Raw genomic sequence first — 54,253 nt, forward strand, 5'->3', positions numbered from 1 at the left:
CGGTCTGGGTCATGGCGATCAGATCGGCGCTCCGCCCATCTTATGCAAGTGTCTGGAGATGCGGACAGGCTGCGGTTTATCCGCGCAAGAGACGAGGCCGGCCTGTCAGCGCGGCCTTTCCCGAATCGCCAGCCGGGTTAGACTTTGAACCAAATCCTCGTCCCAAGGAGACCGCCATGGTGCTCGCCGACACCCCCAAGCCTTACGCTGGCTCTCCCATTGAGCGCGCCTATCTCGACCTGCTGCACGAGATCATGGAAACCGGCGAGGATCAGACCGATCGCACAGGCACCGGGACGCGCGGCGTGTTCGGTCGACAGATCCGGTGTGATCTCGGCGATGGTTTTCCGCTGCTGACCACCAAGAAGGTCCATTTCAAATCCATCGCGGTGGAGCTGTTGTGGTTCATCAAGGGCATCACCAACGTCAAATGGCTTCAGGAGCGCGGCGTCACCATCTGGGACGAATGGGCGGACGAAAACGGCGAGCTTGGCCCGGTCTACGGCAAACAATGGCGTCGCTGGGAAGGTCCGGACGGGCGGGAAATCGACCAACTGGCCGGTCTGATCGAGCAGATCAAGCAAAGCCCGGATAGCCGCCGCCATGTCATCAGCGCCTGGAATCCGGCCGATGTGCCCTCCATGGCGCTGCCGCCCTGCCACACGCTCTTCCAGTTCAAGGTTTTGGGCGGGCGCCTGCATCTGCAGCTTTATCAACGCAGCGCGGACATGTTCCTGGGCGTGCCGTTCAATATCGCCAGCTATGCGCTCCTGCTCGCCATGGTCGCCCAGGCGACGGGCTATGAGCCGGGCGAGTATGTGCACACCTTTGGCGACGCCCATATCTATTCGAACCATTTCGATCAGGTGCGCGAACAGCTTTCGCGCGATCCGCGCGCCCTGCCGACCCTGACGCTCAATCCGGATGTGACCGATCTGTTCGCCTTCGAATACGAGGACATTACGCTGGAGGGCTATGATCCTCATGCGCGCATTTCCGCACCGGTGGCGGTGTAGGCATGACCCAGATCAAGCTCGCCATCGTGGTCGCGGTCGCCCGAAACGGCGTGATTGGCCGAGACGGTGATCTGCCCTGGCGCATTCCGTCTGACCTCAAGCGGTTCAAGGCCGCCACACTGGGCAAGCCGGTGGTGATGGGGCGCAAGACCTGGGACAGCTTGCCGCGCAAGCCCTTGCCGGGACGCGCCAACTTCGTGATCAGCCGATCCGTGACCGCGGCGGCGGGCGCTTATGTCTTCGCCGATGTGGACGCCTGCCTGGAAGAAGCGTGCGGCGCGGCCGTGGAGGCGGGTGTGGATGAGGTCTGCCTGATCGGCGGAGCGCAGCTTTACGCCGACCTTCTGCCCCGTGTGGACCGGATCTACCTGACCGAAGTCGATCTGGAGCCTGAGGGGGATGCGCATTTCCCGACACTGGACCCGGAGGCGTGGCGAGAGGTCCGCAGCGAGCGGGTCGAGGCGTCTGAGGGTGATGATGCGGGCTTCACCGTAAAGGTTCTTGATCGCATCGCGGCGTCCTAGCGCAGCATCCCGATACCGGTTTTACTTGAACCGGAGGCGCGGACCCGCCAAATACTCGTATACCGAATAAAACACGAAACCCTATAACCAGCGGGGAGATTCATGCCCTGGAACGACAATGCAGGCGGCGGCGGCCCTTGGGGCTCCGGCGGCGGCGGTCAGAATAACAACAACCCCTGGGGCCGCGGCCCCAACGGTCCGGGCCGCGGCCCGAACGGTGGGGGGCAGGAACCTGATCTTGAGGAACTGGTGCGCCGGTTCCAGCAATGGCTGGGCGGCAAAGGGCCGCGCGGCGGCGGTCGCGGGGGTTCCGGCAAAGGCGGATCCGGCGGCGGCATCGTTGGCATTGTGGGCGCCCTGATCGTTGTGGGCGTGATCACTGCAGCCTCGGTCTATCAGGTCGGCCCCGGTGAAGCGGGCGTCGTGCAGCGCTTTGGCGAGTATGTCCGCACCACGGGCGCGGGCCTGCGCGTGAAGCTGCCCTATCCGATCGAGTCGGTGGAAACGGTCAATGTCACCGAGATCCGCTCGATCACGATCGGCACCACGCCGCAAGAAGCCTTGATGGTCACCCGCGACGAGAACATCGTGGACCTGTCCTTCACGGTTCAGTGGCAGGTGGATCCGACCCGCGTGCGCGATTACGTGTTCAACGTGCGCGACCAGCGCGCCATGGTTCAGGCGGTGTCTGAAAGCGCCATGCGCGAAGTGGTCGGCACCTCCGATCTGCAGCCGATCATCGGTACAGGCCGGGGCGAGGTCGCTCAGCGCGCCGAAGTGATCATCCAGGACACGCTGAACCTTTATGAAGCCGGCATCCAGGTCGTGGGTCTGCAGCTGCAGGAATCCGCTCCGCCGGAAGACGTGATCGCGGCCTTCCAGGACGTCATCAGCGCCGAACAGGATGCTGAAGCCAACGCCCTGCAAGCCACCGCTTACGCCAACCGGATTGTTCCCGAAGCGCGTGGTGACGCTGTGCGCCTTCTGGAAGAAGCCCGCGGTTATCGCGATCAGGTGGTGGCCGAGGCCCAGGGTCAGGCCGACCGCTTCAACGCCATCTATGACGAATACGCCCAGGCGCCGGATGTCACCCGTGAACGGATGTATCTGGAAACCATGGAGCGGGTGCTCGGACGTTCGGATCTCCTGATCCTGGATCAGGAAGGCAATGGCGCGGTGCCTTATCTGCCCCTCGACCAGCTCGGTCGGAACCGGGGCGATGTCAATCGCGCCGCAGGCTCGGGTCAGGGAGGCTAAACCATGAGAGTTCTCACGATCGCCCTTGTGGTCATTCTGGGCGCGGCGCTGATCGCGCTCGCCACAGCCACCTACACCGTCAACGAGCGTCGCTCCGCCCTGGTGCTGCGGTTCGGTGATCCGGTCCGCGTCATCAACGAGATCGGCGACGACGAGGCCGGCCTTCACTTCAAGCTGCCCTGGGAAGAGGTCCTGCTGTTTGATCGTCGCAATGTCGAATTCGACATGCGTCCGCAACAATTGCAGGCCGGCGACCAGGAACGTCTCGAAGTGGACGCCTTCCTGCGCTACCGGATCGTCAATCCGCTGCGTTACTACCAGACGGTGCGTAACGAGGCGGGGGCCAATGCCCGACTGGGTTCGATCATGGAAGACGCCCTGCGCGCCGTGGTCGGCTCCATCTCCTCCCAGGACGTCATCTCCGGCCAGCGCGCCGAGCTGATGGACCGCGTGGAGCGCTCGGTGGATGCTGCGGTGACCCGCGCCGATCTCGGCATCGAGGTCATCGATGTGCGCATCCTGCGCGCCGATCTGCCCAATGAGGTCGAAGAGCGCGTGTTCCAACGCATGCGGTCCGAGCGTCAGCAGGAAGCCTCGCGCATCCGCGCTGAAGGTGAGGAACGCGCCCGCGAAATCCGCGCCTCTGCGGATCGCGAGCAGACGGTGATCCTGGCCAACGCCCGCGCCGATGCGGACCGCATCCGCGGTGAAGGCGACGCCCAGCGGAACGCCATCTATGCAGCGGCCTATGGCCGGGACGCGGAATTCTTCCGCTTCTATCGCTCCATGATCGCCTATGAGACGGCCCTGCGGGACGGCACGCCCATCGTGGTGGGCCCGGACAGCGCCTTCTTTGACTATTTCGAATCCCAGAATGGGCGTTAAGCGCCGGTTCTGAGTTTGGAAAAACGGGACGGCCGGGCGCAAAACGCCCGGCCGTTTCACTTTTTGGACCTCAATAACAGGTCTGTGCTTGGCGTCGCCGGGGCGGCGCCGTTAAGAGTTGTGGCCACAGAACACAGACTTCGACCACGGGGAATGCTCATGCGCGTGCTTGCTGCTGCGATCTTTGCCTTGGCCCTGGCGCTTGCGTCGGCGGCGACCGCCGCAGCGCAGCCCAATGATGGCTTCGCCGACCTTAATGACCGGCTGAGCCCGGCCGTGGTCAATATCGCCACCGCTCAGCGGGTGGGGGATGACGAAGGCTCTCCCCTGTTTGCGCCAGGCACGCCGCTCGAGCGTTATAATGACTTGTCCGGCAATCGCTTGCGCATGCAGCGTTCGCTGGGCTCGGGTTTCATCATAGACGCCGAGGGCGTGGTCATCACCAACCACCACGTGATCACCGGCGCGGACGAGATCGAGGTGGTGCTTCAGAATGGGCGCGTGCTGGATGCGCAGATCGTGGGCAGTGATCCTGCTACGGATATCGCTGTTCTGCGCGTGGAGCCTGATGAGCCGCTTCCGGTCGTGCAGTTTGGCGACAGCGAGGCGGCGCGCGTGGGCGAATGGGTGGTGGCCATCGGCAATCCGTTCGGTCTGGGCGGGTCGCTGACGGCAGGCGTCATTTCGGCGCGCGGGCGTGAGATCGGCGGCGCCTATGACGATTATCTGCAGACCGATGTGGCCATCAACCGGGGCAATTCCGGCGGTCCGCTGTTCAATATGGATGGGGATGTGATCGGGGTGAACACGGCGATCTTCTCGCCCACCGGCACATCGGTCGGCATTTCCTTCTCTGTGCCCAGCGCCATTGCCGTGCCGGTCATCGATCAGCTGATCGAGTATGGCGAAACGCGGCGGGGCTGGATCGGCGTCAATGTGCTCGAAGTGACGCGGGACATGGCGCAGGCCATGGGCTTGAACGAGCCGCGCGGCGCTCTGCTGACCCGCATCGACCCTGAAGGCCCGGCGGCTGACAGCGGATTGCAGGAAGGTGATGTGATCCTGGCGTTCAATGGACGGCCAGTCGCCGATGACCGGGTGCTGCCGCGCATCGTGGCGGAAACAGAGCCCGGTTCGCGCGTGGATGTGGAAGTGTTCCGTCGGGGGGAATCCCTGACCCTGCCGTTGGATGTGGAGCGGCTGGAAGAGGACAATCGTCCGACACCGCCGGCGGGCGCCGAGCTGGACGAAGATGGGGCCGGCCCTGCGGTTGAGGGGGATCTGTTCGGCATGACGCTGGAGCCGATCTCCGACGCCTTGCGTCGCCGTTATCGCATCCCCACCGACGCCAGCGGCCTTGTGGTCACCGAGATCGACCCCAATAGCGACGCCGCCGGCAAGGTGCGCCCCGGTGATGTGGTCGAGGAGATCGCCTGGACCAGGGTTGAAGGGCTTGAACAGGCGCGCGAGCTTGTCGCTCGGGCCGGCGCGGAAGATGCGCCCGTCTTGTTCAGCCTCAATCGCCAGGGCCAGTATGTGCTTGAAACCCTGCGCCGCTAGAGCGTTTTGATGGGGGCCAAGCCCGATATTCTTTTCCTGGCCGGGCCGACCGCTTCGGGCAAGAGCGCACTGTCCCTTCACGCTGCGCGGGCGCTGGACGGCGAAGTGATCAATGCGGACTCTATGCAGGTCTATGACGGGCTGGGCGTTATCACAGCCCGGCCGCAGGCTGAGGACATGGAGGGCGTGCCCCACCATCTGTTCGGCGTTATCGATCCGTCTGAACGCTGCTCGGTCGGTCAATGGGCCAGGTTGGCGCTTGCGGCGATCAAGGATGTGACGGGCCGGGGACGCCGCGCCATACTGGTCGGCGGCACAGGATTGTATTTCAAGGCGCTTGTAGAGGGGCTCGCCCCCACGCCGGACATTCCCCAGTCTGTCATTGCAGAGGTCAATGCGCTCTACGATACAGGCGGGATTGAAGCATTGCGGGCGGCAGCCGAGCAGCTTGATCCGGTCGCCTCGGCGCGCATCGAGTCCGGAGACCGTCAACGCCTGATGCGCGTGATTGCAGTTGCGAAGGTTGCGGGTCGTCCACTGTCCGACCTCCAGGCGGAGACTCGCCCTCTGGTCGCGCCGGAGCGGACGCTGGGCGTTGTCATCGCGCCGGATCGGGAGGCGCTCTATGCGCGGATCGAGGCCCGGTTTGACCAGATGGTCTCCCAGGGCGCTCTTGAAGAAGCGCGCGCCTTCGCCGAACGCGGCCTGGCTGCGGACCTGCCCGCAATGAAAGCAGTGGGGCTGCCGCCCTTGATGGCGCATGTGCTGGGGCGGCTTGAACTGGATGAGGCGATTGATCTCGCCAAGCGCGACACGCGCCGTTACGCCAAGCGTCAGTTCACCTGGTTCTCCAACCAGCATTCAGATTGGGCCCGAGTCAGCTCCCTGGACCCGGTGACGGCCCGCGCCGAGCTTGACCGGATTTTACTCACGCCTTTCTTCGGAGCCGCATGATGGCCGAACCGCTTTACCAGGCCGATCTCGACCTGAGCCTTCTGGAAACCGAAACCATCGCCATCATCGGCTATGGCAATCATGGACGCGCCCACGCGCTTAATCTGCGCGATATGGGGGCGCGCACCATCCTGATCGCCTTGCGCGATGGGTCGCCCTCGCGAGCCAAGGCGGAAGCGGACGGATTTGAGGTCGTGTCCATGGCCGAAGCGGCGCAACGCGCGGACATGTTGTCGGTGCTGGCGGCGGATGAAGCCCATGGCGAGATCTGGCGTGAGCACATCGCGCCGCATTACCGCCCCGGCATGACGCTTCTGTTGTGCCACGGCTTTTCCATCGAATACGGCGTCATCGAACCGGCGGACGATATCGACGTGGTGCTGGCGGCGGCCAAGGGGCCGGGCGGGGCGGTGCGCTCGAGCTTTGAAAAGGGGGGCTCGCTGATCGGTTTCTGGGCTATCCATCAGGATGTGACCGGCCAGGCGGAAGCGCGGGCGAAAGCCTATCTGGGCGGGCTTGGCTGCGGACGCGCCGGGGTCTACTCCACCACGTTCGGCGAGGAGGCTTTGGCCGACATCCTGGGTGAACAGGCGGTGCTGGTGGGCGGCGTCTGCGCGCTGGCGCGTGAAGGCTATGAACAGCTGGTCGCCGCCGGGATCAGCCCGGTCATGGCCTATATCGATACCGTTCACGAGATCAAATACATCGCCGATCTGATCCAGTCTCGCGGTATTGCGGGCATGTATGAAGCCATTTCCGATACGGCCGAATTTGGGGCGCACGAGGTTGAAGGCCCGATCCGCGAGGCTGTGCGTCCGGTGTTCGAAGCCATCGTCAAGGACGTCACCAAAGGCGATTTCGCACGGCGCTGGGTGGCCGATTACGAAAAAGGCCGGTCCGGTCTCAAGGCCATGCGAGACAAGGCGGCTGAGCATCCCCTCGAAGAGACGGGGCGGTTGATCCGCCGCGCATCCTCGTTCGGAGACTAGACGGCCGGGCAAATTCATTGCGGCGCCCGATTGCCAGCCGTGTAAAAAAGCGTATGCGTACCGCCGCTATGCTTCGGAGCGTTTTCGCGCCGGAGGTCAGAGGCTCTTGTTGCCGGATATGACCGTCATGAACCCGCTTATTCGTTTCTTCACTCGCATGGACGCGCGCGCCGCTCGCGCGGTCTACATCTCGCTGGCGCTGTTCGCGCTGGTGTTCGCGATCTTCCTGACCGGCAAGTTCGTGCTCGATATCGAGCCGGGCCAGATCGGGGCCTGGTTCGAGCGCGCTGCGGACCAATGGTACGCCCTGCCGGTGACCATTCTCATCTTCACTGTGCTGGCGTTCGTCGGAGCGCCCCAGTTCGCCTTGATAGGCGCGGCGGTCTTTGCGTTCGGCCCGGTGCAGGGCTTCTTCTATTCCTGGGTGGCGACCATCGTTTCGGCGACCGTGACCTTCTATGCCGGACGGATTGCAGGGGCCGACGCGGTGCGCCGCTATGGCGGACAGACGGTCAATCGCATTTCGGAATTCGTCGGGCGCAATGGCTTCTTCGCCTCAATGATCGTGCGAATCGTTCCAAGCGCGCCCTTCATCGTGGTCAATATGGCGGCCGGCGTGTCGCGCATGAGCTTTTTCGCCTTCATTGGCGGGTTGGCCGTGGGCGTGCTGCCCAAAACCGCGCTCATCGTCTTTGCGGGCGGCGGTTTGATGTCACTTCTGTCCGGAGGCGGATGGCCTGCAATCCTAGCGCTCATTGGCATTGTGGGCGTCTGGATCGTGTTCATGCTGATGGCGCGACGCTGGCTGCGCGGCCCCGAAACAGAGTTAAAAAATACCGTGGAAGACTCAGCTGAGGCTGATGCTGAGGGGGGCGAGCGGCTTGCAATCAGTGACGCGCCATCGCACAAGGAGTCATGATACTTGCCCTAGCGCAGCGACTCGCCTGCTGCGCCTGACAGCCAAAGAGGCAGAGAATGTTCTCCAGCGTGTTCGGTCTCCTTTCCGCGGATATCGCCATTGATTTGGGGACGGCGAACACACTGGTCTACGTCAAAGGCCGTGGCGTCGTTCTGAACGAGCCTTCTGTCGTGGCCTACAAGGTCGACAAGGGCCGCAAGCACGTGCAGGCCGTCGGCGCCGAAGCCAAACTCATGCTGGGCAAGACTCCGGGCAATGTGGAAGCCATCCGACCGATGCGCGACGGCGTGATCGCCGACTTCGACGTGGCCGAGGAGATGATCAAGCACTTCATCCGCAAGGTGCACAATCGTCAGACCTTCGTCAGCCCGCAGGTTGTGATCTGCGTGCCGTCCGGCGCCACCGCCGTGGAACGCCGCGCCATTCATGAAAGCGCCGTGGGCGCGGGCGCGCGCAAGGTCTACCTGATCGACGAGCCGATGGCGGCCGCCGTGGGCGCCGGCCTGCCGATCGACGAGCCGACCGGCTCCATGATCGTCGACATCGGCGGCGGCACCACCGAAGTGGCCGTGATGTCGCTGTCGGGCATTGTCTACTCGCGCTCTGTGCGTGTGGGCGGCGACAAGATGGACGAAGCCATCATCAACTATATTCGTCGCTCGGCGAACCTTCTGATCGGTGAAACCTCCGGTGAGCGGATCAAGAAGGAAATCGGCTCGGCGACCCCGCCGCAGAAAGGCGAGGGCCTGACGCTTGATATCAAGGGCCGTGACCTGATGAACGGCGTGCCGCGCGAAATCGTCGTCACCGAAGCGATGATCGCCGACGCCCTGTCCGAACCGGTCGAGCAGATCGTGGAAGCGGTCAAGCAGGCGCTGGAAGCGACCCCGCCGGAACTGGCCGCGGACATTGTGGACAAGGGCATCGTGCTGACGGGCGGCGGCGCCCTTCTGCGCAATCTCGACACCGAACTGCGCGACCGCACCGGCCTGCCGGTGAGCCTGGCGGACGAGCCGCTCTCCTGCGTGGTGCTTGGGTGTGGAAAAGCCGTCGAGAATCTGCGCCTGTGGCGTCCGATCCTCGCGGAAGCGGTTTAATTAGCGAAAGTCAGCCTGCCAGGGGGGACGTCCTACGTGGCTCAACGGCGGAGTTCCAGACGGCGAAATGACGAGGGCGTGCGGTTTCCGCCGCTCCTGTTCATCGTCTGCATCCTCGTCAGCTGTATTCTCGTCTATCTCGACCGTCCCGAAACCCGGCCCCAGGCGCTGACCGGATTGCGCGCCGGGTTCAATGATCTGGCGACCCCGGTGCTGGATCTCGGCGTCAGGCCCTTTCGCGGCTTCGCCAATATCGGCCCGTGGTGGAAGCGCCAGTTCGAATTGGCCGAAGAAAACCGCGCCCTGCGCATGCAAGCGGCTGAAATGCGGGCCTGGCGTGACGCCGCCCTGTCCCTGCAAGAGCGCAATGCGCGTTACCGTGAAGCCCTGAATCTGCAGGCGGACGCCGCCGAGGACCGCATCAGCGCCTGGACCGTGGCGGATCGCTCGAACGCCTTTGTACGTTCGCGTCTGATCGATGCCGGGTCCGAAGACGGCGTGCGTCCGGGCTATCCGGCGGTAAATGTCTATGGCCTTGTGGGCCGGACCGTGGAAGTGGGGCGCAGCTCCACGCGCATTCTCTTGCTGACCGATATCAACTCACGCGTTGCGGTGATGGCGGACCGGTCCAATGCACGCGCGCTTCTGGTCGGTGACAACACCGAATTTCCCCGGCTTGAATATCTGGGCGCCGAGCCGGACCTGCGCGAGGGCGACCGCATCGTCACCTCGGGCGATGACAATGTCATGCCGCGCGGCGTGCCGGTGGGCCAGGCTGTGCGCGACAGGGACGGCCGCTGGCGCGTGGCGCTGTTCAGCCGCACCGCGCCGATTGACCTGATCTGGGTCTGGCCGTTCGAGCCGGTTGCGGCGCCGGAGACCGACCCGGTTCCCGAAGAGCTCTTCAATGAGGGAGCGGAGTGATGCGGCCATCGGTGGAACGCAGCAATGGCGGCGCTGATCTGGTGCTCTTCATCGTGACCATGCTGGTCGCGCTTGTTCTGCACGCCCTGCCCAGCCGACTGGGCAGCGGTCCGGATCTGGCTCCGGCCTTTCCCTTGATCGCCCTGTTCATCTGGTCCGTGCGTCAGCCCTGGTTCATCTCGCCGCCCGTTCTATTATTGGTGGGCGTGGTTCAGGATTTGCTGGCCGGGGCGCCCATGGGGGTGTGGGCCCTGGCGTTTCTGGTCGCGTTCAGCGTCATGCGCCTGCGAGAGCCGGAAGGGGCAGGTGAAGTCGGGCCGCTCGCCCTGCGCTTCGCGTTGACGGCCGGCGCGGCATTCGCCGTCGCCTGGGGGGCGGGATCGTTCGCAATTGGCGCCCCTGTGGCGCCAGGGCCGTTGATTACTGAAGCGGTTCTGAGCATCCTTCTGTTTCCGATATTCGCCTGGTTGTTCGCCCGGCGTAAGGAACGCAGCACATTTTCCTAACGCAGCAGAGCTGAGAAAGAGCGCGAATGCGTCGCGACAAGCAGGAAGCCCAAGCCCAGTTCAATCGCCGTTCGCTTCTGTTGTCGGGCCTGGGCGCGGGTGCGTTCGCGGCTTTGGGCGCGCGCATGTACGGGCTGCAAGTGCTTGAGCAGGATGCCTATCGCCTGCTGTCCGAACAGAACCAGTTCAATTTCCGCCTGCAGCCGCCAGCGCGAGGACGTCTGCTGGACCGGTTCGGAGAGCCGCTTGCGGAGAACCGCGAAAGCTATCGCCTGATGATCGTTCGTGATCAGGCGGGCGATCCGCGCGCCGCGCTTGAGCGTCTGTCGCGCTACATGCCGCTGAGCGAAGCCCGGATCGAACGCATCTTGCGCGCCGTGTCGCGCACTTCGCGGTTCACCCCGGTCACCGTGGCCGAGGATCTCGATTGGGAGACCTTCGCCCGGATCAATCTGCACCTGCCCGATCTGCCGGGCATCACGCCAGATGTGGGTGAAGTGCGCACCTATCCGCGTCCGTACGATTTCGCCCATGTGACCGGATATGTGCAGGCGGCGCCGCCCGAAGCGGCCAATGATGATCCCTTGCTGCTGCATCCCGGTTTCCGGATCGGGCGCACCGGGGCCGAGCTTCAGCATGAAGACCGGCTGCGCGGCTCCGCAGGTCAGCTCAAGGTCGAGGTGAACGCCACGGGCCGCGTCATGCGCGAGATTCCCGAGCAGTCCATTCCCTCGGTGCCCGGCCAGGATGTGACCCTGACCCTGGATGCGCGCGCCCAGCGCACCGCCATGGAAGCCTTGGGCGATCAGAGCGCGGCGGCGGTTGGCATTGACGTGATCACCGGTGAGATCCTGGTGCTGGCCTCCACCCCCAGCTTTGATCCCAACGCGTTTGTTCTGGGGATCGGCCAGGAGGCGTTCGCTGCGCTGAACAACAACCCCTACCGTCCGCTTTTCAACAAGGCGACCACGGGTTTGTACGCGCCCGCCTCCACCGTGAAGGTCATGTCCTCGCTGGCTGCGCTGGAGCACGGCGTCGTGGATCCCGACGAGACGATCTATTGCGGCGGGCATACACGCTTGGGCAATCGCAACTTCCACTGTTGGAGACGAGAGGGCCATGGCCGGGTCAATCTGCATGAAGCCCTGAAAGGCTCCTGCGACGTTTATTATTACGAAATGGCCCACCGACTGGGCATCGAACGCTATAACGAGATGCTCGAAAGCTGCGGGCTGGGCCAGTTCTTCGAGATCGGCCTGCCTTATCCGCGCCGCGCCGAAGGCCTGGTGCCCGGACCGGCCTGGAAACGCTCCCGGCGCAATGAACCCTGGACCACGGGCGACACCTATAATGTGGGAATCGGGCAGGGCGCGCTCCTGAGTTCGCCGCTCCAGCTGGCGGTGATGACCGCACGCATCGCCACCGGACGCCGCGTCATGCCGACCCTGTCCCGCATGGAGGGCGCGCAGCCTGATTTCGGCCCGATGGGCTGGACGGATGAACACATCAATCTGGTTCGGCAGGCCATGTCGGGGGTCGTGAACGAGCCCGGCGGGTCGGCCTACTGGCCTCTGGGTACGCGGGGCATTGATCTTGAAGGGCTGGAGATGGCGGGCAAGACCGGCACCTCCCAGGTCTATTCGATCACCACCGAAGAGCGCGCCGCCGGCGTGCGCGACCAGGATGACCTGCCCTGGCGTTTGCGCAATCACGGCCTGTTCGTGTCCTATGCGCCCGTCGCAGCGCCGCGCTATGCGGTGACGGTGGTCATCGAACATGGCGGCGGCGGCACGCGCGCCGCCGTCCCGGCCCAGGCGATCCTGCGCGATCTGGTGCGGCGCGATCCGTCCAATACCCGGCCGGACATGTTTGCGTCCGCAGCCCGTCCCGTGACGGAGGGATAGGACATGGGCGTTTTCACCCAGTCAGCGCCACGCGGGTTCCGCGGCAAGCTGTTCGAGATCAACTGGGCCTTCGTGCTCTTGATCCTGCTCGTCGGGCTGATCGGCGTGGGCATGCTCTATTCGGTGGAGGGCGGCGCCTGGAACCCCTATGCCTCGCGCCATGCCGCGCGTCTGGGCGTGGGCCTGATGGCCATGGTGGTGATCGCGCTTTTCCCGCCGCGCTTCTGGATGGGGATCGCCTATCCCGCCTTCCTGGGCGCGCTGGTTCTGCTGATCGGGGTGGAGCTGATCGGCGCCACCGCCATGGGCGCGCAGCGCTGGATCGATATCGGCCCGATCCGCATGCAGCCATCAGAAATCATGAAGATCGCGCTCGTTCTGGCTCTGGCGCGCTATTACCACGACCTGCCCGAAGAGAAGGTCTCGTCGCTGGGCGGTCTCATCATTCCCGCCCTGATGATCGCGGTGCCCATGGGGCTGATCATCAAACAGCCCGATCTGGGCACGTCGCTGCTGCTGGCGGCGACCGGAGTTGTGATCGTCTTCCTGGCGGGGCTGAGCTGGAAAGTGATCATCGGCGCGGGCGTCATGGGCGGCATTGGCGGCGGATTCTTCTTCCAGTACGGGCTGCAGGATTATCAGCGCCGCCGCATCATGACCTTCATCAATCCCGAAGATGACCCCATGGGCGCGGGCTATCACATCCTGCAGTCCAAGATCGCGCTGGGATCGGGCGGCATGACCGGCAAGGGCTATATGGAAGGCACCCAGGCGCACCTGAACTTCCTGCCGGAAAAACAGACCGACTTCATTTTCACGATGCTGGGCGAGGAATTCGGCTTTATCGGCGGCCTCGTCGTGCTGGGGCTGTATGCGCTGATCCTGGCCAATTGCATCATGATCGCCACCTCCTGCCGCTCGGTCTTCCTGCGGCTTGTGGTGATGGGCGTGGCGACCACGTTCTCGCTCTACGTCTTCATCAATGTGGGCATGGTGATGGGCATGCTGCCCGTGGTGGGCGTGCCGCTGCCGATGATCTCCTATGGCGGCACCGTGATGATGACGGTGCTGATCGGGCTGGGCCTGATCCTGGGCGCGCACGTGCACCGCGACACCGAACCGCCCAAAGGCGCAGGATTGTTCGGTTAACGCCGCATTGCCCAACTTGACCACAGGGCGCGGATCGACCAACCTCCCGCGCCAAACCGTCGCAGGGCGGTATCGGATTTATAGCGCGCGCCCCGGGGCGCGGCTGAGGGGAGGAGACTGCATCTATGGCGATGGGCGGCGCGAGCGCGCACGGGACTTGGAGTAGCCGGTTCGGCTTTCTCATGGCGGCGATCGGCTCGTCCGTCGGGCTGGGGAATTTCTGGCGTTTTCCCTATACGGCGGGAGAAAACGGCGGTGCAGCCTTTGTGTTGATCTATCTGGTCTGCGTGGCGCTGATCGGGTTCCCGATCCTGATGGCCGAACTGAGCGTGGGGCGTCATGCCCGCCGCTCGGCCGTGGGCTCGACCCGCAAGATGGCGTTTGACGCCGGCGCTTCCGAAATGTGGTCCATCGCCGGCTGGGTCGGCATGGCCGGCGGCGTGATGATCCTGTGTTTCTACTCCGTCGTGGCCGGCTGGGTCGCCTCTTACGTCTACAAGATGTTCACCGGCGCCATGGTGGGCCTTGACCCGACGGAAGTCTCCAACGTCTTCGGCGAGCTGGTGGGCGACACCGGCACCGTGCTGCTGTGGCATACCGGCTTCATGGCGGTGACCATCGGCATTGTCTGCTTCGGCGTTATCAAGGGAATTGAACGCACGGTGTCGATCCTGATGCCGTTGTTCTTCCTGATGCTCGTGGGCATGGTGATCTATGCAGGCCTGACCGCGGATATGGGCGCGGCGATCAGCTATCTGTTCGCGCCGGACTTCTCCAAGATCACTGCGCAGACCTTCCTGGAAGCGCTGGGTCAGGCCTTCTTCTCCATGAGCGTGGGGTCGGCCATCATGATCACCTATGGCTCCTATCTGTCGCGCGACGACAACCTGCCGCAATCGGCCGGCATCATTGCGGGGTCGGATACCCTGGTGGCGATCATCGCCGGCCTGGCGATCTTTCCGTTCGTGTTCGCCTTCGGCCTCAGCCCTGATGCGGGTCCGGGCCTGTTCTTCCAGACCCTGCCGGCGGCCTTCTCGCAAATGCCGGGCGGCCAGTGGGTGGGCGCAGCCTTCTTCTTCCTGGCCCTGATCGCGGCGCTGACGAGCTCGATCTCGCTGCTGCAGGTGATCGTGGCCTTTGGTGAGGAACACACCGATTTCGGGCGTGTGGGCTCGGCGCTGTTCTTTGGCGCAATCATCTACATGTTCGGCGTCGCCGCTGCGTTCTCGGGCGACTTCTTCGACGTTCTCGACAAGGTGTCCGGCACGATCCTTCTGCCGCTGGGCGGCCTGTTGATTGCGCTCTTCACCGGCTGGGTCGTCTCCAAGGCGCTCATGCAGAAAGAGCTGCCGCATGCGGGCGAGAAGTTCTTCGCCTACTGGCGCTTCACCATCCGCTGGCTGGCGCCGGTGGCGGTGGGCCTGATCATCGTGACGGGTCTGGCCAGCATGTTCGGCATCAGCCTGCCGTTCATCGGCTAGCGGCGGATCTCGTCCACATGAAAAGCCCCGGTCGATGACCGGGGCTTTTTCTTTGCGGTAAAGCAAATGTCAGCCGAAGCGCCGGGCGAACATGTCGGTGGCGCGCACCAGGCCGTCGACAATGCCCGGTTCGCCGGCGGCATGACCGGCGTCGGCGACAAAATTCAGCTGGACGCCCGGCCAGACGCGGGACAATTCCCAAGCGGTGCGCGGCGGCGTGACCATGTCATAGCGCCCCTGAACGATGACTCCGGGAATCTCCTTGAGATGGCGGGTGTCCTCCAGCAGGACGCCCTCGCGCTCGAAAAAGCCGCCATGATGGAAGTAATGGGACTCAATTCGCGCCAGCGCGTCGGAGCGATGCGGATCAGGGTTCACATGCTCGGGCACCGTGCTCATGGAGATCAGAGCGCTTTCCCAGCTTGACCAGGCCAGCGCGTCATCGCGGCGCTGGTCCATGCTCGCTCCTGAGGTCAGCCGCTTATAATAGGCCGCGATGACATCCTCGCGCTCATCCGGCGCCAGCCGGTCGGCCAGGCGCGCCCAGGCGTCCGGAAACAGGCGGTTGGCGCCATCGCGGTAGAACCAGTCCAGCTCATGGCGCGTGCAGGCGAAGACCCCGCGCAGGATCATGCCGAGCACGCGATCAGGGCAGGCGCGTGCATAGGCCAGCGCCAATGTGGCGCCCCAGGAGCCGCCGAACGCGACCCATTTGTCGATCCCCAGATGCGTGCGCAACTGCTCGATATCATTCACCAGATGGGCGGTGGTGTTGTGTTCGAGCGAGGAATAGGGCCGCGACCGCCCGCAGCCGCGCTGATCGAACACGATGATGCGATAGCGCCGCGGATCAAAGAAGCGTCGCATGGCCGGCGCCGCGCCGCCGCCCGGCCCGCCATGCAGGGTGATGACAGGCACGCCGTCCGGCCGTCCGCAGTCCTCGTAGTACAGCGTGTGGCCTTGACCCACGTCCAGAAACCCCGATCGGACCGGGGTGAGGGGCGGATACAGGCCGAGGCGGCGATGGGATCGAGCGGTGTCCATTTTTCCTGTGCTAATCAGCCGATTAACTTTCAAGTCTGTTTACCGTGAGACTATGTCGTTTTATCACTATGTGGAACCAGCTTCGCGAGGGGGAGTTGGTCTCTGTATGAAGGATCGCTTCGACATGCACATGGTCATCAGGACTTTGGGCCTGGTTGTCGGATTATGCACGTGCACCGCTGTAACAGGATGCGCCAGCCAACCGATAGCCCTGGGTACAGAGTCCCAGGTTGATATCGAGGCGGAGGCTCGCTTGCGCGCCCAGGCGTCGAGACTGAGCGCGCTTGTGGATGATCGGGGCTGGACCCTGAGCGCCGGACCCGCCGACGCCGCCCGCGAATTCTTCAGCCGCCTCGTGAATGGCGGCGGCGCGGAAGAGACGGCGGACGATCCGGTGAGCGTCTACATGGAAGCCCAGGGAGGGAATGCGGCCTTGGCCTTTCACGAGGACATCGCGCAATTGTCGACGCTGGCCCAGAGTGTGGCCGACGCGGCCCAGCAGATCAGCAACAGTGAGCAGGGGCTGGGCCAGGCGACCCTGACCCGGGATCTCGCTTCCGCGGAAAATGCGCTGGGCGCGGTGCGTCGCGCCGAGGAATTCTTCATCGCCGTCTCCGAAGAGCTTGATGCTGCGGCGGATGGCGATCAGGTCATTCAATCTCTGCAAGGTCTGGCGGATCAGAAGGCTCGCCTCGCCGATGCGGCTGACGCCCTGGCCGAGCGCCGCTGGGCGGTGCAATCCAATCAAGGCCTATCCAGCTGATGACACAGACTGTTCCGGGCGACGCGCTCGACCCGCAATCCGTCAAGGGCTTCCTCGCCGATGACGAGGGTCAGGCTCTGGCGCGACATGCGCTCAAGGCGGCCGAGGCGTTGCCGGGCGCATTTGTCGAGATTGGCAGCTGGTGCGGCCGCTCCAGCGTCTATCTGGGCCGCGCAGCGCGAGACGCGGGCCGGGTCCTGTTCGCGATTGACCACCATCGGGGCTCTGAAGAGCATCAACCGGGCGAGGGGTATCATGACCCCGACCTGTTTGACGCCGAGCTGGGCCGGGTCGACACCCTGCCGGCGCTACGGCGCACGATCGCCCTGGCGGATCTGGAACAGCATGTGGTTCCCGTGGTCGGACCGTCCGCCGTGATCGGTGCAAGCTGGTCGGCGCCGCTGAGCTTTGTCTTCATTGATGGCGGGCACGCCATGGATACGGCGCTGGCCGATTATCGCGCCTGGGCCGGCCATGTGGCGCGGGGCGGATTGTTGGCCATTCACGATGTCTTTCCCGATCCCAAGGATGGAGGGCGCCCGCCCTACGAAATCTGGAAACTGGCTGTGGCCTCGGGCCTGTTCGAGCCGGTGGAGCGGATCAATACGCTCGAGATTCTGCGCCGTCTGTAAGCCAGGCATCGGGGCGCGCATGCCGGATCAGAAGCTCTGATCCATTGCTGAGACCATACAGCGCATCCGCCGCCAGCACGACCGCGCCCGCCGTCCAGCTGGGGCGTTCCTTGGGCCAGACCTGGCCCAGCTCGAACTGCCAGCCCATCCAGTAGCCTTCGCCATCGCGCGCCAGGGGCGCCAGCGCGTCCAGCAGGCGCTGCGCCCGAACCGTCTCTCCAATGCTCAGACAGGCCAGCGCCAGTTCGGCGGTTTCCGCGGCAGTGATCCAGGGCTCTTCGCTGACACAGCGGCAGCCCAGATCCTCGACCACGAAGGCGTCCCATCCCGCATGCAGGTGGGCCTTGGCGCTCAGCCCCGTGTAAACGCCCGACAGGACCGGATAATACCAGTCCATGGCGTAGCGGGAGCGATCCTCGCCGAGCCGGTCAAACCGATGGGGTTTGTCGGTGAAGGTTCGTGCGATCTGCTGACGCGCCCGCGCCCAGTCCGGGCGCGACTGGTCCAGTGCGTCGGCGATCCGCAATCCGCATTCCAGACTCTTGTAGAGCGAGGCGTTCCCGGCCCGCAGCGAATCCACGCCTTCCAGCGGCTGCCCGTCATCGGGCTTGCGCCAGACCACATCGCCATGGGGCGTCTGATGGTTGACCACCCAGTCGAGCGCCTTGGTGATCATGCCGGCATGGCGGGCGATCAGGCGCGGCTCATCCAGCGCCAGCGCGCAACGCAGGACGGTGACAGCGGCATAGCCGGTGAAATTGGTGTCGTGGGCGGTGACCGGGTTGTCCGGCGGGGCGATCCGGTCTCCGCTCTCGTCCATGGGCACGCCCGCGCCCAGCTCGCCCAGCCAGGAGCCGTCTTCATGCTGGCGCTCGGCCAGCGCGTCGAGTGCGGCGTGAACCGCCGTTTCGCGCCCCGCGACCGCCAGCGCCATCGCGCTCTCGCCATGGTTCCAGGGATCCCAGACGCCGGTCTCGATCCACGGAATCGACCCGTCGCGGTGCTGCAGATCCTCGATCCGGTCTGCGCAGGCGGCGATGTCGACGCCAATGGCTTGCGGACGATGGCTCATGCCGCGTCCTTCTGGAAATAGAGCGCGACGGACTTGCCCATGACCGGGTTGAGCGCGGCCTCGGTCCAGCGGGTCAGACGCGGCTTTTCCATCAAGTCCCATTCCAGGAGCTTGCGGAAGGCGTTCACGGAACGACTGTCTTCCTGACGTTCCCATTTCGCGCAGCGCAACCACCAATAGGGCGAGTGCAGGGCGTGGGCCCAATGGCGCTTGTAGGGACGATACCCACGGCTCGCGACCCGCTCGCGAAGCTCATGATCCTTGAAGATTCGCACATGCCCGCCCGGCGTATTCTGATAGCCCTCAGACAGCGCCCAGCAGATCTTCTCAGGCCAGTAGCGCGGCACGGATAGCGCAAAGCGTCCGCCCGGCTTGACGATGCGGGTGATCTCATCGAGCGCGGCGTCCACATCGGGCAGGTGCTCGAGCACTTCTGAACAGATCACCACATCAAAGCTGTGATCGGGGAAGGGCAGACGACCGGCATCGCCCACGCACCAGACTGCGCTGCGCGGCGGGGTCTGCGGGGGCGGCGGCAATTCGAAAAAGCCGTCGACCGCGCCCTTGAGATCTTCCAGGCTGAGATCGAGCATGGTCACGTCGAGCGCCTTGTCATGCCAGTAGAAGGCATGGCTGTGGCGGCCACGGCCACAGCCCAGGTCAAGCACGCGCTGGCCGTCCTGAAGGTCCAGCGCATCAAGGTCCAGCGTCACCATCATTGGGCGGCAAGCTCCGTCACATCCGGCAGGCGTCCGCGCTCTGTCAGCGCGTCATAATAAAGGTCGATGCTGGCGCGGGCATGCTCGTCCCAGCGGAAGGCGCTGTGCGCCCGGGCGGCGCAGGCCGCGCTCATCTGCTGTTGCAGTTCCGGATCCGACAGCACGCGTTCGAGCGCATCCGCGAGCCCGTTTGCATCTTCGACTTCGGTGACCATTCCGGCATCGCCCGCCACTTCCGGTAGTGCGCCGCCGCGCGAGACGATGACCGGCGCGCCGCACGCCATGGCTTCGGCCGCGGGAAAGCCGAAGCCTTCAAAGCGGGAGGCCGAGACGAATACGGTCGCCTTGCGATAGAGCGCCACGATCTCATCCAGGCTCAAACCGGAGACAAATTCGACGCTGTCGAGCAAGCCAGTCTCGACAAGCGCCCGTTTGGTCGGTCCGTCACGCAGCTGGCCGATGACCGTCAGACGCGGCGTGCGGCCGCGGGCCTTGAGCTGGGCCATCGCGTCGATCAGCACGTCCAGACCCTTAATGGGCACATCCGCGCTGGCGAGAGCGAGGACATGGTCGGCGTCGCGCGGCACGCTCGGATCGGGCTTGAAGCTATCCAGATCAAGCCCGTTGAACGCCACGCGCACCGTGTCCGGGTTCACGCCGCAGCGCTCGGCATAGGACTGGCGCGCCGCGTCGGACACCGCCAGGAAGCGCGGCAGGGCGCGGGCGGCCCTGGCCTGATGCTCGACAAAGGAATGCCAGCGCCGGGTCAGGGCGCGGCGCCACCAGTTCGCAGCGCCCGCGACGGCGAAGTCGCGGTCAATCGCGATGGGGTGGTGCAAGGTGGTGATCACCGGCAGGTATTGATCCACCGCGGCCATGGGCAGGGCCAGGGTCTGATTGTCATGGATGACGTCAAACTGATCGCCATGTTCAGCCACCCAGGCTTCCAGCCGCATGGCGTAGCTGATCATTTCAGCGAAGGCGCCGGTATTGTGCGCCAGCCATTCGGTGCGGTCGGCGCGATCAAACAGCGTCTTCCAGCGCAGGGCCAGAAAGGCGTTGTCCTCGCTGAACAGGTCCATGGACGGCAGTTTGATCAGGCCGATATCCGGATCGAGATCAGGGTAGGGCGGGCCGGAAATCACCGACACGTCACAGCCCTGATAGGCCAGGGCGCGCGACAATGCGCGCACATAGACGCCCTGCCCACCCACATGAGGCGCGGAGCGATAACTGGAGACCAGCACACGCAAGCGCGCGCAGCGAGTCTGGGGCGGATCAAGGACGGCGTCTTTCATGAAGGCGCGAAGCTATCGTCAGCCGCGCCGGAAACCAAGAGCAAACAGTGTTCACCGCACCGTGTTGGGTGCTTTCTTCTTGGGCGCGCTCAGGCTAAGCCAAGCCCATGTTCGCATTGCCGGTCCAGATTCCGCGCCCTGTGCGCTTCGCGCTGTTCTACGGCGCTTTCTATCTGGGGTTCGGCGCGTACCTGCCTTACATGCCGGTCTGGTACGAAACACGCGGTCTGAGCCCGGAAATGATCGGCGCTGCGGCGGCGGCCTCCATGGCCGGTCGGATGATCGCCGCGCCGCTGGGCGCCATGCTGGCGGATCGGGCGCCGAAAAAGCGTTGGGCGCTGCTGACCTACTCCCTGGTGTCCTTCTTCGCTTTCGCCGCTTTCATTCCGGCGACCCATCCCTGGGCGATCATCGTGCTGGCCGGTATCGCGGGCGGCGCCTTCACCGGCATCATGCCAATCGTCGACGCCTTTGCGATCCAGGAATCCACCCGCAAGAAATTCGCTTTCGGGCCACCGCGCGCATTCGGCTCGGCCACCTTCATTCTGGGCAATGTGGGCGCGGGTGGGCTGATCGGCTGGCTGGGCGGAGAAGCGGCTCTGGCCTGGACCCTGATCGGGGCGGCGCTGGCGGTGCTGACGGCGCTGATGCTGCCCGAGGGGCGCAACCGACCGCAGGACCGCAAGCCCCAGGCTGATGCGCAGGGCGGTGTAGTGCGCGCCATGGTGTCAAACGGATTGCCGCTGGCCTTTGCGGCGTCGGCGCTGATTCAGGGCGCGCATGGCTTTTATTACGGCTTTTCCGCGGTCGCCTGGCGCGCCGAGGGCGTGCCGTCCAGCGCGGTCGGTCTGCTCTGGGCGACCGGCGTCGGCGCCGAGATCGTCTTCCTGACCTTCTCCGGGCGCCTTTTGAACCGGGTGAGTCCGGCGATGATGCTGTCGCTGGGCGGGGCGGCGTCCATCCTGCGCTGGCTGGCCCTTTCGGTTTCGCCGCCGCTCTGGCTGCTGTTTCCGTTTCAGCTGCTTCATGCGTTGACATTCAGCGCCACCTATCTGGGTTTCCTGCGCTATGCGGCGGATAACAGTCCTCAGCGGTTCGCCTCGATGGCCCAGGCGATCAATTCCGCGTTTTCAGGCGGGCTGATCCTGGCGCTGGCGGCCTATGCGTCCGGCTTTGCGTTCAAGGCGTTCGGCGCTGGCGGGTTCGCCGTTATGGCCCTGCCATCAGGATTGGGCTTGATCTTCGCACTCTGGCTCGTGCAATCGTCGCGAACACAGACATAATGGAGCCATACTCCCGGTTATCGTCAGGGACGCAGGGGAAGACGGGGACCATGACAACAGCGATCGCCCAAGAGCGCCAAGCGGCGGAGCTGACCACGCGTCAGGACGGTGCCCGTGTGATCGTGGAGCCCAAGGGCGACTGGGTGATGGAAGCGGTGGGTCGCTTTGATCGCCGACTCAGGCGCATCGAGAGCGAAACCGATCCCAAGGACCTCGTGATAGACCTGTCTGGGCTCGGTCGGATCGACACCGCTGGCGCCTATCTGCTGGGACGTACCCTGAGCCGCTGTAACGAGCCCGCCTCTGACAGCCATTTCATAGGTGAGCACCAGACCGCGCGCCGGATGATGGGGGAGATGCGCGAGCGTCTGGCCGATTGTCCTGAAGACGAGGTGAAGCCGCGCGGCGTGATCTCGACGCTGGCGCGCATTGGCGAGGGCGTGGAAGACGGCCTCAAGGAAACCGTTGAATCCTTCGCCTTCTTCGGTCGCACCTTCACCACAGGCCTGAGTGTGTTGATGGTGCCGACGCGCATGCGCTGGACCTCGACCATCCACCTGATGGAGACGGCGGGCGTGGACGCCCTGCCGATCATCTCCGTGCTCAGCTTCTTCATCGGCGCGGTCGTGGCCTTCATGGGCGCGAGCCTGTTGGAGACCTTTGGCGCATCGGTGTTCACGGTGGATCTCGTCGGGATCGCCGTCTTGCGTGAGTTCGGGGTGCTGATCACCGCGATCCTGCTTGCAGGGCGTTCGGACTCGTCTTTCACGGCCGCGATCGGCTCGATGAAGATGCAGCAGGAAATCGACGCCATGAAAGTCATGGGGCTGGACCCCTATGAAGTCCTGGTCCTGCCGCGGGTCATCGCCTGCGTGGTGATGGCGCCGCTCCTGACCCTGTCCGCCATGGTGGCGGGGGTGTTCGGCGGCATGCTGGTGAGCTGGTGGACGCTTGATATCTCGCCCAATTTCTTCCTGACGCGCCTGAACGACACCATCGATCTCAAACACTTCCTGGTGGGCATGTCCAAGGCGCCGGTGTTCGGCCTCGTCATCGCCATTGTGGGCTGCCGTCATGGCCTGCAGGTGGGCGGGGATGTGGAAAGTCTGGGGCGGCGCGTAACGACCTCGGTGGTGCAGGCGATCTTCGCCGTCATCGTGATCGATGCCCTGTTCGCCATGATGTATCTGGAGCTCGACATATGACCGAGGCTCCCCTGATCGAAGTGCGCGGTCTGCGCAGCCAGTTCGGCTCCCACGTGGTCCATGACGATCTCGACTTTGAAGTGCGCCAGGGCGAGATCCTGGGCATTGTGGGCGGATCGGGCACGGGCAAGTCGGTGCTGGTGAACACCATTCTGGGTCTGAAACAGCCCGATGCCGGTGAGGTCTATTTCCGCGGCCAGGCCATGTCGGGCCTGACCGGCAAGGACCGGCTGGCGCTTGAAAAGCGCTGGGGCGTCCTGTTCCAGTCCGGCGCGCTGTTCTCGGCCTTGACGGTCCAGGAAAACGTCATGGCCCCGATGCGCGAGCACATGCGGATGAGCGCGCGGCTGATGAAGGAGCTGGCCGATCTCAAGATCGGGCTGGTCGGCTTGTCGGGGGAGGCCGGGAGCAAGTTTCCCGCCGAGCTGTCGGGCGGCATGAAAAAGCGCGCCGGCCTGGCCCGAGCCCTGGCGCTGGATCCCGATATCCTGTTCCTGGATGAGCCGACAGCCGGGCTTGATCCCATTGGCGCGAGCGCTTTTGACAAGCTGATCAAGGAGCTGTCGGACACGCTCGATCTGACCGTGGTGATGATCACCCATGATCTCGACAGCCTGCATGCGATCTGCGATCGGGTGGCGGTCATTGCCGACAAACGTGTGATCGCGAATGCGCCCTTGTCCGAGCTGACGCACAATGAGCATCCCTGGATCCAGGAATATTTTGGCGGTCCGCGTGGACGCGCCGTGTTAAGACAAGCGGCCGAGGACTAGGACAGGTCATGGAAACCAAAGCCCATCACGCCATTGTCGGATTCTTCGTTGTCTTCCTGACGGTCTCCGGCGTCATGCTGACGCTCTGGCTGTCGGGCGCGTCGCTCGACAAGGAGTTTCGCGAATACGATGTCGTCTTTGACGGCGCCGTGCGTGGATTGCGACCCGCCTCCGAGGTGCGGTTCAACGGCATTCAGGTGGGCGAGGTCACGGATCTGGGCCTGAATCCGGACAATCCCGGGCAGGTGATCGCGCGCATTCGGGTGAATGTGGAAACGCCGGTCAAGTCGGACTCCGAAGCCCAGCTCGAGCCTCAGGGCCTGACCGGTCTGTCCTACATCCAGATATCGGCCGGATCGCCGGACGCCGCCCGGCTGGAAAGTCGACAGGGCGACCGCGCGCCGCGCATTTACGCCAACCAGGCCCAGATCGACCAGCTAGTGGAAGGCGGGGAGAGCCTTCTGGAATCCGCCCAGCTCAGCTTTGTGCGTGTCAGCCGCCTCTTGAGCGATGAGAACCTCGAAAGCCTGACCAACACTTTGAACAATATCGAGACGATCACGGGCAATCTGGCCGAGCGCGAGCGACTGATCACCGAAGCGCGTGAAGCGCTGAGCAGCATTCGCAGGGCGGGCGATGACGTGTCTGTGGCGGCCCAGGCCATGCAGCAATTCGCCGAGGTGACGGAACGCTATGTGGTGGACGATCTGACCCCGGCCACGCTGGATACGGCAGCGGCGGCCCAGGAAGTGGATCGTACGGCGCAGGAGACCTATGACGCGCTGGTCACCATTCGACCCGGCGTCGAGGAATTCTCTGAGGATGGTCTGACCCAGCTGACGGCGACCTTGCGCGATTTGCGCTCTCTGGTCGCCGCGCTTGAACGCGTTGCGCTGGAGCTCGAGGCCGACCCGGCCGGATTTATCGCCGAACCCGAAGGCGCTGAAGTGGAGGTGCCGCAATGAGCACGATGAGCCAATACGCACTCGGCGCGCTTGCCGCTGTAACCCTGATGGCGACCCCGGGCTGCATTTCGCTCCTGCCTGAAAGCGAGCCGGTCTCGCTGTATCGCCTGAACGGGCTTGTCGAGGACGAGCAGGCGCCGTCCGCGAACGCCCAGACGATCGTGATCGAACGGATCACCGCGCCGCGCGGCCTGGCCGTGGACAAGGTGGCGCTGCTGCGAGAGGGCGAACTGGCCTACATGGCGGGCGCGGCGTGGATTTCTCCGGCCCCTGTGCTGGTCCAGGATCGTATCCTGGATGTCCTGCAAAGCGAGACGCCCGAGCTGACCCCGGCCCGGACCGAGGATGGCGTGGATGCGCGCTATCGCCTGCAGATCGAATTGCGCCGGTTCGAGGCCGAATATGATCAGGGCGCCAGCAATGCGCCGCTGATCCAGATGCGGGTCATGGCGCGTCTGATCGACCGTGAAACCCGGACACTGGCGGCCGCCCGCCGCTTTGATACCAGCGTCCGCGCCAGCGATAACCGACAGAGCGCGCTTGTGGCGGCGTTCAGCGAAGCGACCAATGACACGGCGCGTGCACTGGCCCACTGGTCCGCCGAAACCGTATGCGCTGAAAGCGGCTGCTAGCGCGCCAGGACGTTCCAGACAGTAAAAAGGCCGGCGCCATGGGCGGCCGGCCTTTTAGTTGAGTCTGAGCGGAGCCTAGCTGTCCCGGCCGCCGCGATTGCGTTTGTCGTCATTCTTGTTGGCGGGCGGGGTGTCGCTGGAATCGGAATCCATGTTCGCCAGAAGGTCGCGCCAGCGCCAGCTGGCTTCCTTGCGGGCCTTGGTGACCCCGTCCCGGATGCTGTCGCGGACCGGATCCTCTTCGTCATCGACGAAGTCGGCCTCGTCCTCATCCTCGTCGCGGGCGCGTGTCGGTTCAACCGCGCGCAGAGCCGGTTTGGACTCTTCCTTGCGCCGAGCGCGTTCCGCCTTGCGTTCCTCAACCTTGGAGGCTTCGCGATCGTCATCGCGTTTCTCTCGGGACAGGCGCTTGGACGCCGGCTTGTCGGAGTCAGCGTCGGTTGCCGGGGCGTCCTCGCTTTTGTGCCGGGCGCTCAGCGGATCGGGCAGCTCATTGAGGTTCAGATCCATCGGCTTGTGCCCGCCGGCGACAGCGCCCATGCGCAGGATGAAGTCGCTGAGCAATTCATAATTCTGCCGGATGCGGGACTGGAACAGCGCATCAATATCGCGCGCCTGATCAGAAGCGGTCTGAGCCGTTTCATTCAGTTGGGTGAGACCGTCTTCCAGCGTGCGCTGCATGGCGCGGGCGGCGTCGCGCGCAGCGTCGGGCGCATCATCGAGCTTGCTGCGCAGGCCCGACAGTTCGTCCTCGATCCGGCGACTTTCGCGACGCGCGGCGTCCAAGGTTTCAGAGAGTTGTTTGCGAACCGCTTCGGCAGCTTCCTCGGCGGCCTTCTCGGCGCGGGCGGTCAGATCCTCGGCTTCCTTCAGGCGCGCCTGATAGGCTTCATCGGACCGACGGGCGACTTCAAAGCCGCGCTCACTGACCCGTTCGAGCGACTCCTCGGCGTCGTCGGCCTGTTTCTTGAGGCTTTCACCCGCTTGCTCGGCCGCCTCACGCGCGGCGCGAGCAGCATCGCGCATGCGATCAAGCGCGCGTTCCTGAGCCCGGGCGGCTTCCTCGCTGCGCTCCGACAGGGAGTTGGCGAGATCCTTGGCCTGCCCCAAAGCCTTGTCGACGGCATCCAGGAAGACTTCGCCGGAATTCTTGGCGGTGCTTTCGAGGACTTCAGCCCCGTCGCGCGCCTTGCGCGTCATGGTTTCCAGCTCGGCCTTGTGGAAGTCGAGCGCGGCGCCGATCTTTTCCTGCTCCTTGCGCAGGGTCTCGGTGACCTCCTGCAAGCGATCACGATGCTTGAGATAGGCGTCTTCCAGACCATCGGTGCGGTTGCGCAGCATGTCGGAGAAGTCGCGCAGCTCGGTCGCGCGGGCATCCAGCGACAGGGCCACACGGTCGCCCGCTTCCTCGGCGGCCTGACCGGCGGCGCTGAGGCGTTCCGCGCCCGATTTGATCAGACGTTCGCCGGCCGCGGCCTTGGCGTCCGCCAGTTCGGCGGCGGCGGCGACCATCTTGGACTGGTCCTGAATGGCGGCGGCGATCATGGCGGCCTTGTCATCAAGGCCTTCGGACACGTCGTTGAGGCGCAAGCGCTCCTCGCGCAGTTCGCGGGTCAGTTGCTCGGCGCGTTCGCGGGCGCGGGTCGATCCGTCCTCAAGGCTTTCGAAATGGTGCGTAATGACCTCTTCCATGGCGGCCAGGCGCGCCAGGGCGCTTTCCATGGCCTTGTTGACGCGATCAACCTGCATGGTGATGGCGTCAGCCAGGCGCGAGGCATCTTCCTCGGCATGCTCGGTGGGTGTGGCCAGACGCAAAACAGCGGCGTCCAGACGACGTGCGCGCGATCCGGCGCGAGAGACTTCACGGCCCAGAAGGCCAGCCAAAACAAACAGAAGGGCCGGAGCCGCCGCAAAGACCGACAGACCCGCAAGCTGGGCCGGGCTGAGCGAGGTCAGGTCCGTATATCCCGCCAGATAGGCCGCCGCGCCGCCAAACCACAACAGACCGAAGGCTGCGCCGCCGAACGCCAGCCATCCGCCGCCTTCGGTTTTGGGGGCCGGTGCGTCCATCAGGGGGGCGAGAGGTTTGCGGTTTACCGTGTCCAGCATGCCGCCGGAGGCTTCGGTGATGACGCTTTCCTCAAGTTTTTCAGTCTCTTTGGAGTCGTTGGCAGCCATGACGTCTCGTCTGGTTTGGCGCGTTCGCCGATGCGGATCCCGCCGTGAATTGGCTATCCTAACAGAAACGCGCAGCTCTGCAGGCCTGTTTGTTCAGACCTCTTGTTTAATGCCAGACAGTGAGTCGTTCAAAGCGTGGGAAGCGCCGGGCGGTTCGGTATGGTTTCACAATCATTAAGAATAATGATTTGCGCCGTGGCGACGGGGCCCTGACCCTCGGAAGAGACGACGCTGGCCTGCGTGACGAGGTTGGGGCTGCACAGGCTATGCGCATTCCGGACCGGGACAGACAGGGTCGCCGGCGTCAGCAAGGCGCCGTCCATCGACTGACGGATTTCCTGAGGAGCGACATGGATCGCATGGGGTTCCTGCTCGCGCTCATAGCCCAGTCCCAGGAAGGACAGGGTGGCGGCCAGGATCATGTGAGCGATGTCGATCAGGAGCGTCATGTCGGAACCGAGTGTGTATCGGGAAAATCTATGCGCCTGCAGGCCGGATGAGACAAGTTGCCCGGCCGCGATTTTTCATGAACTCTTGGTAAGGCGCCCCGGAGGCGGACACAGACAGTCTTGCGCATTCGGCGAAATCCGGTGAGCTTGCACGGGACTGGAATGAGGACGGGGGCATGATGAACCAGCATACGGCGCCAGTGGCGGCAAAGGACCGCTTCGTGAGTCTGGATGTTTTGCGCGGCATTGCCGTACTGGGCATTCTCATGGTGAACGCACCGACCTTCTTCATTTACTGGGGCGCGATGGAATATCCGCCCGCCCACATGGATGTGACCGGCGCCAATGCTGACGCCTGGCGCATCATGACAGTGTTTTTCGAGCAGAAATTCATCACCCTGTTCTCCGCCCTGTTCGGCGCGGGCATCATGCTGATCGTGGGCGAGGCCGAGGACGCCAGTCTGAAGCTGCACTATCGCCGCATGATCTGGCTCCTGGTGTTCGGCCTGGTGCACGGTTTCGTGTTCTGGTTCGGCGACATCCTGACCGCCTATGCCCTGATCGGCATGCTGGCGGTGCTGTTCCGGCGCATGTCGGCCATCAAGCTCGTATTGTGGGGGCTGGCGCTGATCGCCCTGACGAACCTGATGCTGGTCCTGAACGAGGTGTCCATGGCGCAGAACCCCGCCATGATGGAGCCGACCACCTTTGGCGTCGTACCCGATCAGGAAAGCCTGGACATGTGGGTGAACGCCTATCAGTCCGGCTTCTGGCCGAGCCGGCTTTACAATGTGATCGGCAATGCGGTCGCCCAGTTGTCCGGCATCATCTTCTTCGGTCCGCGGGTCTTGGGGGTCATGCTGGTCGGCATGGCGCTGTTCAAGACCGGTTTCCTGCTGGCGCGCTGGGGCGTGGGCCTGTACGCCGGGCTGGCGACGCTCTGCCTGGGCGTGGGTCTGCCTTCCCTGTGGTGGGCCAGTAGCCAGGTTGTTCAGTCCGGTTTCGCGCACGAGACCTTGTGGATCGTCGGCACGCTCAACGCCTTCGCCAGCCTGGTCGTGGCGTTTGGCTATGCCAGCCTGGTGATGCTGATCAGCAAGATAGACCTGCTCAGGCTGGTGCGCCTTCCGTTTGCGGCGGCGGGCCGCATGGCCTTCACCAATTACCTGACCCAGACCTTCGTGATGACTGCGCTGGCGACCGGCATATTCGGCGCGCCGCTTTATGGCGCGATCGAGCGTCACGAGATCGTGTATGTGGTGCTCACGGTCTGGGCGGTTCAGCTGATCATCTCGCCGATCTGGCTGAGCGTGTTCCGCTTCGGCCCGTTTGAATGGCTGTGGCGCAGCCTCAGCTATGGCAAGCTGCAACCCTTCCTGAAAGCCAAGGCGTGACAGAGGTCAGGGCCGGAGAGGCGTTTGCCGTCTATGGCCTGTTGCGGGCGGGAGAAAGCGGTTTCGCCCAGTTCGGGCTGGAGCACGCCTTCGCGCCGCTCGGGCCCTGCGTGCTGCCGGGACAGCTTTATGATCTTGGGGCCTATCCCGGTCTCGTCGATGCGCCCGGTGAGGTGATCGGCGAATTGTTCGAAGTGCGCGACGCTTCGGTCATGCCCAGGGTGGATGCGTTCGAGGATTACTGGCCCGAGGATCGGGCTCGCTCCCGCTATGAACGGCGCAAGGTCCGGCTCATCGAGCCGGACCGGGACGCCTGGGTCTATATCTGGATCCTGGGCGTTGAGGACGCCCGGCTGATCGAGAGCGGGGACTGGTTCCGGCGCTAGACCGCGTCGGGCTGGTTTTCCGGCGCGGCGCGTTCAAATTCGGGCAGGGCGCGGGCGGCCTCATCCGCCGCCACAAGCCGGGGGTAGGGCGCGAGGTCCACGCCGAACCGCCGGGCGTTGAACATTTGCGGCAGCAGATAGATTTCCGCCAGTGTCGGGCCGTCTCCAAATACAAAGCCGTTCCGCCCGTCCGCCTGCTCGGCCAGGGTTTCCAGCGCATCAAAGCCGGTTGCGATCCAGTGGCGAGCCCAGGCCGGACCGGCTTCGGGATCATCGCCCGAGATCTCGCGGGCCTTTTTCAGGATGCGCAGATTCTGCAGCGGATGGATGTCACACCCGATGGCGGCGGCGAACGCTCGCACGCGGGCGCGCTGGATCGGATCGGCGGGGAGGAGCGGGCGGTCTGGGAAGGTCTCCTCGATCCATTCCAGAATGGCGACGGACTGGGTCAGCATGACTCCATCCACCTCCAGCGCCGGCACCAGGCCCTGCGGGTTCTTGGCCTTGTAGGCGTCTGAATGCTGCTCGCCCTCAACCAGGTTCACGCCCACATATTCGAAGGGAACACCTTTCCAGTTGAGCGCCAGGCGCGTGCGATAGCTGGTGCCGGAGCGAAAATAACCGTGCAGGACCAGTTTCATGGAACAATTCTCCGCAGTTTGAGGGGCGTTCGCTGAGATAGGGGGTGAAATTAGTTGCAAATGATACTATCTTCCGCCACATGACGATGCGCGCCGAAACCGAGCGGATCAAGCCTTTCGGCGCATCACCATTGCTTTAAGGGAGCGCTCCATGGCCGATCTGTTTGAGAACCCGCTGGGCACCGACGGCTTCGAGTTCGTCGAGTATACGAGCCCGGAACCGGAAAAAATCGAAGCGCTGTTTGAAAGCCTCGGCTTCACCGCTGTCGCCAAGCACAAGACCAAGAACATCATCCGCTACAAGCAGGGCGACATCACCTTCCTGGTGAACAAGGAAGAGACCGGCCAGGCGGCGGATTTCCGCAAGGAGCATGGCCCGAGCGCGAACGCCATGGCGTTCCGCGTGCAGGACGCCAAGAAGGCCTATGCCGACGCCATCGAGCGCGGCGCCGAGCCGTTCGGCGAGGGCGTGTGGACCGATGAGATCCCGGCCATCAAGGGCATTGGCGGTTCGGCTCTGTATCTGGTCGACACCTATGGCGAAAAGACCATCTACGACGATCTGTTCGAGCCGATCCCGGGCGCTGAGGACAAGGGCGGCGTGGGCCTTGAGGTGCTTGATCACCTGACCCACAACGTCATCAACGGCAATATGAACAAGTGGGCGAGCTTCTACGAGAACGTCTTCAACTTCCGCGAAATCCGCTATTTCGACATCAAGGGCCAGCACACCGGCCTGTTGTCGCGCGCCATGACCGGCCCGTGCGGCAAGCTGAAGATCCCGCTGAACGAAAGCTCCGACGACCAGTCCCAGATTTCCGAATATCTGCGTGAGTATAATGGCGAAGGCATCCAGCACATCGCCCTGACCACGCCGAACATCTATGAGACGGTCGAGAAGCTGCGCGAGAACGGCGTGATCTTCCAGTCCACGCCGGAGACCTATTACGAGCTCGTGGACGAGCGCGTGCCGAACCATGGCGAGGATCTTGATCGCCTGAAGAAGAACTCCATTCTGGTGGACGGCAATCCGGAAACCGGCGATGGCCTGCTGCTGCAGATCTTCACCACGACCAATATCGGTCCGATCTTCTTCGAGATCATTCAGCGCAAGGGCAATGAGGGCTTCGGCGAGGGCAACTTCAAGGCCCTGTTCGAATCCATCGAGCTCGATCAAATCCGCCGCGGCGTGATCAAGACCGAGCCGGCGCAATAAGCCCTTGGCGGACGACGCCCGCATATCATCGGACGCAGGCGAGGGCGCGAGCCTTCGCCTGCCGTCCTATGTGCCCTACCGCCTGTCCGTCACGTCCAACAAGGCGTCGAGCCTGATCGCCAAGGCCTATCAGGCGCGATTTGGACTGACGATCTGGGAATGGCGGGTGATTGCGGTGCTGGGCGAAGGCGCGGCTATGACAGCGCAAGCGGTGTGCGAAGCGACCGCCATGGACAAGGTCAGCGTCAGCCGGGCCATCCGGGCGCTGGATGAGCGTGGACTGGTGGCCCGCATCCGCAACAAGCAGGACCGTCGCGCCAGCGATGTGTCGCTGACGCCTGAAGGTCAGGCGATCTATGCCGATGTCGCGCCGCTGGCGCTGGACTATGAACAGAAACTACTGGCGGGGTTCAGTCCCGAAGAGCGCGACCAGCTCATGAGTTTGCTCGACAAGCTGGAAGCGCAACTGGATGAGGTGGGACAGGCGTTCGAACGCTAAAGCTGTTTCCCACCTTCGCTGTAACAGGCCTTAGCCCTGGGCGACCAGGCTAAGCCATTGGGCGATCAGAGCCGGGCTCTCAGACCCTTCAATCTCCACAACGGCGTCCTGAACCAGCTGAAGCTGGCCGGGCTTGCGTTCGGTCACGCTCGCGAGCGTGAACGTGCCGCGCACCTTTGATCCGACCCGCACCGGGGTCAGGAACCGGACCTTCTCAAAGCCGTAATTGATGCCGATGACGCCTTCGGCGAAGGGCGGCAGCGCCTGCTCGGCGAAATGGCTGAGCATGGACAGCGTCAGGAAGCCGTGGGCGATCGGGCCGCCAAAGGGGCTTTCCGTCCGGGCGCGTTCCGGATCAACGTGGATGAACTGGTGATCTTTGGTCACGTCCGCAAAGGCATTGACCTGATCCTGAGTGACCTCAAACCAGTCCGACGAATGCGTTTGGCCGATACGGGCCTTGTAAGTGTCTAGCAAGCTCATGGCGTTACTTGAACGCTTTAGCGCTTAACGGTCAAGGGAGCGTTGGGCGCGACGGCGTTTGATCACCCATTTCACCAGCCCGAAAATAGAGATGGACAACCAGCAGATCTCGATCACGAAGCTTGCGAGGTTGAACGTCACCATCAAGGAGACGATCAGCAGCAAGGCGCCGCACAGATTGAGCAGCAGGTAGCCAAGACCGTCGCTTTTGACCTTCTCGATCTGCAGCAGGAAATAGCCTGACAGGACGCAGGCCACGCCCATCAGTCCGATGATGTCCGTCACGGTCATGTTCAGGGGCGTCCTTGTCTGGCGGCGGGTGCGCTCTGGCCATACTGGTCCTGCGCACAGGTCACAAGCCATGCGGCTGCGTGAAGGTCTGTTAACGGCCCCGCATCTATCGTCGAGCGCTCATCTGCAAGGAGGCTTCGCCGCGATGAGCGCGCCCGTACTGGACCGAGACCATCTCGAACAATACACAGCCGGAGACGCTGCGCTGGAAGCGGAGCTGTTCGGCCTGCTGTCTTCCCAGATCGAGGCTTGCCTGAGCGCTTTGAAAGCCGCCCAAACCGACACCGAATGGAATAATGCGGCGCACACCCTCAAGGGCGCCTCGCGCGGCGTTGGCGCCATGGAGCTGGCGGAGGCTTGCGAGCTTGCGGAAGGGCGGTTTGGCGACGCCGAGGCGCTGCAGGCTGTCGAGACGGCGGCGGGCCGAGCCAGCAACGCCATGGCGGCGGTGCGCGGCTAGCGCGTCTTGTCCCAGACCTTGAACTCGTAGGCGATCGATTGTTCCACGAGCTCGCGCCAGACCGGTTCCGCGATCTCGGCGGGCAGGCCGGCGGCCTGGGCGGTCTTGAGCACCTTGGTCACGACGTCTTCGATCCGGTCTTCGTCGCGCACCACGTCCCGGCTGGGTTTGATCCGCGCGGCGGCCTGCATGTAGCGCGAGCGTTCCGCAATCAGCGCCACGAGCGCCCGGTCCATCCGGTCCACCCCATCGCGAACCTCGACCATGGTTTCACAGGCCTCAGGCGCAGTGCGGGCATTGAGGTCATCAAGGTCGAAATGGTCGGGCGATTGAGAAGTCATATCGGCGTTATAGGCTGAACTCGGAGTGCTCCAAACCCCTTCGTCGCATTGCATCGCGCCGGGGCGCAGCTAAAACGAAAAGAGGTACTCAGGAGAGCGTCATGCAGCCCGTCACCCTTTATGGCAATATTGAAAGCGGCAACTGTCTGAAGACCCTTTGGGCGGCGAAAATCGCCAATGTCCCGCATGACTGGGTCGAGGTTGATATCTTTGGCGGAGAGACACGCAGCGATTCCTTCCTGGCGCTCAACCCCGCGGGACAGGTGCCGGTGCTGCGCCACGAAGATGGACGGACGCTGGCCCAGTCCAACGCCATCTTGCTGTATCTGCTCGATGGCACGTCGCTGATCCCCTCAGATCCCTTTCAAAGCGCCCTGATGATGCAATGGCTGTTCTGGGAGCAGTATTCCCACGAGCCTTATATCGCCGTGCGCCGCAGCGCCCTGCGCTTCAAGGGCGCGAACGAGGCTGATCTCGATCCGGAGCTTTACGCCAAGGGGCGTCGGGCGCTGGGCGTGATGGAGATGAACCTGCTGTCGCAGAGCTTCATGGTGGGTGAGGAGATGACCGCCGCCGATATTGCGCTGGTGGCCTATACCCGCGTCGCGGACGAGGGCGGCTTCGACCTGTCAGAGTTTCCCGCCGTCAATGGCTGGGTGCGCCGGGTCGAAAGCGCGCTGGGCATCGAACACGGCCAGGCGGCCGTGCATGGAGACCCCGAATAGGGCGGCGACCCGCCGGAAACAGGAAGGGGCGGTTTCAGCGCCCCTTTTTTTTGTCTACCGCCGCTTGGCCAGTTCCTTCATGCCCTTGTCCACGCCGGACAGGGTGAGCGGGTACATCCGCTCCTCGCCGATGATCTCGCGCACCAGCTGCACCGAATAGGTGTGCGGCCACCAGCCCTCGGGCGTGGGGTTCAGCCAGATGAGATGGGGATAGGTCTCTTTCAGACGGCGCAGCCAGACCCCGCCCGCTTCCTCGTTCCAGTGCTCCACCGAGCCGCCCGGATGGGTGATTTCGGTCGGTGACATGGCGGCATCCCCCACGATCACCACCTTGTAGTCGCTGGGGTATTTGTGCAGCACATCCCACATGGACCGGGTTTCGGTGCGCCGGCGTAGATTGGACTTCCACACGCCTTCATAGATGCAGTTGTGGAAGTAGAAATATTCGAGATTCTTGAACACGCCGCGCGCCGCCGAAAACAGGCGTTCGGTCAGATCGATATAGGGATCCATGGACCCACCCACATCGAAAAAGACCAGCACCTTGACTGCATTGCGCCGCTCGGGCCGCATCTGGACGTCCAGATAGCCCTTGTTGGCGGTGGACCGGATGGTGCCATCAAGATCCAGCTCTTCCTCGGCCCCGTCGCGGGCGAACTGGCGCAGGCGGCGCAGGGCCACCTTCAGATTGCGGGTGCCCAGCTCGCGTTCGGAATCAAGATCCTTGAACCGGCGGTTCTCCCAGACCTTGCTGGCTTTCTTGTTCTTGGACTTGCCGCCGATGCGGACCCCGTTCGGGCTCCAGCCCGAATTGCCATAGGGGCTGGTGCCGCCTGTCCCGATCCATTTATTGCCGCCCTCATGGCGTTTCTCCTGCTCCTTGAGACGCTCTTGCAGCGTCTTCATGAGCTCGTCGAAATCCATTTCCTGAAGTGCGTCCATCTCTTCCTTGGTGAGGTGGCGCTTCATCTGCGCGGTCAGCCAGTCTTCGGGAATCTCGTCTGTCTTGAACAGGTCTCCCAACGCTTCAATGCCCTCGAAATGATGGGCGAAGACCTTGTCGAACTTGTCGAAATTGCGCTCGTCCTTGACGAGGGCCGCCCGGCTGACGGCATAGAAGCTGTCCACCTCCTGCTCGATCGCCCCCTTTTTCAGGGCTTCGAGCAGGGTGAGGTATTCCCGGGTCGAGACCGGGATCTTCGCTGCGCGCAGGTCCGTGAAGAAGCGGTGAAAGAGAGCCATGGCTACTCCGCTAGCAAGCTGTCCACCAGCGCGAACAGATCGGCGCGGGCCGCATCCTGTTCGTTCGCCGGATAGCGCATCATATAGGCTGTGAGCCCGCCGTCATGGGGGCGCGTGCCCAGAACGACCCGTTGCACGCCGGTCGGGGCGCGATGCTCGAAGACCCGCTCATTCGAAGTGACCCCATCCGCGCTCTCAATCTCGGTCCAGTTCTCCCGGCGTGCGGCCGGGATGGCGCTCAGGAGCGCGTCCATGGCCGCTGCGCTATTGTCCGCGTCAGAGATCTGTACGCGGAGGCCGAAATCATCGAGCGACCAGTACTGGCAGCCCGGCGCTTCGTAGATGTCAAACAGCAAGAAGCCATCGTCCATCATGGCGCAGCTGAGCTGGTCATGGACGGCCCTATTGGCGTCGGCATGCCAGCCGGCGTTTTCAGGGTGCAGGCTGACAAACTGCTCGGTCAGCGCTGTCGCATCCTCGCCCGTCATGCTGACGCCGCGCCATTGCTCGGCGGCCAGGTGGGAGGGATTGGCGGCGAGCCCAGGCGGCAGTTCGCCCATGCCGCTCAGGATCTGCCGACCGGCCTCGGCATGCCGGGCCGCATCATCCCAATCGGACTGGCGCGCATTGATATCGGTCAGCATATGCCGGACCCGGTACTCCGATAGCGGATCAGGCGCCGCCTCCAGGGCCAGCAAGGCCTGGGCCTCCGCCTGATCGTACTCGCTGGCGAACATCGCCTGCAAGGCGCCGCGCAGGGGCTCCATGAAGCTCGGATCAGGCTGTGCGGACAGGCTCAGAGCGGCGGCGAGTACGAGGGTTTTCATGAAGGCGCGTCCATTGAGTTTGGAAGGTGGAAAAGGCTAGATGAAACCTAGCCTTACCCTTCCCGGCGCGTCATGAAAGCCAAGCGTTCGAAGAGTTGAACATCCTGTTCGTTTTTTAACAGAGCGCCATGCAGCGGCGGGATCAGCTTGCGGGTGTCGCGTTCCCGCAGGATGGCGGGATCAATGTCTTCGGCCAGCAAGAGCTTGAGCCAGTCCAGAAGCTCGGACGTGGAGGGCTTCTTCTTCAGGCCGGGCGCGCTGCGCACCTCGAAGAACATTTCCAGCGCTTCGGCGAGCAGCTCTGACTTGATGCCCGGGAAGTGGACATTGACGATCTGCTCCATCGTCTCCTCGTCGGGAAAGGCGATGAAGTGGAAGAAGCAGCGACGCAGGAAGGCGTCCGGCAGTTCTTTCTCATTGTTCGAGGAAATGATGACGATGGGGCGCTGCTCCGCCTTGATCGTCTCGCCGGTCTCGTAGACGTAGAATTCCATCCGGTCGAGCTCCTGCAGGAGGTCGTTGGGGAATTCGATATCGGCCTTGTCGATCTCGTCGATCAGCAGCACGGGGCGCACATCGGAGTCGAACGCCTCCCACAGCTTGCCCTTGCGGATGTAGTTCTTGACGTCGTGGACCTTGTCGTCGCCCAGCTGGGAATCGCGCAGGCGCGCCACGGCGTCATACTCGTACAGCCCCTGATGCGCCTTGGTCGTCGACTTGATGTGCCATTCCAGCAAGGGCGCGTCCAATGAGCGTGCGACTTGGCGCGCCAACTCGGTCTTGCCGGTGCCGGGCTCACCCTTCACCAGCAGCGGACGTTCCAGAATGATGGCGGCGTTTACCGCTGCGGCCAGCTCTTCGGTGGCCACATAATCCTTCGTGCCTTCAAAACGCATGATCGGGTTTTTCCCTGTTTTTCTGTGCCTTACAGACGCTCCCCGACGCCCGGTTGCAGCGAATACAGCCGCAGTCTAGCGCTGCGCTGCGTCCGCGTCATCCGCGCGCAACGCCTGGAACATAAGCTCGGCGCGGCGCCAGTCATACTCGGTATCAATATCCTGAACGCGTTCAGGTGCAATTGTAATGGGTATGGAGCGGGGGGAGAAAACCGGCGCTTCAGCTTCCAAGGCCTTGGGGCGACACCAGAAAAACTGAGCCGCATCATGGAAGGCCTCTTCCAGGTCCTGCGACCGTGAACGGATGAATTCGGGATACATGGGCGCCAATCCGGGCCCGGATTCGCTGTGGACAGCCTTCAGTGCGCGCTGCACCGGAAAGGCGAAGGGCGTGACGGAAATGGCGTAATCCTGCTGCGGCGCCGCGCGCAGGGCGTCATGGCCGCGCGCAATGTCGGCCGCGCTGAGGAAAGGGGCCGTCGCATAGATGGCGCAGACCAGCTCCGCCGGCGCTCCGGTCTCCGCCTCCATCGCCCTCATGGCGTGCTTGATCACGGGAATGACGCCGGTGAAGTCATCTGCCAGATCCGCGGGGCGCAGGAAGGGCGCTGTGGCCCCCGCCGCGATCGCGGTCTCGGCGATGTCCGGATCATCCGTGCTGACCACCACATGATCAAACAGGCCCGTCTCCAACGCCGCGGCGATGGGCCAAGCGATCATGGGTCGCCCATGAAAGGGCCGCACATTCTTGCGCGGAATGCGTTTGGAGCCGCCACGGGCCGGGATGACCGCGATCTTCATGATCAGCGCTTGGTGTTGAGCGCGATGCCGTGGATCTCCGACACCGTGGAAGGCAGGTGGAAGCTCTTGGACACCTTGGTGTGTTCATCAAACACGGTGATGGCGGTGTCGATGGCGATGTTCTGGCTCACACCCATGGCGGCGGAATAGTTTCGGTTCCGGCTCTGACCGATGAAGAAGCGTGCGCCGTCATGGGCCAGGCCGCGGGCGAAGCCGGGAAATTGTCCGACGCTCTGTGCGTTGTTCTTCAAGAGACGACCGCGCAGGGAGTCGAGCACGACCAATGAGCCGTCCACAAAGTCGATGGAGTGCGGCATCCAAAGATCGGTGATCACCGGGCCGACCCAGCGTTTCTCCGCCAGGTCGTATTCCAGCACCACGCCGTCGAACACGTCGCGCTTCCAGTTGCCGGTAGCCGAAAACATGGACAGGTAGACGCTGTCGCCCAGCACCAGAATGTCATTGCAATGGTGCTGCGCCGCGCCGGTGCGCGCCTGTTTGGGGCTGATCGGGATGCGGTCGATCTCGTCACCGTCTTCGGAATAAACGAGGATCGCATCAAGATAGGAGCAGGCGATGAAGTATTGCCGCTTTTCCTCAGACCAGCTCACGCCATGACAGCGCGCGCCCTGGGGCAGGGCGAAGGCCTTGAGGATGTTGTAATCGCGGTCAAAGGTGATCAGGCCGCGCTCGTCATCAATGGCGATGAAATGCTCGCCATGGGGGCGTAGTCCGTGAAAATTGCCTTTGAACACCTTGCGAAAACTGTGCTTTGCGCTGGCAATGGTCAGCTCATAGAGCCCGCCGCCCGCTTCGGGATCATCAAGCGGCGGCAGGCCACAGGTGAACAGCACGGTTTCTTCCAGGCTCTCCATTTCCGCGATGATACGCAGATCGTTGAGCACGGGGCTGACGACAAAATCCTGACCGGGGACAAGGCCCATCCCGGCCAGTTGTTCACCCACTTCCACAAAGGATGTGGTGCAAATCACCACAAACGGGCGGGGCGTCGCGTCTTTCAGGCTGTCCGGCTGTGCAATGGTTAGCCCGGCCTGGCTCTCGCCGTGAAGATTGGGATTGTTGTCGACAATGCCGGTCACGCCCTTGATCCGGCGCAGGGTCTTGTCGGCGATATTGCCCGCGCCCGCCAGCACGATAGGGCGGCCCCGGCCGCGCATATTCACATCGGCGAAGGTGGTGAACTCGGCTGTGGTCGTGCGGCTCATACTTCAGCGCCCTTGACCTGATACTGCTCGCGACGCGGATCGTTTTTGTCCAGATGCACCGGGCCATAGCTGGATGCGCCGCCCCAGACATCATCCTTGACCCATTGATCGTTCTCGATGCGCCAGACGCGCGGATCGCGGAAGGTGTCGCAGATCTGGTCGAACTCGGCTTCGCTCATATCGACATATTTGAGCCAGCGCTCGAGATCGCGTCGCGGTTTGACGTGGTCATGCTTTCTGACCATTTCGAGCCCGGTCTTGTAGTCCATCACCCCCAGCCGCACGTCCTGGCTGGCATGGTCGGTGGCGCGGCCATAGCCGAACTTGATGAATTTGAGATAGTCGTGAATTCCGTTCTCGTGCATGTCGTCGAGATTGGAGATTTTCCGATAGGTGCGCTCGAACGGGTATTCGGCTTTCTTCCAGCCATATTCGGCTTCGGCCACGGCGGCGCACTTGTTGCCGTTCCACTTCTCGTAAAAGCCCAGATACACGCCGCGCACGCCGACCCGGTCGATCTCTTCGTCAGACGGGTAGACAGCGAAGTCGAGCTCTTTCTCGGTCAGGCCCATTTTCAGGTCCGGACGCCCATGGCGCTCCAATCCCTCATCAGTGAAATCATCCCAGTCCAGCCCGTGAAGGTCGTGTTCCTTGCGGGTCTTTGCGGTGAATTCGGGGAAGTCCGAGTAAGAGAACATACCGCCCAGATCGACCCAGCCATGATCACCCCACAGCATCAGCGGGATGTCATGCAGGACGGCCTGCTTGATCGGATAGGTCTTGATGCCGGCATGATTGTGCCAGTTCATGTCGCCATGCAGCTTGAACCCCAAAAGGTTCATCTTGATCAGCACGTCCAGGCCGGGGCGATAGATGATGTGATCCGCGCCGAAGGCCTCGCGCATGAGCTGGAGGTTATACTCGCCTTCGGGCAGGAAGTTGTTGCCGTGATAGGTCACGAGAAGCGGGCGCAGGCCCAGCTTTTTCACCGCCAGGTGGGTCTGGTAATAGCTGTCCTTGCCGCCGCCCACGGGAATGACGCAGTCATAGCCCTTGGGGTTGCGATAATCGTCGACCAGCTCTTCGAGCATTGTCCAGCGCTCGTCCCAGTCGATATCCACCGTCTGGCCGGCCACACGGCAGCCCGAGCACACCCCGTTTTCGTCAAAGGTCAGCGGCGCCGCTGACGAGCTGGGATAAAAACAGGTCTTGCAGAACTGGACACTCATGGCGCTTCCCTCAGGCTGGAGCGTAGCGGAGACGAATCATCGCCGTGCTTAAGGCTAACAAAACGCCTCAATCGTTAAGTTTAGCCCAAGCGATGCACCACAAACGGGAAGGGTGGGCCCTTGCGAACCCTGAGCGCACACCAGCCGGTCTACCTGCCGGGGCTGATCCTGTTTCACAAGATCGCCCTGAGCGATGTGTTTGTCCTACTGCCGGACGTGCAGTTCCAGCGTCATAGCTGGCAGCAGCGCAATCGCGTCCGGAATGGCAAGGACGCGATCTTCCTGTCCGTGCGGGTGAAGAAATCGGGCGATCTGCACCGTACGATCCGCCAGACCGAAATCGCCGATGAGCCCTGGCGGAAGAAGCATCTGACGACGCTAAGACAGGTCTATGGCAAGCGCCCGTTCTTTGACGCCTATTTCCCGGCCATCAAGGCGCTGATCGAAACCGAATACGCCAATCTGTCAGACCTCAATTGCGCCCTGATCCGTCATTTCTGCGAAGTGCTGGAGCTTGAAGCTCAAATCCTCGATAGCGCCGAGCTGGCTCATGAGGGCGAGAGCCAGGACCGGCTGATTTCCCTGTGCCACGCCGCTGGCGCCGACGCTTATATCTCCAATGTGGGAGCAGCGAGCTATGTGGATGAGGCGGGCTTTTCCGCCAAGGGCGTCACCCATTACTGGCAGGCGTTCACGCCGCCTGAATATAGCCAAGGCAGAGCCTTCCTTCCCAATCTCTCCATCGTCGACGCTCTGTTCAATCTGGGTCCGGACACGGCGAAGCTGGTGCGTGCGTGCGGAGAGATGACGCGCGATCTCGAGATCGCGCAGGCGGCTTTGGGATGACGATAACAGCTGAAACCCCGGCCAAGCGTAGCGCAGAGCCGGGGCCTCCATCAGGATTGGGCGCTTAAGTCAGAGAGAGGTCCCGGGTCGTCGCTACGCTCGCCCGGGAATTCATGAGTGTTCGAATAGAAGAACTTGGCCCGCCAGACCCTACATCCGCACATCGAACCCTGCCCGCTGCAGGGCGCGTTTGCCGCCCCGGTCAGCGAGTTCCTTGAAATGCCAGATATTGGCGGCGGCGACGGCGTCGGCGCCAGCCTTCAGCCCCTTGGCGTAATGCTCGTACACCCCGACGCCCGAACAGGCGATCACAGGTATGGTCACGGCCTGTGAGACCTGTTCGATCAGGGCGACATCATAGCCTGTGCCGCGTCCGTCGCGGTTGAGGCTTTGCAAGAGGATTTCGCCCGCGCCGCGGTCTTCAGCCTCCTTCGCCCAGCTGACGGGATCGCGGCCCGTGGGCTCGCGTCCGCCCCGGGTCATGACCTCATAGCCATCCTCGGTCTGGCGGACATCAATGCTGACCACCATGGCCTGGGCGCCGAAGCGTTTGGAGACCTGGGTGATCAACTCGGGCGTTTCAAAGGCGGCGGTATTGATCGCGACCTTGTCGGCGCCGCGCTTGAAGATGTCGCGCACCTGATCAAGCGAGGTGACGTGTCCGCCCCAGGTCAGCGGCATGAAGCAATGGCTCGCCACTGCCTCAAGCACCTCCATGGCGTCGGCATAGGCGCGATTGCCTGAATCCCGGCGGCCCTGGGCCAGCCCCGCGGTGCGCGAGATATCGAGATAGATCAGCTCGTCCACCTTCCACTCATTAAAGCGCGCCACTTCATGCAGCGGATCGCCAATGATCTGATGGGTGGTGAATGTCTCCGAGCGGACCAGCTGGCCGTTCATCAGCAGAAGGACCGGGATCAGGCGCGGCATCAGCATGAGGCGACGAACTCCAGCCAGTTGGTCAGCAGGGCGAGGCCTGCCTTGTGACTCTTTTCGGGGTGGAACTGCGCCGCCCAGACCGAGCCGTGCTCCAGCGCGCAGACAAAGCGCTCGCCATGCTCGCTCCAGCCTGCCGCGTCATCCGGGCGTTCAGGTTGGCAGACAAAGGAATGGACGAAGTAGAAGGCTTCATTCTCGGGCAGCCCCTTGAACAGGCCTTCCGTCTTCGACGCTTCCACATGGTTCCATCCCACATGCGGCACGCGATAGGGCGGATCATGGGGCGGCGGAGCGAGGCGGCGGACCTTGCCGGGCACGATCCCCAATCCCTTGTGCTGACCATGCTCGGCGCTGTCGTCGAGCAGGAGCTGCATGCCCAGGCATATGCCCAGCAAGGGGCGGTGCTGACCGGCGATTTCGTCCTTGAGAAGCTGAGCCAGGCCCAGCTCCTGCAAGTGCGCCATGCCTTCGCCGAAGGCGCCGACACCGGGCAGGACCACGCCCTTCGCCGCGCGCAGCACGCCGGGATCATGGCTCACCACCACATCGGCGCCCAAATGGGCGAAGGCGTTTCTGACCGACGTCAGATTACCCATCCCATAATCGATGATCGCGATTGTCATGAGGCCTTTGCCTACAGCTCGAGCACTTGGCTGATCGCCTCGGCGGCGCGGTTCATGCCCAGACCGTCAATGAGCTCGGGGCCTTTTTGACGGAGCGCCTGGGCCTTCTTGTCATTCTTGAGCAGGCCGTGAAGTTGGGCGGAAAGCTGCTTGAGGTCGTCCCCTGCATCATGGCCGAGATTGATCAGGGCCCCGTGCTCGGCGAACCATTCGATTTCAGGCTTGAGGTTCTCCAGCTGGGGAAAGACGAGGGCGGGCGTGCCGGCCGCCAGCGCCTCATAGACGACCATACCGCCGGTCATGATGGCCACAGGGGCGCGCGCGAGATGGCTGGCGATCTGGTGCGCGGGCACGGCCTGTTTGGCGATGCCGCCATTATAGACGGCCATTTGCCGAAGCGACTCAAAGTCAGGGAAGCTGGCGCCCACGATCAGGATGAAGGGATGGGGCTTGGCCAGCGCCGGTCCGTGCTCGGCCAGCATCATCGCCCAGTCGGCGGCGCGTTCGCCGCCGCCACATATGGCGACCACGGGGCCCTTGCGCGCCTCGTCATGGCGCGATTTGGCGAACACCGGCGCGATCAACGAATAATCGCCGCCACAAAGCGCCTGACCGCCCTCACGCAATCCCGGATAGACATGGTAGTCGCTGATGACCGTCCCGTTGATCACGAGGTCGGCGGGGGCGTCGGAGCCGAAATCATCGATCATGACGCGCTTGAGCTGGGGCATGGCCTCGAGCGCCTGCCAAAGGAGCGGGTCCGGCTTGGGTTCATCGACCAGAACCGCGTCGGCTTCGGTCTCGATCACCAAGGCCTTGAGAAAGACATCCACCGGCCCCTTGAGCGGGACGACCTTGTCGTGCGGGAAGAAATCCTTCAGCGACTCGCCCTGGCCCAGCACATGGACGGTCGGGCGCTGGGGCAACAGGTCGAGCAGACGCGAGCAGCGCGCGACATGGGCGAGACCGGTCTCGTGCAGGGCGTCCACGCGGATGATTAGAGAAGTCATGTCAGCGCCTCCAGTACGGGCTCCATCACGGTGCGCGCAGTATTGATTCTGGCGTCATCATAGCGTGCATCGAGCCAGAGATTGATCACAGACCGGGACCAGGCGTCCGCATCGGCATGCGCGTCCGGTCCGGTCAGATTGGGAAAGGACTGGGTCAGGGCGGGATAGTTCGTTCCCGCATCAAGGCCGGCCTTGCGAAGGGCGTTGATCAGCGGATCGCGTAAGGGCTCATCCACTTTCACGATCAGGCGCCAGGGCGCAGTCTGGTTGTGGTCCAGAACCTGGACATGGGGGGCGAAACCGCTGAGCGCCTCTATCCAGTTCTCGCGCCGTTCACGGCGCTCCGCGAGCCTGACCGGTAGGCGGCCAAGCGCGTGCAGCAGCGCGTCTTCCACATCGGGATCGAACCCGAACCGCAACTGACGCACCTCTTCAAGCAGCGTGGCCTCGATCTGTTCGGACTGTCCGGCCTGGCGCAGGGCGCGACGCGCCAGCATCAGCTTGTCCTCATCGCGCTCCGCCCAGTCATCAAGCCTGGGATAACGGGCGGCGATCCGCTCCAGTTCGTCGGCGAGCCTGGCGTCGCGGGTGATGACGGCGCCGCCCGATCCGGCGTCGAGCACCTTGCCGGGCCCGAAGCTGACAATACGCGCGACATCTTCAAGTCGGGCCTTGGGGGAGAAACTGGAGACGTTGGCGTCGTTCTCGATGGTGATCCAGCCCAGCTCCTGCGCGGCCTTTCGGGTTTCGGTGAAGTCGAGCCGGAAGCCGTATAGATGGGTCAGTAGGACAGCGCCCCTGCGGCCGGGGCGGGAGAGCGTGCGGATCTGCTGGGCGAGGCGGGCATCCTCGGTCACGCCGGTTTCCGCGCTCACGGGCGCCAGACGTATTTCCGCGCCGCTCGCCCAGGCGCAGGCCAGAAGGCTGGGGCAGACATTGGACGGGATCAGGATGCATGAACGACCGTGAAGGCCGAGCGCTTCAAACAGTGCAAGATGGGCCGAGCGCGCGCGTCCGAACATCACGGCGCGGGTCCCGTCAAAGGCGTTGGCCAGAGCTGTCGCTGCGCGGTCCGTCATGCCTTCCCGTCAGAGATCATCGACCAGTCCAGCGGCTCGCCGAAACTGAGATCGCGGGCTGCCGTCCGGCCCAGAACCCTGGTCCATTCGCGCGGATGCAGGCCGCCGCCCGGACGTACCGAGCGCACATTGTCTTCGGTCAAGGCTTCGCCCGCCTTGATGTCGCGCGTGACATAGAGCGATCGGCGCACTGTGCGCGAGCCGAGTTCGGATTGCGCCAGGCCCTGGCGCACGCCGCCCAGGGCGGCATGGGCGTTCCGGGTTTCCCGGACAAGGCTCGCCAGCTCATCGGGCTCGAGCGAGAACGCCGCGTCCGGCCCGCCATCAGAGCGGCGCAAGGTGACATGCTTTTCAATCATGCGCGCGCCCAGGGCGGTTGCGGCGACCGGCGCCGCAATGCCTGGCGTATGGTCGCTCAATCCGATGGGAAGCTGCAGCCGGGTGATCAGGTCGGGAATGGAGTTGAGGTCCGCCTGCTCGATCGGGGTCGGATAGCCCGAGGTGCAATGCAGGATGCACAAGCGGTCGCAGCCCGCCTGCCGGGCGGTCAGAACCGCTTCGATGACTTCGTCCCAGCTGGCCATGCCGGTGGACATGATCAGCGGTCGGCCGGTTTGCGCGGCATAGGTGATCAGAGGCAGGTCGATCAGCTCAAAAGACGCGATCTTGTAGGCAGGCGGTTCGAACTGTTCGAGAAAATCGACGGCGGTGAAATCGAACGGGGAGGAGAAGACCTCCATGCCGTGATTGCGGCCGCGCTCGAACAGGGCGGCGTGCCAGTCCCAGGGCGTGTGCGCTTCCTCATAGAGGTCGTGCAGCTTGCGCCCATCCCAGAGCCCGCCTTCGAGCACAAAGCCCGGCCCGTCATGATCCAGCGTGATGGTGTCGGCGGTGTAGGTCTGCAGCTTCAGCGCATCTGCCCCGGCCTCGGCGCAGGCGTCGATGATCTCCAGGGCGCGCGACAGGTCTCCGCTGTGATTGGCCGACAGCTCCGCCACGATCACGGGCGGACGGCTCGGGTCCTCGATCTGGTCAAACACGGAAGAGGGGGCGGTCATGACAACGCTCCTGCCGATTGCTTGGGCGAGTTTACTGTTATGGGGAGTCTTGGTTCATTAAGAATGAAGCCAGATGGAGATCGGCGTCAGATGACACTGAGCGCGCACAACGCCCGGCAATGGGATGAGTTCTATAAATCCTCCCAGACGCGCGTGCCTTACACCGATGCCACGGTGTTCGCCCTGATCGCGCTGGCGCGCAATCCCGATGCGGTGGTGTTCGAGTTCGGCTGCGGAAACGGGCAGAATCTCGGCTTCCTGCGCGGGCTCTATCCCGAAGCCGTGCTGCTGGGCTGCGATGTCTCCGAACAGGCTCTCATCAAGGGGCGCCAAAGCTATGACCGGCTGGGTCTCTTCGTCAGTGGCGATGCGCTGGGGCTCAAGCCCGGCGCGATCGATGTCATTGTCGAACGCGCCACCTTGCAGCACATCCCCAAGCCGCTCGCGGCGGCCTATGTGGATGAGATGTATGAAGCGCTCAAGCCGGGAGGACGCGCCTTCTTCGAGGTCGCCAGCACCGATCACGGCTATGCGCAGATGGGAGACGGATCCGACGACCCGGTGTTCGGCCATCGCGTCTTCTATGATCTGGACGAACTCAAGGCGCTCTTCGCTCGCTTTGACGTCGATCAGGTCTTTGACCGTCGGCGCAAGCAGGTCGATGGCGACGCCGTGCGTGATGGCCGCCCCGTGTATGACGAGGCGGCCTTCCAGTTCTATCTCAGCAAGCCCGCCTAGGCGGCCCTGGCGGCTTCAACCTCTTCCGCCAGCGCTTTGGCGACTTGCTTGAGGATGGAGATCCAGTCCGCATATCCCTTGCCGAAGAAGGAGCGCGTCGTCGGGAACCAGGGCGAACGACCGGCGCCCATATGGCTCCAGATGCGCCCGTGGGGGTGGATGTACCAGATATTGCCGCCGGCCGCCGCGCCCAGCGAGGTGGTGGCGTTGGTCGGACCGATGACGAGGTCGCAGGCTTTGGCCAGGGCCGTGACCTGATCCAGATCGTTTTTCAGATCAATGCCGTCGAGCGTGTGCACATCCACGCCGAATTTGGATTTGGCGAAGGCGATATCCTCTTCCGCATCGCCATATTGCAGGTTCACGAAGGTCACGCCGGGCGTTTTCAGAACCGGCTTCCACAATTCGAACGCGGAGAAATGCTTGGAGCGTTTGGCGTCCATCTTCAGCGACTTCCACAAAATGCCCACCTTCAGGCCTTCGGGCAGTTCGCCGAGTTTCTCGCGCCAGTGGTCCACATCCGCCTGGGGCGGTTCGAGCGTGGGCGCCTTGGCGAAGGCATCCAGCGACGTGCGGAAGGCGCGCGCAGGTTGGGCGAAGGGCGTCCAGTAGTCGAACTCGATCCCGTCCTCGAAGCCGACAATGCCGCGCAGATCCTTGCCTTCCCGCTTGACGGTGCGGTGCGTGCCGACAATCGCCTCGGGATACACCGCCTGCACCATCGCCATGAGGCGTTTCTCGACAGCGATGTAGAGCTGGCCTTCCGGTCCGATGGCGTCGATCAGGTCCCGTCCCAGCTGCAGGAACAGGATCTCGTCGCCCAGCCCCTGTTCGCCAATCCACAGCACCTTCTTGCCGCGTATGGCGTCCACATCATCGCCATCCCAGCGCGGCGCATCGATCAGGAAATGCGTGACATTGGTGTATTCAGGCTCCAGACGGCTCTTGTAGAGATCCCAGCCGGCTTCCAGCTCGCCCAGCGCCAGCAGGGACTGGGACAGGCCATGGTTCATGATGATCACGTCCTTCTGGGACGCGGCGGTTTTCAGAGCCTCGCGGAAATGATGTGCGGATTTCTCAGGCTCGCCTAGCAGCTCATAGGCGAACGCCGTATTGTGATGGGCGCGCGCAAAGTCTGGCTGAAGACGCAAGGCTTCGCTGTAAAAGGTCAGCGCCTGATCGGGTTCGCCCTTTTCCAGCAAGGTCGTACCCAGAGAGTTCCAGAAATCTTTCTCTTCGGGATTGGCGTAGATCGCCGCGCGCAGGATTTCGATGGAATCCTCGAACTTGCCCTGATCGCGCAGCACGCCGGAGAGATTGATCACGCCTGCGGGATGGTTGGGCGAGAGCTGGAGAAACAGGCGCAGGAACTTTTCCGCCGCCGGCATCATGTCCAGCTTCCAGGCCAGCATGGCGAGGTTGAGATAGACTTCGGAATTGTGCGGGTTCAGCTTCCAAGCGCGCTCGTAGAACTGAAGCGCTTTCGCCAGGCGTCCGAGACGCTCCAGGCAGATCGCCAGGGCATGGTTCGCCAACGAGCTCTGGGGGGCGATGTCCACAGCGTCGAGGCAAAGCTTGGCGGCCTTGGCGGCGGAGACGCGGTCGTCATCAACGATTTTCATCGCACGCTTGAGCAGGCCGATCGCCTTGGGCGAGAGATTGTCGTCCTTGCTTTTGGTCGAGGACAAGGCGCGCTGGACTTCAGATGAGGCGGACTCATCACGCCGGCCTCGAACCTCGCGAACGGCTTCTTCTTCACCCGCCGCCAGCTCCGCTTCAAGATCGAGCAATTCGCTCATCACGCTTTATCCCTTGCAGTTTATGAGGCCAGCAACGGATGCTTCGATTAAGGTTCCGCTAATAATGAGCGCCTGCGGCACAGAAACGGTTTCTTCACTCTGTCCTGATTGAGTGGGGCGGTCGGTTGCCCTCAGGCCGCACCGACGATGAAGGGTCAGACTAGCCATGCCGCTTAAGCTTTCTTTGAAGCCGGGTGAGAAGTTCGTTCTGAACGGAGCCGTTGTGGAAAACGGGGATCGCCGGGCGACCCTGGTTTTGCAGAACAAGGCCAGCGTTCTGCGGGAAAAGGACATCATGCAGGAGCATGAAGTCGATACGCCCGCCAAGCGCATCTATTTCCCGGTCATGATGATGTACCTCTCATCAACCAGTCAGGACGGATTATATGACGAATTCGTTCTGCGTATGACAGAGTTCATGAACGCTGTGGGCTCTTCGGACGTCATGGCCGAGTGCGTATCGGTCAGCCGGGAAGTCATGGCGGGTGAGTTCTACAAGGCATTGCTGCGTTGCCGGAAGTTGATCCAATACGAAGCCAAGCTTCTTGCTGGACCGGACGAGGCGTAAAGAGGCGAAGCGTTCATGTCGTATCAGGCCTATAAAACTGCGTCGTCACGCACCGAAGATCCCCGTCAGACCGAGTATCGATTGCTCGGCGAGGTGACGCGCGGTCTTATGGAAGTGCGCGATGCGCCGAAGAGCGAAATCCGTCAGCGTGCGGCGGCGCTGGACCGCAACCGCCGTGTCTGGTCCGCCTTTGCGGCCGATTGCGCCAGCGAGCACAACAATCTGCCCGAAGCGCTGCGGGCGGGGATCATCTCTTTGTCGATTTTCGTCTCCAAGGAGACGAGCGCGGCCATGCGTGGAGAGAGTGATCTCGAGGCGCTGATCGATATCAACCGTACGATCATGCAGGGCCTCTCACCCTCCTGACGCAGCGGGTTTGTCGGCAAAACCGCCCTGCCGGTCGAAATTGCCGGGCAGGTCGTGCTGCGCATCGTTGGCGGTGCGCTGGGAATTTTTCAAAACATTGAAACATATAGTGTAATTCTTGCTGCGTATGCGTGATGTGCGGCACGGGGATTGCTGTGTCTTGGCCGGGACAAAATGTCCGCCGGCCAAGAACAGGCCGTTCGCTTCCAGAACGGAGGAACCCCACAATGAACGTTTCTGTGAACACCAACTCAGGAGCCATGATCGCGCTCCAGAATCTGAACAAGACCAACATGGAACTGCAAACCACACAGAACCGGATCAACACCGGTCTGGAAGTGTCTAGCGCAAAGGACAATGGCGGCGTGTACGCCATCGCCCAGCGCATGCGCTCCCAGGTTTCAGGCTATGGGGTTGTCGGACAGATCCTGGACCGGGGCGAGGCGACGCTCGACGTTGCACTTGCCGCCGGTGAAGCGATCTCGGATCTGATGGTCGAAATGAATGAGAAGGCCTTGGCGGCGTCTGACGCATCATTGGATACGGCTAGCCGGAGCGCTCTGAATGAAGATTTCAAAGCGCTGCGCGACCAGATCTCAACGATCGTCAACAATGCCGAGTTCAATGGCGTGAACCTCATCGATGGTTCAACCAACGCCTTTGTTGCGCTGGCCAACCAGGACGGCTCGAACACGATTACCGTGAGTTCCGAGAACATGTCGCTCTCGGGCTCCATCGTGTCCCTGACGTCCACGGCGTCGTTCGCGACCGCCACTCAGGCCAGCAATATTGCTTCTCAGATCAGCACTTCGCTGGATGCGGTGAACTCGTCGCTTGCGCGACTGGGCACCAAATCCAAAGCGTTGGAGATCCACTCCTCGTTTGTCACAAAACTTTCCGACGCTCTGGAAGTCGGTATCGGCAATCTGGTCGATGCGGATCTGGCCAAGGAGTCTGCCGAGTTGCAGGCCCTGCAGGTCAAGCAGCAGCTGGGCACGCAGGCGCTTTCGATCGCCAACCAGCAGCCGCAATCGATCCTGTCGTATTTCGGCTAGGGCGTGCGGTTCGGGCCGGGATTGCAATTGCAATCCCGGCTTTCCTTTTTCTTTCAAGCTTTCATTAACCAAATCAACCAGCTGGCCGTGCTGCCTGCTCGGCAAAAAGTGCCGCGCCCGGCAATTCCTGCCGGGTCTAGGCGGCAAGAATTGCCCGCTCCTCGTGACAAGGTAAACGAAACCGCATTCGGGCTGCGACGAACAATCAATGGCTTAGTGGTGGTTTCTTAGGCAAAGGGTGAATCTGGCCCCGGCCTTGCTCCTAGATGTGCGGACCAGAAGGTCTGACGCGCAAAATGCACGTCACATCAAACGTAGAAACGTGACAGGAGCCAAGAAATGGCGACGATCAATACCAATCCGGGCGCAATGATCGCCCTGCAAAACCTGAATCAGACCAACAAGGATCTGCAGCAGGTTCAACAACGCATCAACACCGGTCTGGCGATCAGCTCGGCCAAGGATAATGGTGGCGTGTTCGCCATCGCTCAATCCATGCGCGCTGACGTGGCTGGCTATAATGCCGTGTCCCAGTCGCTTGACCTGGCCCAATCCACTGTGGACGTCGCCCTGGCGGCGGGTGAAGCCATCTCCGACTTGATGGTCGAGATGAAGGAAAAAGCGCTCGCATCCACCGATTCCTCGCTGGATACCGCGTCCCGCAATGCGTTGAACGAAGATTTTGTCGCCCTGCGCGACCAGATTTCGACCATCGTGGAGAATGCCGAGTTCAACGGCACCAATCTCATCTCCAACGGCGCGTCCGATATCACGGCGCTCGCCAATGCAGATGGCTCGAACACCATCACCATCGGTGCTGAAGACCTGAGCCTGACGGGCGGTACGCTGTCCATCGGCGCCGGCAGCACGATCTCGACGGTGGCCGCCGCCAGCACGGCTGTGGCTGCGATCGAAGCGGGTCTGGACAACCTGAACTCCGCGCTGGCCCGTCTGGGCACCGGCTCGAAGTCCCTGGAAATCCACTCCACCTTCGTCACCAAGCTGTCTGATGCCCTGGAGAAAGGCATCGGCAACCTGGTCGACGCGGATCTGGCCAAAGAGTCGGCTCGTCTCCAGTCGCTGCAGGTCAAGCAGCAGCTGGGTACGCAGGCGCTCTCGATCGCGAACTCCGCACCGAGCTCAATCCTGAGTTACTTCCGGTAATTCAAGCCCAGTTTCGGCGATGGCGTCATAGAACATGGCGTCGTCGCCGGATCCCTGGCGCGCAAAAAGCGCGTCTCAACCGTAGAAACGGATCTTTGAAGGAGCCAAGAAATGGCGACGATCAATACCAACCCCGGGGCGATGATCGCCCTTCAGAACCTGAATCAGACCAACAAGGATCTGCAGCAGGTTCAGCAGCGCATCAACACCGGCCTGGCGATCAGCTCGGCCAAGGACAATGGCGGCGTGTTCGCGATTGCCCAGTCGATGCGTGCGGACGTGGCCGGCTACAAAGCCGTCAACCAATCGCTGGATCTGGCTCAGTCCACCGTGGACGTGGCCCTGGCGGCGGGTGAAGCCATCTCCGACCTGATGGTCGAGATGAAAGAGAAGGCGCTGGCGTCCACGGACACCTCGCTGGACACCGCGTCCCGCAATGCCCTGAACGAGGATTTCACCGCGCTGCGTGACCAGATCGGCACCATCGTGGCGAACGCCGAATTCAACGGCACCAACCTGATCAATAACGGCGCGACCGATATCACGGCGCTGGCCAACGCTGACGGCTCCAACACCATCACCATTGGTGCGGAAGATCTCAGCCTGACCGGCACCACGATCACTCTGACCGCCGGTAGCGTGATCAACACCACGACCACCGCGAACGCCGCGGTGTCCGCCATCGAAACCTCGCTGGACAACCTGAACTCCGCGCTGGCTCGCCTCGGCACCGGCTCGAAGTCTTTGGAGATCCACGGGACCTTCGTGAACAAGCTGTCGGACGCTCTTGAAAAAGGCATCGGCAACCTGGTCGACGCGGATCTGGCCAAAGAGTCGGCTCGTCTCCAGTCGCTGCAGGTCAAGCAGCAGCTGGGCACGCAGGCGCTCTCGATCGCGAACTCCGCGCCGAGCTCGATCCTGGGTTACTTCCGGTAATCCCTAAGACTTCGAAGGCGGGCTCATAGAAAATGGCTCGCCTTCGGGAGTGTCGCACAAAAAGTGCGTCGTAACCGTAGAAACGGATATTTTGAAGGAGCCAAGAAATGGCGACGATCAATACGAACCCGGGCGCAATGGTCGCCCTTCAGAACCTGAACCAGACCAACAAGGATCTGCAGCAGGTTCAACAACGCATCAACACCGGCTTGGCGATCAGCTCGGCCAAGGACAATGGCGGCGTGTTCGCAATTGCCCAGTCGATGCGTGCGGACGTGGCGGGCTACAAGGCGGTGGGTCAGTCTCTTGACCTGGCGCAGTCCACCGTGGACGTGGCCCTGGCGGCCGGCGAGGCGATCTCTGATCTGCTGGTGGAAATGAAGGAAAAGGCGCTGGCTGGCTCCGATTCCTCTCTCGATACCGCATCGCGCAATGCTCTGAACGAAGACTTCAAGGCGCTGCGTGACCAGATCGGGACCATCGTGGCCAACGCCGAATTCAATGGCACCAACCTCATCAACGGCACGCAAACCGGCGGCATTTCGGCTCTGGCCAATGCTGACGGCTCCAACACCCTCAATGTGGGTCAGGAAGTGATGTCGCTGGGCGGCACCAACGTGACTGTGGCGGCGACCGCGTCGTTCACCACGGCGGCGGCGGCGTCCACCCTGGTGGCCACCATTGAAACCTCGCTGGACAACCTCAACACGGCTCTGGCCAAGTTGGGCACCGGCTCGAAGTCTCTGGAAGTCCACAAGTCCTTCGTGGGCAAACTGTCTGACTCTCTGGAAAAAGGCATCGGCAACCTGGTCGATGCGGATCTGGCGAAAGAGTCCGCTCGTCTTCAGTCGCTGCAGGTCAAGCAGCAGCTGGGTACGCAGGCGCTCTCGATCGCGAACTCCGCACCGAGCAACATCCTGGGTTACTTCCGGTAATCCATAGTGAAATCGGCCGGGGCGTTACGTGGGGTTCCTCCCCGGCCGACTTTCCCAGGTGACATGTCAGAGAGCATAGGGAGAAAGTAGGAGGCGCCGACGCCGCCAAAGCGTGGACGAAGCAAACATGAATATCGGCAATATAGTACCGGTTACAAACGCCCAGGGCGTCGCCCCTGAAGCCGACCCGTCTGAAAAAGCCGCCGCTTCCCTGTCGAAGCGTGGCCAGGTGGGAGGCGAGGAAACAGACAAGGCGGTCGCCGAAAAAGGCTCGGCTGTCGTTCAGAAGTCTGCGGACCTTG

The 54,253-nt window shown here is 63.0% G+C and carries 58 protein-coding genes (1 of these 58 cut by a window edge); 36 read left to right on the forward strand and 22 right to left on the reverse strand.

Annotation, left to right across the window (positions count from 1 at the left end; all coding sequences use genetic code 11):
* Positions 1-176: 176 nt before the first annotated feature.
* The 14 genes from RBA95_RS09775 (at position 177) to RBA95_RS09840 (ending at position 15,165) form a co-directional block, all read left to right on the forward strand.
* Positions 177-1,016 carry a thymidylate synthase gene (locus RBA95_RS09775; RefSeq protein ID WP_306016664.1) on the forward strand — a complete coding sequence of 280 codons (840 nt, stop codon included), beginning with the start codon at positions 177-179 and terminating at the stop codon, positions 1,014-1,016.
* A gap of 2 nt (positions 1,017-1,018) precedes the next feature.
* A complete protein-coding gene (locus RBA95_RS09780) occupies positions 1,019-1,540 on the forward strand; it encodes a dihydrofolate reductase (protein ID WP_306016665.1) in 522 nt (173 codons plus the stop codon).
* Between the two features lie 102 nt (positions 1,541-1,642).
* Positions 1,643-2,797, forward strand: a complete 1,155-nt coding sequence (gene hflK, locus RBA95_RS09785; protein ID WP_306016666.1) for an FtsH protease activity modulator HflK — start codon at positions 1,643-1,645, stop codon at positions 2,795-2,797.
* 3 nt (positions 2,798-2,800) lie between these two features.
* Complete coding sequence (gene hflC, locus RBA95_RS09790) at positions 2,801-3,682, forward strand: protease modulator HflC (RefSeq protein ID WP_306016667.1); 882 nt, start codon at positions 2,801-2,803, stop codon at positions 3,680-3,682.
* 159 nt (positions 3,683-3,841) lie between these two features.
* Positions 3,842-5,242 (forward strand): Do family serine endopeptidase, encoded by a 1,401-nt coding sequence (locus RBA95_RS09795; protein ID WP_306016668.1) that lies wholly within the window; start codon positions 3,842-3,844, stop codon positions 5,240-5,242.
* Between the two features lie 9 nt (positions 5,243-5,251).
* On the forward strand, positions 5,252-6,196 hold the full coding sequence (miaA, locus tag RBA95_RS09800; protein WP_306016669.1) for a tRNA (adenosine(37)-N6)-dimethylallyltransferase MiaA: 945 nt from the start codon (positions 5,252-5,254) through the stop codon (positions 6,194-6,196).
* A complete protein-coding gene (gene ilvC, locus RBA95_RS09805) occupies positions 6,196-7,185 on the forward strand; it encodes a ketol-acid reductoisomerase (RefSeq protein WP_306016670.1) in 990 nt (329 codons plus the stop codon). The genes miaA and ilvC overlap by 1 nt, the downstream gene beginning before the upstream one ends.
* 127 nt (positions 7,186-7,312) lie before the next feature.
* Complete coding sequence (locus tag RBA95_RS09810; RefSeq protein WP_306016671.1) at positions 7,313-8,104, forward strand: TVP38/TMEM64 family protein; 792 nt, start codon at positions 7,313-7,315, stop codon at positions 8,102-8,104.
* A gap of 56 nt (positions 8,105-8,160) precedes the next feature.
* Positions 8,161-9,201 (forward strand): rod shape-determining protein, encoded by a 1,041-nt coding sequence (locus tag RBA95_RS09815; protein ID WP_009801441.1) that lies wholly within the window; start codon positions 8,161-8,163, stop codon positions 9,199-9,201.
* 78 nt (positions 9,202-9,279) lie between these two features.
* The gene (mreC, locus tag RBA95_RS09820) at positions 9,280-10,125 is read left to right on the forward strand and encodes a rod shape-determining protein MreC (RefSeq protein ID WP_306016672.1); all 846 of its coding nucleotides are present in this window, start codon (positions 9,280-9,282) and stop codon (positions 10,123-10,125) included.
* The gene (locus tag RBA95_RS09825; protein ID WP_306016673.1) at positions 10,125-10,631 is read left to right on the forward strand and encodes a hypothetical protein; all 507 of its coding nucleotides are present in this window, start codon (positions 10,125-10,127) and stop codon (positions 10,629-10,631) included. The genes mreC and RBA95_RS09825 overlap by 1 nt, the downstream gene beginning before the upstream one ends.
* 26 nt (positions 10,632-10,657) lie before the next feature.
* Positions 10,658-12,535 carry a penicillin-binding protein 2 gene (mrdA, locus tag RBA95_RS09830; RefSeq protein WP_306016674.1) on the forward strand — a complete coding sequence of 626 codons (1,878 nt, stop codon included), beginning with the start codon at positions 10,658-10,660 and terminating at the stop codon, positions 12,533-12,535.
* 3 nt (positions 12,536-12,538) lie between these two features.
* Positions 12,539-13,684: a rod shape-determining protein RodA gene (gene rodA / locus RBA95_RS09835; protein ID WP_306016675.1), complete on the forward strand. Its 1,146-nt coding sequence runs from the start codon at positions 12,539-12,541 to the stop codon at positions 13,682-13,684.
* 125 nt (positions 13,685-13,809) lie between these two features.
* Positions 13,810-15,165, forward strand: coding sequence for a sodium-dependent transporter (locus RBA95_RS09840; protein WP_306016676.1), 1,356 nt, complete (start codon positions 13,810-13,812; stop codon positions 15,163-15,165).
* Positions 15,166-15,234: 69 nt separating this feature from the next.
* On the opposite strand, the gene pip is transcribed toward RBA95_RS09840, so the two are convergent.
* A complete protein-coding gene (gene pip, locus RBA95_RS09845; RefSeq protein ID WP_306016677.1) occupies positions 15,235-16,209 on the reverse strand; it encodes a prolyl aminopeptidase in 975 nt (324 codons plus the stop codon).
* Positions 16,210-16,315: 106 nt separating this feature from the next.
* On the opposite strand from pip, the gene RBA95_RS09850 reads away from it, so the two are divergent.
* Complete coding sequence (locus RBA95_RS09850; RefSeq protein WP_306016678.1) at positions 16,316-16,972, forward strand: hypothetical protein; 657 nt, start codon at positions 16,316-16,318, stop codon at positions 16,970-16,972.
* Entirely contained in the window at positions 16,972-17,604 is a 633-nt protein-coding gene (locus tag RBA95_RS09855; protein ID WP_306016679.1) for a class I SAM-dependent methyltransferase, read from the forward strand. Before RBA95_RS09850 ends, RBA95_RS09855 begins: the two co-directional genes overlap by 1 nt.
* Here RBA95_RS09855 and RBA95_RS09860 read toward each other — a convergent pair.
* Genes RBA95_RS09860 through RBA95_RS09870 form a run of 3 tightly spaced genes read right to left on the reverse strand, consistent with a single transcriptional unit; the run spans position 17,573 to position 20,693 of the window.
* On the reverse strand, positions 17,573-18,676 hold the full coding sequence (locus RBA95_RS09860) for a hypothetical protein (protein ID WP_306016680.1): 1,104 nt from the start codon (positions 18,674-18,676) through the stop codon (positions 17,573-17,575). The genes RBA95_RS09855 and RBA95_RS09860 overlap by 32 nt on opposite strands.
* Positions 18,673-19,395, reverse strand: a complete 723-nt coding sequence (locus tag RBA95_RS09865) for a class I SAM-dependent methyltransferase (protein WP_306016681.1) — start codon at positions 19,393-19,395, stop codon at positions 18,673-18,675. Before RBA95_RS09865 ends, RBA95_RS09860 begins: the two co-directional genes overlap by 4 nt.
* Positions 19,392-20,693 (reverse strand): glycosyltransferase family 4 protein, encoded by a 1,302-nt coding sequence (locus tag RBA95_RS09870; protein WP_306016682.1) that lies wholly within the window; start codon positions 20,691-20,693, stop codon positions 19,392-19,394. The genes RBA95_RS09865 and RBA95_RS09870 overlap by 4 nt, the downstream gene beginning before the upstream one ends.
* A gap of 107 nt (positions 20,694-20,800) precedes the next feature.
* Between RBA95_RS09870 and RBA95_RS09875 the strand changes: the two genes are divergently transcribed.
* Genes RBA95_RS09875 through RBA95_RS09895 form a run of 5 tightly spaced genes read left to right on the forward strand, consistent with a single transcriptional unit; the run spans position 20,801 to position 25,551 of the window.
* Positions 20,801-21,976: an MFS transporter gene (locus RBA95_RS09875; protein WP_306016683.1), complete on the forward strand. Its 1,176-nt coding sequence runs from the start codon at positions 20,801-20,803 to the stop codon at positions 21,974-21,976.
* Positions 21,977-22,026: 50 nt separating this feature from the next.
* Positions 22,027-23,181, forward strand: coding sequence for an ABC transporter permease (locus RBA95_RS09880; RefSeq protein ID WP_306016684.1), 1,155 nt, complete (start codon positions 22,027-22,029; stop codon positions 23,179-23,181).
* On the forward strand, positions 23,178-23,954 hold the full coding sequence (locus tag RBA95_RS09885) for an ABC transporter ATP-binding protein (RefSeq protein ID WP_306016685.1): 777 nt from the start codon (positions 23,178-23,180) through the stop codon (positions 23,952-23,954). Before RBA95_RS09880 ends, RBA95_RS09885 begins: the two co-directional genes overlap by 4 nt.
* Positions 23,955-23,962: 8 nt before the next feature.
* Complete coding sequence (locus tag RBA95_RS09890) at positions 23,963-24,919, forward strand: MlaD family protein (protein WP_306016686.1); 957 nt, start codon at positions 23,963-23,965, stop codon at positions 24,917-24,919.
* The gene (locus RBA95_RS09895; protein ID WP_306016687.1) at positions 24,916-25,551 is read left to right on the forward strand and encodes an ABC-type transport auxiliary lipoprotein family protein; all 636 of its coding nucleotides are present in this window, start codon (positions 24,916-24,918) and stop codon (positions 25,549-25,551) included. Before RBA95_RS09890 ends, RBA95_RS09895 begins: the two co-directional genes overlap by 4 nt.
* Positions 25,552-25,626: 75 nt before the next feature.
* On the opposite strand, the gene RBA95_RS09900 is transcribed toward RBA95_RS09895, so the two are convergent.
* Both RBA95_RS09900 and RBA95_RS09905 read right to left on the reverse strand, forming a co-directional pair.
* Positions 25,627-27,729 carry a hypothetical protein gene (locus RBA95_RS09900; RefSeq protein WP_306016688.1) on the reverse strand — a complete coding sequence of 701 codons (2,103 nt, stop codon included), beginning with the start codon at positions 27,727-27,729 and terminating at the stop codon, positions 25,627-25,629.
* Between the two features lie 128 nt (positions 27,730-27,857).
* Positions 27,858-28,178, reverse strand: coding sequence for a hypothetical protein (locus RBA95_RS09905; RefSeq protein WP_306016689.1), 321 nt, complete (start codon positions 28,176-28,178; stop codon positions 27,858-27,860).
* Between the two features lie 176 nt (positions 28,179-28,354).
* Between RBA95_RS09905 and RBA95_RS09910 the strand changes: the two genes are divergently transcribed.
* Complete coding sequence (locus tag RBA95_RS09910) at positions 28,355-29,572, forward strand: DUF418 domain-containing protein (protein WP_306016690.1); 1,218 nt, start codon at positions 28,355-28,357, stop codon at positions 29,570-29,572.
* A complete protein-coding gene (locus tag RBA95_RS09915) occupies positions 29,569-29,958 on the forward strand; it encodes a gamma-glutamylcyclotransferase (protein WP_306016691.1) in 390 nt (129 codons plus the stop codon). The genes RBA95_RS09910 and RBA95_RS09915 overlap by 4 nt, the downstream gene beginning before the upstream one ends.
* On the opposite strand, the gene maiA is transcribed toward RBA95_RS09915, so the two are convergent.
* Entirely contained in the window at positions 29,955-30,599 is a 645-nt protein-coding gene (gene maiA / locus RBA95_RS09920; protein WP_306016692.1) for a maleylacetoacetate isomerase, read from the reverse strand. The genes RBA95_RS09915 and maiA overlap by 4 nt on opposite strands.
* A 151-nt stretch (positions 30,600-30,750) precedes the next feature.
* On the opposite strand from maiA, the gene hppD reads away from it, so the two are divergent.
* Together hppD and RBA95_RS09930 are read left to right on the forward strand one after the other, a co-directional pair.
* The gene (gene hppD, locus RBA95_RS09925; RefSeq protein WP_306016693.1) at positions 30,751-31,815 is read left to right on the forward strand and encodes a 4-hydroxyphenylpyruvate dioxygenase; all 1,065 of its coding nucleotides are present in this window, start codon (positions 30,751-30,753) and stop codon (positions 31,813-31,815) included.
* A 4-nt stretch (positions 31,816-31,819) separates the two neighbouring features.
* Positions 31,820-32,314, forward strand: a complete 495-nt coding sequence (locus tag RBA95_RS09930; RefSeq protein WP_306016694.1) for a MarR family winged helix-turn-helix transcriptional regulator — start codon at positions 31,820-31,822, stop codon at positions 32,312-32,314.
* A 30-nt stretch (positions 32,315-32,344) separates the two neighbouring features.
* Here RBA95_RS09930 and RBA95_RS09935 read toward each other — a convergent pair whose 3' ends face one another.
* Positions 32,345-32,797 (reverse strand): MaoC family dehydratase, encoded by a 453-nt coding sequence (locus RBA95_RS09935; protein WP_306016695.1) that lies wholly within the window; start codon positions 32,795-32,797, stop codon positions 32,345-32,347.
* A gap of 24 nt (positions 32,798-32,821) precedes the next feature.
* The gene (locus RBA95_RS09940) at positions 32,822-33,088 is read right to left on the reverse strand and encodes a hypothetical protein (protein ID WP_306016696.1); all 267 of its coding nucleotides are present in this window, start codon (positions 33,086-33,088) and stop codon (positions 32,822-32,824) included.
* Positions 33,089-33,233: 145 nt separating this feature from the next.
* Here RBA95_RS09940 and RBA95_RS09945 point away from each other — a divergent pair, with 145 nt between their 5' ends.
* Positions 33,234-33,548, forward strand: a complete 315-nt coding sequence (locus RBA95_RS09945; protein WP_306016697.1) for an Hpt domain-containing protein — start codon at positions 33,234-33,236, stop codon at positions 33,546-33,548.
* Here RBA95_RS09945 and RBA95_RS09950 read toward each other — a convergent pair.
* Positions 33,545-33,889, reverse strand: coding sequence for a chorismate mutase (locus RBA95_RS09950; RefSeq protein ID WP_306016698.1), 345 nt, complete (start codon positions 33,887-33,889; stop codon positions 33,545-33,547). The genes RBA95_RS09945 and RBA95_RS09950 overlap by 4 nt on opposite strands.
* 101 nt (positions 33,890-33,990) lie before the next feature.
* Between RBA95_RS09950 and RBA95_RS09955 the strand changes: the two genes are divergently transcribed.
* Positions 33,991-34,614, forward strand: a complete 624-nt coding sequence (locus RBA95_RS09955) for a glutathione S-transferase family protein (RefSeq protein WP_306016699.1) — start codon at positions 33,991-33,993, stop codon at positions 34,612-34,614.
* Between the two features lie 54 nt (positions 34,615-34,668).
* Here RBA95_RS09955 and RBA95_RS09960 read toward each other — a convergent pair whose 3' ends face one another.
* From RBA95_RS09960 to RBA95_RS09985, 6 genes are all read right to left on the reverse strand, one after another.
* Positions 34,669-35,856 (reverse strand): VWA domain-containing protein, encoded by a 1,188-nt coding sequence (locus tag RBA95_RS09960; RefSeq protein WP_306016700.1) that lies wholly within the window; start codon positions 35,854-35,856, stop codon positions 34,669-34,671.
* Positions 35,857-35,858: 2 nt separating this feature from the next.
* Positions 35,859-36,683 (reverse strand): hypothetical protein, encoded by an 825-nt coding sequence (locus RBA95_RS09965; RefSeq protein WP_306016701.1) that lies wholly within the window; start codon positions 36,681-36,683, stop codon positions 35,859-35,861.
* Between the two features lie 53 nt (positions 36,684-36,736).
* Positions 36,737-37,579 (reverse strand): MoxR family ATPase, encoded by an 843-nt coding sequence (locus RBA95_RS09970; RefSeq protein ID WP_306016702.1) that lies wholly within the window; start codon positions 37,577-37,579, stop codon positions 36,737-36,739.
* 75 nt (positions 37,580-37,654) lie between these two features.
* Positions 37,655-38,380 (reverse strand): pseudaminic acid cytidylyltransferase, encoded by a 726-nt coding sequence (gene pseF / locus RBA95_RS09975; protein ID WP_306016703.1) that lies wholly within the window; start codon positions 38,378-38,380, stop codon positions 37,655-37,657.
* A 2-nt stretch (positions 38,381-38,382) separates the two neighbouring features.
* Positions 38,383-39,606 (reverse strand): DUF4915 domain-containing protein, encoded by a 1,224-nt coding sequence (locus RBA95_RS09980; RefSeq protein ID WP_306016704.1) that lies wholly within the window; start codon positions 39,604-39,606, stop codon positions 38,383-38,385.
* Positions 39,603-40,835, reverse strand: a complete 1,233-nt coding sequence (locus RBA95_RS09985) for an N-acetyl sugar amidotransferase (RefSeq protein WP_306016705.1) — start codon at positions 40,833-40,835, stop codon at positions 39,603-39,605. The genes RBA95_RS09980 and RBA95_RS09985 overlap by 4 nt, the downstream gene beginning before the upstream one ends.
* A gap of 120 nt (positions 40,836-40,955) precedes the next feature.
* On the opposite strand from RBA95_RS09985, the gene RBA95_RS09990 reads away from it, so the two are divergent.
* Complete coding sequence (locus tag RBA95_RS09990) at positions 40,956-41,681, forward strand: WbqC family protein (RefSeq protein ID WP_306016706.1); 726 nt, start codon at positions 40,956-40,958, stop codon at positions 41,679-41,681.
* A 150-nt stretch (positions 41,682-41,831) separates the two neighbouring features.
* On the opposite strand, the gene hisF is transcribed toward RBA95_RS09990, so the two are convergent.
* Genes hisF through pseI form a run of 5 tightly spaced genes read right to left on the reverse strand, consistent with a single transcriptional unit; the run spans position 41,832 to position 46,390 of the window.
* Positions 41,832-42,617 carry an imidazole glycerol phosphate synthase subunit HisF gene (gene hisF / locus RBA95_RS09995; RefSeq protein WP_306016707.1) on the reverse strand — a complete coding sequence of 262 codons (786 nt, stop codon included), beginning with the start codon at positions 42,615-42,617 and terminating at the stop codon, positions 41,832-41,834.
* Positions 42,611-43,243 (reverse strand): imidazole glycerol phosphate synthase subunit HisH, encoded by a 633-nt coding sequence (gene hisH / locus RBA95_RS10000; RefSeq protein ID WP_306016708.1) that lies wholly within the window; start codon positions 43,241-43,243, stop codon positions 42,611-42,613. The genes hisF and hisH overlap by 7 nt, the downstream gene beginning before the upstream one ends.
* 11 nt (positions 43,244-43,254) lie before the next feature.
* On the reverse strand, positions 43,255-44,253 hold the full coding sequence (locus RBA95_RS10005; RefSeq protein WP_306016709.1) for a hypothetical protein: 999 nt from the start codon (positions 44,251-44,253) through the stop codon (positions 43,255-43,257).
* Positions 44,250-45,332 carry a DegT/DnrJ/EryC1/StrS family aminotransferase gene (locus RBA95_RS10010; protein WP_306016710.1) on the reverse strand — a complete coding sequence of 361 codons (1,083 nt, stop codon included), beginning with the start codon at positions 45,330-45,332 and terminating at the stop codon, positions 44,250-44,252. The genes RBA95_RS10005 and RBA95_RS10010 overlap by 4 nt, the downstream gene beginning before the upstream one ends.
* The gene (gene pseI, locus RBA95_RS10015; RefSeq protein WP_306016711.1) at positions 45,329-46,390 is read right to left on the reverse strand and encodes a pseudaminic acid synthase; all 1,062 of its coding nucleotides are present in this window, start codon (positions 46,388-46,390) and stop codon (positions 45,329-45,331) included. Before pseI ends, RBA95_RS10010 begins: the two co-directional genes overlap by 4 nt.
* A 90-nt stretch (positions 46,391-46,480) precedes the next feature.
* On the opposite strand from pseI, the gene RBA95_RS10020 reads away from it, so the two are divergent.
* Positions 46,481-47,128: a class I SAM-dependent methyltransferase gene (locus RBA95_RS10020; protein WP_306016712.1), complete on the forward strand. Its 648-nt coding sequence runs from the start codon at positions 46,481-46,483 to the stop codon at positions 47,126-47,128.
* On the opposite strand, the gene RBA95_RS10025 is transcribed toward RBA95_RS10020, so the two are convergent.
* Positions 47,125-48,927 (reverse strand): tetratricopeptide repeat protein, encoded by a 1,803-nt coding sequence (locus RBA95_RS10025; RefSeq protein WP_306016713.1) that lies wholly within the window; start codon positions 48,925-48,927, stop codon positions 47,125-47,127. The two genes, RBA95_RS10020 and RBA95_RS10025, sit on opposite strands and share 4 nt — an antisense overlap.
* Before the next feature lie 166 nt (positions 48,928-49,093).
* On the opposite strand from RBA95_RS10025, the gene flbT reads away from it, so the two are divergent.
* The 7 genes from flbT to RBA95_RS10060 all read left to right on the forward strand — a co-directional run.
* On the forward strand, positions 49,094-49,495 hold the full coding sequence (gene flbT / locus RBA95_RS10030; protein WP_306016714.1) for a flagellar biosynthesis repressor FlbT: 402 nt from the start codon (positions 49,094-49,096) through the stop codon (positions 49,493-49,495).
* Positions 49,496-49,510: 15 nt separating this feature from the next.
* Positions 49,511-49,861: a flagellar biosynthesis regulator FlaF gene (gene flaF, locus RBA95_RS10035; RefSeq protein WP_306016715.1), complete on the forward strand. Its 351-nt coding sequence runs from the start codon at positions 49,511-49,513 to the stop codon at positions 49,859-49,861.
* 227 nt (positions 49,862-50,088) lie between these two features.
* A complete protein-coding gene (locus tag RBA95_RS10040) occupies positions 50,089-50,916 on the forward strand; it encodes a flagellin (RefSeq protein WP_306016716.1) in 828 nt (275 codons plus the stop codon).
* Between the two features lie 339 nt (positions 50,917-51,255).
* Positions 51,256-52,080 (forward strand): flagellin, encoded by an 825-nt coding sequence (locus RBA95_RS10045; RefSeq protein ID WP_306016717.1) that lies wholly within the window; start codon positions 51,256-51,258, stop codon positions 52,078-52,080.
* A 111-nt stretch (positions 52,081-52,191) separates the two neighbouring features.
* Positions 52,192-53,016 (forward strand): flagellin, encoded by an 825-nt coding sequence (locus RBA95_RS10050; RefSeq protein WP_306016718.1) that lies wholly within the window; start codon positions 52,192-52,194, stop codon positions 53,014-53,016.
* A 107-nt stretch (positions 53,017-53,123) separates the two neighbouring features.
* A complete protein-coding gene (locus RBA95_RS10055; protein WP_306016719.1) occupies positions 53,124-53,951 on the forward strand; it encodes a flagellin in 828 nt (275 codons plus the stop codon).
* Between the two features lie 127 nt (positions 53,952-54,078).
* Positions 54,079-54,253 carry the beginning of a flagellar protein FlaG gene (locus RBA95_RS10060; protein WP_306016720.1) on the forward strand. 209 nt of this gene lie beyond the right edge of the window, so the window shows 175 of its 384 coding nt (coding positions 1-175); the start codon lies at positions 54,079-54,081; its stop codon lies beyond the right edge, outside the window.

The sequence above is a fragment of the Oceanicaulis sp. MMSF_3324 genome, assembly GCF_030733545.1.
Classification (GTDB): domain Bacteria; phylum Pseudomonadota; class Alphaproteobacteria; order Caulobacterales; family Maricaulaceae; genus Oceanicaulis.

What these genes read in the sequence shown, in the direction of transcription:
- RBA95_RS10045 (WP_306016717.1), top strand. Translation starts at nt 51,256, where the DNA reads ATGGCGACGATCAATACCAATCCGGGCGCAATGATCGCCCTGCAAAAC.
- RBA95_RS09815 (WP_009801441.1), top strand. Translation starts at nt 8,161, where the DNA reads ATGTTCTCCAGCGTGTTCGGTCTCCTTTCCGCGGATATCGCCATTGAT.
- RBA95_RS09980 (WP_306016704.1), bottom strand. Translation starts at nt 39,606, where the DNA reads ATGAGCCGCACGACCACAGCCGAGTTCACCACCTTCGCCGATGTGAAT.
- mrdA (WP_306016674.1), top strand. Translation starts at nt 10,658, where the DNA reads ATGCGTCGCGACAAGCAGGAAGCCCAAGCCCAGTTCAATCGCCGTTCG.
- RBA95_RS09775 (WP_306016664.1), top strand. Translation starts at nt 177, where the DNA reads ATGGTGCTCGCCGACACCCCCAAGCCTTACGCTGGCTCTCCCATTGAG.
- RBA95_RS09810 (WP_306016671.1), top strand. Translation starts at nt 7,313, where the DNA reads ATGAACCCGCTTATTCGTTTCTTCACTCGCATGGACGCGCGCGCCGCT.
- RBA95_RS09870 (WP_306016682.1), bottom strand. Translation starts at nt 20,693, where the DNA reads ATGAAAGACGCCGTCCTTGATCCGCCCCAGACTCGCTGCGCGCGCTTG.
- hflC (WP_306016667.1), top strand. Translation starts at nt 2,801, where the DNA reads ATGAGAGTTCTCACGATCGCCCTTGTGGTCATTCTGGGCGCGGCGCTG.
- RBA95_RS09940 (WP_306016696.1), bottom strand. Translation starts at nt 33,088, where the DNA reads ATGACCGTGACGGACATCATCGGACTGATGGGCGTGGCCTGCGTCCTG.
- RBA95_RS09885 (WP_306016685.1), top strand. Translation starts at nt 23,178, where the DNA reads ATGACCGAGGCTCCCCTGATCGAAGTGCGCGGTCTGCGCAGCCAGTTC.
- RBA95_RS09950 (WP_306016698.1), bottom strand. Translation starts at nt 33,889, where the DNA reads ATGACTTCTCAATCGCCCGACCATTTCGACCTTGATGACCTCAATGCC.
- maiA (WP_306016692.1), bottom strand. Translation starts at nt 30,599, where the DNA reads ATGAAACTGGTCCTGCACGGTTATTTTCGCTCCGGCACCAGCTATCGC.
- RBA95_RS10050 (WP_306016718.1), top strand. Translation starts at nt 52,192, where the DNA reads ATGGCGACGATCAATACCAACCCCGGGGCGATGATCGCCCTTCAGAAC.
- RBA95_RS09890 (WP_306016686.1), top strand. Translation starts at nt 23,963, where the DNA reads ATGGAAACCAAAGCCCATCACGCCATTGTCGGATTCTTCGTTGTCTTC.
- RBA95_RS09795 (WP_306016668.1), top strand. Translation starts at nt 3,842, where the DNA reads ATGCGCGTGCTTGCTGCTGCGATCTTTGCCTTGGCCCTGGCGCTTGCG.
- hflK (WP_306016666.1), top strand. Translation starts at nt 1,643, where the DNA reads ATGCCCTGGAACGACAATGCAGGCGGCGGCGGCCCTTGGGGCTCCGGC.
- flbT (WP_306016714.1), top strand. Translation starts at nt 49,094, where the DNA reads ATGCCGCTTAAGCTTTCTTTGAAGCCGGGTGAGAAGTTCGTTCTGAAC.
- RBA95_RS09860 (WP_306016680.1), bottom strand. Translation starts at nt 18,676, where the DNA reads ATGAGCCATCGTCCGCAAGCCATTGGCGTCGACATCGCCGCCTGCGCA.
- pip (WP_306016677.1), bottom strand. Translation starts at nt 16,209, where the DNA reads ATGGACACCGCTCGATCCCATCGCCGCCTCGGCCTGTATCCGCCCCTC.
- RBA95_RS09895 (WP_306016687.1), top strand. Translation starts at nt 24,916, where the DNA reads ATGAGCACGATGAGCCAATACGCACTCGGCGCGCTTGCCGCTGTAACC.
- hisF (WP_306016707.1), bottom strand. Translation starts at nt 42,617, where the DNA reads ATGCTGATGCCGCGCCTGATCCCGGTCCTTCTGCTGATGAACGGCCAG.
- RBA95_RS09960 (WP_306016700.1), bottom strand. Translation starts at nt 35,856, where the DNA reads ATGGCTCTCTTTCACCGCTTCTTCACGGACCTGCGCGCAGCGAAGATC.
- RBA95_RS09880 (WP_306016684.1), top strand. Translation starts at nt 22,027, where the DNA reads ATGACAACAGCGATCGCCCAAGAGCGCCAAGCGGCGGAGCTGACCACG.
- hppD (WP_306016693.1), top strand. Translation starts at nt 30,751, where the DNA reads ATGGCCGATCTGTTTGAGAACCCGCTGGGCACCGACGGCTTCGAGTTC.
- RBA95_RS09825 (WP_306016673.1), top strand. Translation starts at nt 10,125, where the DNA reads ATGCGGCCATCGGTGGAACGCAGCAATGGCGGCGCTGATCTGGTGCTC.
- hisH (WP_306016708.1), bottom strand. Translation starts at nt 43,243, where the DNA reads ATGACAATCGCGATCATCGATTATGGGATGGGTAATCTGACGTCGGTC.
- RBA95_RS09855 (WP_306016679.1), top strand. Translation starts at nt 16,972, where the DNA reads ATGACACAGACTGTTCCGGGCGACGCGCTCGACCCGCAATCCGTCAAG.
- RBA95_RS09850 (WP_306016678.1), top strand. Translation starts at nt 16,316, where the DNA reads ATGAAGGATCGCTTCGACATGCACATGGTCATCAGGACTTTGGGCCTG.
- RBA95_RS10040 (WP_306016716.1), top strand. Translation starts at nt 50,089, where the DNA reads ATGAACGTTTCTGTGAACACCAACTCAGGAGCCATGATCGCGCTCCAG.
- RBA95_RS09945 (WP_306016697.1), top strand. Translation starts at nt 33,234, where the DNA reads ATGAGCGCGCCCGTACTGGACCGAGACCATCTCGAACAATACACAGCC.
- rodA (WP_306016675.1), top strand. Translation starts at nt 12,539, where the DNA reads ATGGGCGTTTTCACCCAGTCAGCGCCACGCGGGTTCCGCGGCAAGCTG.
- RBA95_RS10010 (WP_306016710.1), bottom strand. Translation starts at nt 45,332, where the DNA reads ATGACGGACCGCGCAGCGACAGCTCTGGCCAACGCCTTTGACGGGACC.
- RBA95_RS09970 (WP_306016702.1), bottom strand. Translation starts at nt 37,579, where the DNA reads ATGCGTTTTGAAGGCACGAAGGATTATGTGGCCACCGAAGAGCTGGCC.
- RBA95_RS09955 (WP_306016699.1), top strand. Translation starts at nt 33,991, where the DNA reads ATGCAGCCCGTCACCCTTTATGGCAATATTGAAAGCGGCAACTGTCTG.
- RBA95_RS10055 (WP_306016719.1), top strand. Translation starts at nt 53,124, where the DNA reads ATGGCGACGATCAATACGAACCCGGGCGCAATGGTCGCCCTTCAGAAC.
- RBA95_RS09965 (WP_306016701.1), bottom strand. Translation starts at nt 36,683, where the DNA reads ATGAAAACCCTCGTACTCGCCGCCGCTCTGAGCCTGTCCGCACAGCCT.
- RBA95_RS09985 (WP_306016705.1), bottom strand. Translation starts at nt 40,835, where the DNA reads ATGAGTGTCCAGTTCTGCAAGACCTGTTTTTATCCCAGCTCGTCAGCG.
- ilvC (WP_306016670.1), top strand. Translation starts at nt 6,196, where the DNA reads ATGGCCGAACCGCTTTACCAGGCCGATCTCGACCTGAGCCTTCTGGAA.
- RBA95_RS10025 (WP_306016713.1), bottom strand. Translation starts at nt 48,927, where the DNA reads ATGAGCGAATTGCTCGATCTTGAAGCGGAGCTGGCGGCGGGTGAAGAA.
- RBA95_RS10005 (WP_306016709.1), bottom strand. Translation starts at nt 44,253, where the DNA reads ATGACTTCTCTAATCATCCGCGTGGACGCCCTGCACGAGACCGGTCTC.
- RBA95_RS09875 (WP_306016683.1), top strand. Translation starts at nt 20,801, where the DNA reads ATGTTCGCATTGCCGGTCCAGATTCCGCGCCCTGTGCGCTTCGCGCTG.
- RBA95_RS09935 (WP_306016695.1), bottom strand. Translation starts at nt 32,797, where the DNA reads ATGAGCTTGCTAGACACTTACAAGGCCCGTATCGGCCAAACGCATTCG.
- flaF (WP_306016715.1), top strand. Translation starts at nt 49,511, where the DNA reads ATGTCGTATCAGGCCTATAAAACTGCGTCGTCACGCACCGAAGATCCC.
- RBA95_RS09865 (WP_306016681.1), bottom strand. Translation starts at nt 19,395, where the DNA reads ATGATGGTGACGCTGGACCTTGATGCGCTGGACCTTCAGGACGGCCAG.
- pseI (WP_306016711.1), bottom strand. Translation starts at nt 46,390, where the DNA reads ATGACCGCCCCCTCTTCCGTGTTTGACCAGATCGAGGACCCGAGCCGT.
- RBA95_RS09840 (WP_306016676.1), top strand. Translation starts at nt 13,810, where the DNA reads ATGGCGATGGGCGGCGCGAGCGCGCACGGGACTTGGAGTAGCCGGTTC.
- RBA95_RS09905 (WP_306016689.1), bottom strand. Translation starts at nt 28,178, where the DNA reads ATGACGCTCCTGATCGACATCGCTCACATGATCCTGGCCGCCACCCTG.
- RBA95_RS10020 (WP_306016712.1), top strand. Translation starts at nt 46,481, where the DNA reads ATGACACTGAGCGCGCACAACGCCCGGCAATGGGATGAGTTCTATAAA.
- pseF (WP_306016703.1), bottom strand. Translation starts at nt 38,380, where the DNA reads ATGAAGATCGCGGTCATCCCGGCCCGTGGCGGCTCCAAACGCATTCCG.
- RBA95_RS09900 (WP_306016688.1), bottom strand. Translation starts at nt 27,729, where the DNA reads ATGGCTGCCAACGACTCCAAAGAGACTGAAAAACTTGAGGAAAGCGTC.
- miaA (WP_306016669.1), top strand. Translation starts at nt 5,252, where the DNA reads ATGGGGGCCAAGCCCGATATTCTTTTCCTGGCCGGGCCGACCGCTTCG.
- RBA95_RS09910 (WP_306016690.1), top strand. Translation starts at nt 28,355, where the DNA reads ATGATGAACCAGCATACGGCGCCAGTGGCGGCAAAGGACCGCTTCGTG.
- RBA95_RS09780 (WP_306016665.1), top strand. Translation starts at nt 1,019, where the DNA reads ATGACCCAGATCAAGCTCGCCATCGTGGTCGCGGTCGCCCGAAACGGC.